The sequence below is a fragment of the Archangium violaceum Cb vi76 genome, assembly GCF_000733295.1.
Classification (GTDB): Bacteria; Myxococcota; Myxococcia; order Myxococcales; family Myxococcaceae; genus Archangium; species Archangium violaceum.
Genome location: NZ_JPMI01000231.1, coordinates 1 through 50,949 on the forward strand (window position 1 = coordinate 1; position 50,949 = coordinate 50,949).

32 protein-coding genes and 1 tRNA gene are annotated in these 50,949 nt (G+C 68.1%); 17 read left to right on the forward strand and 16 right to left on the reverse strand.

All coding sequences use genetic code 11. From position 1 onward, the window contains the following. Window positions 1–34: 34 nt before the first annotated feature. Entirely contained in the window at window positions 35–931 is an 897-nt protein-coding gene (gene nhaR, locus Q664_RS31110; RefSeq protein WP_043403727.1) for a transcriptional activator NhaR, read from the reverse strand. Window positions 932–1,127: 196 nt separating this feature from the next. Here nhaR and Q664_RS31115 point away from each other — a divergent pair. The 12 genes from Q664_RS31115 to Q664_RS31170 all read left to right on the forward strand — a co-directional run bounded on the left by Q664_RS31115 (window position 1,128) and on the right by Q664_RS31170 (window position 21,349). Further along, window positions 1,128–1,200, forward strand: a tRNA-Phe gene (locus tag Q664_RS31115). A gap of 485 nt (window positions 1,201–1,685) precedes the next feature. After that, window positions 1,686–2,857 (forward strand): IS3 family transposase gene (locus Q664_RS31125; RefSeq protein ID WP_152622440.1). Its coding sequence is split into 2 segments (ribosomal slippage): window positions 1,686–1,941 and window positions 1,941–2,857, totalling 1,173 coding nucleotides; the frame shifts between segments, so codons are not numbered across the junction. A 191-nt stretch (window positions 2,858–3,048) separates the two neighbouring features. Then, window positions 3,049–3,264, forward strand: coding sequence for a hypothetical protein (locus Q664_RS31130; protein WP_152622441.1), 216 nt, complete (start codon window positions 3,049–3,051; stop codon window positions 3,262–3,264). 399 nt (window positions 3,265–3,663) lie between these two features. Further along, window positions 3,664–3,900 carry a CBS domain-containing protein gene (locus Q664_RS61365; protein ID WP_043403732.1) on the forward strand — a complete coding sequence of 79 codons (237 nt, stop codon included), beginning with the start codon at window positions 3,664–3,666 and terminating at the stop codon, window positions 3,898–3,900. A 77-nt stretch (window positions 3,901–3,977) separates the two neighbouring features. Then, window positions 3,978–5,012, forward strand: coding sequence for an effector-associated domain EAD1-containing protein (locus Q664_RS31140; RefSeq protein ID WP_043403734.1), 1,035 nt, complete (start codon window positions 3,978–3,980; stop codon window positions 5,010–5,012). Next, entirely contained in the window at window positions 5,003–6,466 is a 1,464-nt protein-coding gene (locus Q664_RS31145) for a VMAP-C domain-containing protein (protein WP_043403736.1), read from the forward strand. The genes Q664_RS31140 and Q664_RS31145 overlap by 10 nt, the downstream gene beginning before the upstream one ends. A gap of 14 nt (window positions 6,467–6,480) precedes the next feature. Continuing rightward, window positions 6,481–7,440, forward strand: coding sequence for an AAA family ATPase (locus tag Q664_RS31150; protein WP_043403738.1), 960 nt, complete (start codon window positions 6,481–6,483; stop codon window positions 7,438–7,440). Beyond that, window positions 7,437–11,639 (forward strand): SAV_2336 N-terminal domain-related protein, encoded by a 4,203-nt coding sequence (locus tag Q664_RS52910; RefSeq protein ID WP_052518892.1) that lies wholly within the window; start codon window positions 7,437–7,439, stop codon window positions 11,637–11,639. The genes Q664_RS31150 and Q664_RS52910 overlap by 4 nt, the downstream gene beginning before the upstream one ends. A 202-nt stretch (window positions 11,640–11,841) precedes the next feature. Further along, on the forward strand, window positions 11,842–11,988 hold the full coding sequence (locus Q664_RS59420; RefSeq protein WP_160174536.1) for a hypothetical protein: 147 nt from the start codon (window positions 11,842–11,844) through the stop codon (window positions 11,986–11,988). Between the two features lie 185 nt (window positions 11,989–12,173). Next, complete coding sequence (locus tag Q664_RS63010; RefSeq protein ID WP_052518893.1) at window positions 12,174–12,644, forward strand: helix-turn-helix domain-containing protein; 471 nt, start codon at window positions 12,174–12,176, stop codon at window positions 12,642–12,644. 12 nt (window positions 12,645–12,656) lie between these two features. Further along, window positions 12,657–14,921 (forward strand): PD-(D/E)XK nuclease family protein, encoded by a 2,265-nt coding sequence (locus Q664_RS31165; protein ID WP_043403740.1) that lies wholly within the window; start codon window positions 12,657–12,659, stop codon window positions 14,919–14,921. After that, window positions 14,921–21,349, forward strand: coding sequence for an AAA domain-containing protein (locus Q664_RS31170; protein WP_043403741.1), 6,429 nt, complete (start codon window positions 14,921–14,923; stop codon window positions 21,347–21,349). The genes Q664_RS31165 and Q664_RS31170 overlap by 1 nt, the downstream gene beginning before the upstream one ends. Here Q664_RS31170 and Q664_RS31175 read toward each other — a convergent pair. Genes Q664_RS31175 through Q664_RS31195 form a run of 5 tightly spaced genes read right to left on the reverse strand, consistent with a single transcriptional unit; the run spans window position 21,336 to window position 32,133 of the window. Continuing rightward, complete coding sequence (locus Q664_RS31175) at window positions 21,336–22,082, reverse strand: hypothetical protein (protein ID WP_043403743.1); 747 nt, start codon at window positions 22,080–22,082, stop codon at window positions 21,336–21,338. The two genes, Q664_RS31170 and Q664_RS31175, sit on opposite strands and share 14 nt — an antisense overlap. Then, window positions 22,075–25,413: a hypothetical protein gene (locus Q664_RS31180; RefSeq protein ID WP_043403747.1), complete on the reverse strand. Its 3,339-nt coding sequence runs from the start codon at window positions 25,411–25,413 to the stop codon at window positions 22,075–22,077. The genes Q664_RS31175 and Q664_RS31180 overlap by 8 nt, the downstream gene beginning before the upstream one ends. After that, entirely contained in the window at window positions 25,410–26,303 is an 894-nt protein-coding gene (locus Q664_RS31185) for a hypothetical protein (protein WP_043403748.1), read from the reverse strand. The genes Q664_RS31180 and Q664_RS31185 overlap by 4 nt, the downstream gene beginning before the upstream one ends. Before the next feature lie 6 nt (window positions 26,304–26,309). Further along, a complete protein-coding gene (locus Q664_RS31190; protein WP_160174537.1) occupies window positions 26,310–28,883 on the reverse strand; it encodes a helicase-related protein in 2,574 nt (857 codons plus the stop codon). Between the two features lie 10 nt (window positions 28,884–28,893). Next, the gene (locus Q664_RS31195) at window positions 28,894–32,133 is read right to left on the reverse strand and encodes an SNF2-related protein (protein WP_043403752.1); all 3,240 of its coding nucleotides are present in this window, start codon (window positions 32,131–32,133) and stop codon (window positions 28,894–28,896) included. 382 nt (window positions 32,134–32,515) lie between these two features. Between Q664_RS31195 and Q664_RS59425 the strand changes: the two genes are divergently transcribed. After that, complete coding sequence (locus tag Q664_RS59425; RefSeq protein WP_160174538.1) at window positions 32,516–32,659, forward strand: hypothetical protein; 144 nt, start codon at window positions 32,516–32,518, stop codon at window positions 32,657–32,659. A 701-nt stretch (window positions 32,660–33,360) separates the two neighbouring features. On the opposite strand, the gene dbpB (Q664_RS31200) is transcribed toward Q664_RS59425, so the two are convergent. From dbpB (Q664_RS31200) to Q664_RS31220, 5 genes are all read right to left on the reverse strand, one after another. Continuing rightward, a complete protein-coding gene (gene dbpB, locus Q664_RS31200) occupies window positions 33,361–34,518 on the reverse strand; it encodes a DGQHR domain-containing protein DpdB (RefSeq protein ID WP_052518894.1) in 1,158 nt (385 codons plus the stop codon). Window positions 34,519–34,535: 17 nt separating this feature from the next. Continuing rightward, the gene (gene dpdA / locus Q664_RS31205; RefSeq protein ID WP_063934783.1) at window positions 34,536–35,843 is read right to left on the reverse strand and encodes a tRNA-guanine transglycosylase DpdA; all 1,308 of its coding nucleotides are present in this window, start codon (window positions 35,841–35,843) and stop codon (window positions 34,536–34,538) included. Beyond that, window positions 35,840–36,982: a DGQHR domain-containing protein DpdB gene (gene dbpB / locus Q664_RS31210; protein ID WP_043403754.1), complete on the reverse strand. Its 1,143-nt coding sequence runs from the start codon at window positions 36,980–36,982 to the stop codon at window positions 35,840–35,842. The genes dpdA and dbpB (Q664_RS31210) overlap by 4 nt, the downstream gene beginning before the upstream one ends. Then, the gene (locus tag Q664_RS31215) at window positions 36,979–37,941 is read right to left on the reverse strand and encodes a hypothetical protein (RefSeq protein WP_043403757.1); all 963 of its coding nucleotides are present in this window, start codon (window positions 37,939–37,941) and stop codon (window positions 36,979–36,981) included. The genes dbpB (Q664_RS31210) and Q664_RS31215 overlap by 4 nt, the downstream gene beginning before the upstream one ends. A 271-nt stretch (window positions 37,942–38,212) precedes the next feature. Further along, window positions 38,213–38,698: a phosphorothioated DNA-binding restriction endonuclease family protein gene (locus tag Q664_RS31220; RefSeq protein WP_152622443.1), complete on the reverse strand. Its 486-nt coding sequence runs from the start codon at window positions 38,696–38,698 to the stop codon at window positions 38,213–38,215. A gap of 240 nt (window positions 38,699–38,938) precedes the next feature. On the opposite strand from Q664_RS31220, the gene mhpA reads away from it, so the two are divergent. From mhpA to Q664_RS31235, 3 genes are all read left to right on the forward strand, one after another. Continuing rightward, the gene (gene mhpA, locus Q664_RS31225) at window positions 38,939–40,585 is read left to right on the forward strand and encodes a bifunctional 3-(3-hydroxy-phenyl)propionate/3-hydroxycinnamic acid hydroxylase MhpA (protein WP_063934784.1); all 1,647 of its coding nucleotides are present in this window, start codon (window positions 38,939–38,941) and stop codon (window positions 40,583–40,585) included. A 79-nt stretch (window positions 40,586–40,664) separates the two neighbouring features. Beyond that, window positions 40,665–42,059, forward strand: coding sequence for a M16 family metallopeptidase (locus tag Q664_RS31230; protein ID WP_052518896.1), 1,395 nt, complete (start codon window positions 40,665–40,667; stop codon window positions 42,057–42,059). Next, window positions 42,056–43,531 (forward strand): M16 family metallopeptidase, encoded by a 1,476-nt coding sequence (locus Q664_RS31235; protein ID WP_043403764.1) that lies wholly within the window; start codon window positions 42,056–42,058, stop codon window positions 43,529–43,531. Before Q664_RS31230 ends, Q664_RS31235 begins: the two co-directional genes overlap by 4 nt. A 111-nt stretch (window positions 43,532–43,642) precedes the next feature. On the opposite strand, the gene Q664_RS31240 is transcribed toward Q664_RS31235, so the two are convergent. Continuing rightward, complete coding sequence (locus tag Q664_RS31240; RefSeq protein WP_043403765.1) at window positions 43,643–44,815, reverse strand: DUF1615 family protein; 1,173 nt, start codon at window positions 44,813–44,815, stop codon at window positions 43,643–43,645. Window positions 44,816–45,060: 245 nt separating this feature from the next. On the opposite strand from Q664_RS31240, the gene Q664_RS31245 reads away from it, so the two are divergent. Further along, entirely contained in the window at window positions 45,061–47,193 is a 2,133-nt protein-coding gene (locus Q664_RS31245) for a M4 family metallopeptidase (RefSeq protein ID WP_326938756.1), read from the forward strand. Between the two features lie 75 nt (window positions 47,194–47,268). Here the strand turns inward: Q664_RS31245 and Q664_RS31250 are convergent, their stop codons facing one another. The 4 genes from Q664_RS31250 to Q664_RS31265 all read right to left on the reverse strand — a co-directional run bounded on the left by Q664_RS31250 (window position 47,269) and on the right by Q664_RS31265 (window position 50,793). Then, the gene (locus Q664_RS31250) at window positions 47,269–47,919 is read right to left on the reverse strand and encodes a hypothetical protein (protein ID WP_152622444.1); all 651 of its coding nucleotides are present in this window, start codon (window positions 47,917–47,919) and stop codon (window positions 47,269–47,271) included. A gap of 89 nt (window positions 47,920–48,008) precedes the next feature. Then, window positions 48,009–48,848, reverse strand: coding sequence for a M48 family metallopeptidase (locus Q664_RS31255; protein WP_043403768.1), 840 nt, complete (start codon window positions 48,846–48,848; stop codon window positions 48,009–48,011). 102 nt (window positions 48,849–48,950) lie between these two features. Then, window positions 48,951–49,976 (reverse strand): metal-dependent hydrolase, encoded by a 1,026-nt coding sequence (locus Q664_RS31260; RefSeq protein WP_043403770.1) that lies wholly within the window; start codon window positions 49,974–49,976, stop codon window positions 48,951–48,953. Between the two features lie 4 nt (window positions 49,977–49,980). Then, complete coding sequence (locus Q664_RS31265; RefSeq protein ID WP_043403772.1) at window positions 49,981–50,793, reverse strand: hypothetical protein; 813 nt, start codon at window positions 50,791–50,793, stop codon at window positions 49,981–49,983. Between the last annotated feature and the right edge of the window lie 156 nt (window positions 50,794–50,949).

A 50,949-nucleotide genomic window follows, 5' to 3' on the forward strand; every position in this document is an offset into this window, starting at 1 on the left:
TCTGGGAGAGGGCTGGGGTGAGGGTCTACGCCCGTTACCCGAACAACCGTGAGCGAGCGGTCTCGGCGATGGCGACGACGGCCGGATGCCGGAGCCGGCGTTCAACGGAGATGGCGTAGAAGCAGGTCTCGATGTCCTCGGTGCGGCCGATGACGGAGACGTTGAACTGGCGGGAGACCTCGGCCTCGATGATGGAGGGGGCGGCGAAGACGCCGTGGCCGCGGTGGCCGAAGGCCTGGAGGAGGGCGCTGTCGTCGAAGTCGCCGACGACGAGGGGGTGGACGCCCTGGGAGTCGAACCAGAGCTCGAGCGAGCGGCGGACGGAGGAGGAGTCCGAGGGCAGGAGCATGGGGGCGGCGTCGAGGGAGCGGGGAAATCCCTTGGAGAGGTGGGCGAATTTGGGGGAGGCGAAGAAGGAGACGCCGCACTTGCCGAGGAGGTGGTTGAAGGCGCGGATGCTGACGGGCTCGGAGGAGGGGGCGTCGGCGATGACGGCGTCGAGCTCGTGGAGGGCGAGGGAGGCGAGGAGTTGGGGGAGGGGGCCTTCGCGGCAGGTGATGTGGATGTCGGGGGAGACATCGAAGGCGGGCTCGAGGAGGCGTTCGGCGACGAGCTTGGGGATGACGTCGGTGACGCCGACGGCGAAGCGGAGGTGCTGGCCGGAGGGGAGGCCGTTGACGACGTTCTTGAGCTCGTTGCCGAGGCGGAAGATGTCCTCGGCGTAGCGGAGGACGGTACGGCCGACATCGGTGAGGACGAGGCGGCGGCCCTGGCGCTCGAAGAGCTTGTGGCCGAGCGACTCCTCGAGGAGTTTGAGCTGGGCGCTGATGGTGGGTTGGGCGAGGCGGAGTTCCTGGCTGGCCTTGGCGATGGAGCCGGCGCGGGCGACGGTCCAGAAATAGAGGAGGTGGTGGTAGTTGAGCCAGCTCACGCGAGGGGCCTCCGGGGGGATGGCGGAGATTTAATGGAGGAAACGCACGGGTGGTGCGTGGAAGGACGGAGGGAGGGAGGCCGGGCGTGCGAGCGGTAGAGGGGAAGGGGGAGAAGTGGAGGGGAGTTGAAGAACCAGCTTGACGGGAGGGCCGAGTCCCCGTAAATCGCCGTTACTTCGAGCGGTTGAGCAGCACGCCCAGGTAGCTCAGTTGGTAGAGCAGGGGACTGAAAATCCCCGTGTCGGTGGTTCGATTCCGCCCCTGGGCACAGAGATTCAAGAGATTTCAGGGCGTCAGGCTTCGGTCTGACGCCCTTTCTTTTTGCGGGCCTTGCCGTGATCCATCTCTGAGCCACTGGCGCACGTGGACTGCGCCATGAGCCACTGGGGATAAGCAGGGTGGCCCTGATCTCCCCTGCGCTCGCCGAGGATGCCCTCGGCGACTGCGAGCAGGGCGCTACTACGATTCGACGACACGACGCCACTTCGCGCCCGGGCACGTAGGCACGTCCGACGGCGAGGTGCCGGCTCGTCTATTAGGGCTCACGACCTGAGCGCAGCCTCTCGCGCGGCAACCCGTGCTTGAGCATGAACGCCGACTGCGTCCCCCTTCCGCCTCCCAGGCTCGCACCACCTCCGCTGCTATCTCCGGTGTCCACCTCGGCCGCCGCGCTGCTGCCAACCACGCTGGCTCTGAGCCTGCCCCGGTTTTGTGGACACACCTCATAAGTCGGCTACACGGGAGGTAGTGTTCATGGAGCGAAGGAAGAGGCGGAGTTTCACCCCGGAGTTCAGGGCCGATGCGGTCCGGCTGGTGCGCGAGGGCAGCAAGAGTCTGCCCCAGGTGGCCAAGGACCTGGACCTGACCGAGTCGGCTCTGCGCAACTGGATGCGCGAGGCCGACGGGGGCAAGAGCAAGGAGCCAGCAGGTGCGCTCTCCGCAGCCGAGCGGGAAGAGTTGGTCCGGCTGCGCAAGGAGGTGCGTCATTTAGAGATGGAGCGTGACTTTCTAAAAAAAGCGGCGGCCTTCTTCGCGAAGGAGACCTCGAGGTGAAGTTCGAGTTCATTGACGCGGAGAAGGCCCACTTCCCTGTGGACTTCATGTGCCAGCAACTGGGCGTGTCGCGCTCGGGCTACTACGCCTGGAAGGAGCGCCCGGAGTCCGAGCGGCACAAGGCGGACCGGGCTCTGGCCGAGGTGGTAACGCGGATACATCAGGACAGCCGCGGAACGTACGGCAGTCCTCGCGTCCACGCGGAACTGCGTGCCCGGGGGCAGCGCGTGAGTCGTAAGCGTGTGGCCCGGCTCATGAACGAGCAGGAACTGGCTGCTCGCAAGAGACGCCGCTTCGTGAGCACGACGGACTCACGCCACAACCAGCCCGTTGCCCCCAACATCCTCGAGCGCAACTTTTCCCCCGGCCAGCCCAATAGCACTTGGGCCACGGACATTACCTACGTGGAGACGAAGCAGGGCTGGCTCTACCTGGCCGTCGTCATGGATCTCTTCTCTCGCAAGGTGGTGGGCTGGTCCATGAGCGAGAACATCGACCGGCACCTGGTGCTCAACGCGCTCGACATGGCACTCAAGGGACGTCAGCCACCGCGAGGGCTGCTGCACCACTCGGACCGGGGCAGCCAGTACGCCAGCATCGACTACCAGCAGGAGCTGGCCGCTCGGGGTATCCAGTGCAGCATGTCGCGCAAGGGCAACTGCTGGGACAACGCCGTGGTGGAGAGCTTCTTCAGCAGCTTGAAGCAGGAACTCGTCTACACCACCGCCTTCGCCACGCACGAGCAGGCCCGGCTGGCCCTCTTCGAGTACATCGAGGTCTTCTACAACCGCCAGCGGCGGCACTCTTCGCTGGGCTACGTCAGTCCAGTGGATTTTGAGCTTGCGGCCTTACCGCAGAAGTCGGTATCTTAACCCTACTGTCCACGTAACCGGGGCAATCCCAGCTCCGTCTTCGTCGTCGCTGTGTCCGTCGTCATCGCGCCGCGCACTCTGCGGCCCCTTGCGCACCAGCACTACCTGGGCTGGAGCGGAGGCTTAAAGACCCTAACAAAACCGGCATTGCGCCCTGGCTTCTGGCTGGCGCAGCGGAAGCCGAGGCGGTTTTGTTAGTCACTCTTACGCTGCGCGACATGGTGGTGGGCCGCAAGAATCACTACGGCTCCAAGTCGCTGCGCGGCACCGAGGTAGCGGCCCTCTTCTACTCGCTGATTGAGACGGCCCGCCTGCGCGGTGAAGATCCGGGGCGCTACCTGCTACGCGCCGCGCTCGCCGCTATCGAGAATCCCGGCACCGTTACGCTCCCGTCCAACTCCGACTGACGTCTCCGCGCATTGCTTCGATGCCCGGCGGGCTCATCTCCGCCCCGTCCAGACGGGGCACGGCGAGCTATTACGAGCCAAGCCCGTGCCGCGCACCGCATGGGCGCGCGGCTAAGCAGGTCGCCAGAAGTTCCTGAACGAATTCGGAGCGGAGCCAGCAGCGAAAGGCCCTTCATTCGTCTTGGAACTTTTGGCTACCTACTTAGGGCCGGATGGCGGACCAGGGCTTCCTTCCCCGCTAGGCCCATGGCGACCTGCGCGACGTCATCACCCACCGCTACGCGGACCGGGCCGTCATCACCCTGGCCCCCACCGACAAACTGCTTATCGCCTACGGGCGGATGAAGCTCTACGAGGTCTCCCAGTTCCCAGTGCTCCAGGGCAACTAAGGTGGTGGGGATGATCGACGAGTCCGGCCTGCTGCTGGCGGCCGTCGACGACGAGACGCGCCTGCGTCAGCCGGTGCGCGACGTAATGTCCACGCGGCGCCACACGATGGGCGTGCGCACCCTGGTGCGCGAGCTGCTCCCCCTGCTCGATAAGGGCTTCGTCTCCATCGTCATGGACGGCGAGGAGTTCATCGGCCTCATCACCCGCATCGACCTGCTCAACCACCTGCGGCGCAAGCTGCGCTGAGCGGCGACCCAGTGCCCGCCAACGACAACAACCGGAAGCGGCTCTGATATGTTAGGCGGGTCAACAAGGAGGGGGATGTGGAACTCAGCGGGTCGGAGAAGGAACGCCTCCAGGAAGTGCTTCTCAGCGCTTTTCCTTCCATCATCAACCTGGAGCAGATGGTGATGCACAAGTGCAGTCGTCCTCTGGACGAGTTCACCTCGGGCGCGTTGAAGCACCGGGCGTTCGAGCTGATCAAGACGTCCGAGGCGGAAGGCTGGACCGCTGAGCTTGTCGCGGGTGCGTACGCCGCCAACCCGGGCAACACCAAGCTGTCCCACTTTCACCAGTGGTACCAGGCTTCGGTTCAGCGGAGCGTTCCTGGCCCGATGCTGGAGCGCATCGTGAGCCGGGCGAAGGGTTTCCTCAACCCGGCCATCTGGCGCAACAAGCTGGAGGAGGTCGAAGCCAGGGTGTGCCGTATCGAGCGAGCGAGCGGTGATGCCATCGGCACGGGCTTCCTCATCTCCCGAGACGTGGTCCTCACCAACTACCACGTCATCGCGCCCGAGCAACTCGGCCAGATCCAGGTCCGCTTTGACCACAAGCTCCTGCCCGGGCAGAAGGATCCGCTCAACCCGGGCAAGACCAGCCGCGTCACCCAGTGCATCGCGCAGAGCCCCTACAGCTCCGTCGACCTGAGCTACCCGAGACAGGGTGTACCCACTTCGACGGAGCTCGACTACGCGCTGCTTCAGGTCGAAGGAGCGCCCGGAGACGAGGTGCTGAACGGCCGGGCGCGCGGCTGGTTCGAGCTGCCGTCCCAGCCCCACTCCTTTGAGGCCGACTCGCTCGTCGTCATCGTCCAGCACCCCCAGGGTCAACCGATGAAGGTGGCCTTCGACACCTTCCTCGGCGGCAATGCGAACCGGACCCGCATCACCTACCGGACGAATACGGAGCCGGGCTCCTCGGGCTCGCCCTGCTTCGACGAGTCATTGAACCTCGTCGCGCTCCACCATAGCGGGGATCCACGCATGCACCTGCCCGCCGATTTCAACGAGGGCATTCCCGCCTCCACCATCCGTGAGAGCCTGAGCCAGGACGTGAGGAAACTCCTCGGATGGACCTGACCGGGCCACAACGCGAAAAGCTGGTGGAGGCGCTCACCAAGGCATTTCCCCGCCCGGCTGAGCTCGAACAGTTCACCCTGCACAAGCTCGACTTCCCCCTGATGGAGAACATCAAGGAGGCCGGCGTTCGCACGATGGTCCACGAGCTGCTCAAGTACGCCAGCTCCCAGAACTGGCTCGTGCAGCTCCTTCGGCAGGCGCGACGAGTGAATCCCGGCAATGCGGAGCTCCTGACGCTTGAGCAGGATCTGATGCCCCTCTTCTCCACCAGCCAGCTCCAGCAGCTCGAGGCGCTCGTCCAGGACTCGCAGCTCAATCGAGCGCGACTGGTGCAGCTCGCCCATCAGAGTGTGCCTCCGGGATGGCGGCCGTTTCCCGAGTTCGCGACCGACCAGGCCGCGGCACCACTCACCCTCTTCTCGCGGCTCATCGACAGCCTCTCCAGCGCCCATCGCCAGACGGATGGCTCCCACCCGCTCCTGAAGTTTATCGCGCAGCTCGCGAGCACCCTGAGCGGAACCGATGCCTCGGGCACAGCCCTCGCCGGGACGCTCCGGGACTGGCTGCTCCAGAATGCTTCGGGAATGACCGTTCCCGTGCCGGGCGCGGCGCCTCGTCGGCTCCGGGGCCTCCACCTCTTCGTGAAGTGTGACTCGGGTCTCCGCCCCTCCGTGGGACCGGAAGACCCGGTCTCCGTCACGGCGTGGCTGTGGTCCATTGGAATGGATCGCAAGCCCGTTTCCGAGATTCCCGAGCTGATCCTTGAGTGCACCGAGTGCCCGTTGAGCAAGGTGCCCGAGCGGCTGACCCAGATACGCAAGAGCGCGAGAGTGCTCGCGCTGCTGGAGGAGGCAGGGCAGCAGATGTCGGTCGAGGTCTGTCTGCGGCAGAACCTCCTCTCCATGGCCGTGGACAGCTGGCGCATCACCGTCGGCCGGACGCCCATCTCGCTTGGTTTCAAGCACCCAGTGGTCGTCCGCTCCTTCGAGCGACTCTACTTGCGCGACTCCGAGGACTTCAGGGACATCCTGGGCGAGTGGCAGAGCAAGTGGGATCAGTTGAAGATGCTCCCGGGAACGCCCGCCGCTTCACCCCTCCAGTGGATTGGTCCGGAGGATACCGGGGAGAGCCTCGTCGAGAAGCTCATGCAGCCTCATGTCCTCTGTGTGGTCATCCCCCGAAGCTGCGAGCAGGAGGTGCTCGAACGGAGCATCGATGCCGGAGCACCGGCCATGCTCTGGCTCCGGCAGGACGGGGTCACTCTGGAGGAAGCGAAGCGCTGCCTTGAGCCGCTCGTCTCGGGGACGCTCACCGAACTGCCCACGCGTGTTCACACGGCACGCCAGAAGACTGGCGAGGAGGGGAAGCTGGCGAAGCACCTCACCCTCCTATGGGATGACTACGATCGCCAGCCCCCCGATGTCCTGCCCTTCATTGCTCCGTCCAGGAGTTGAAAGCGAGAGAACCCATGACCGACTGGCGCATCTTCCGGGGACAAGAAGAGCCGCATGACCGCATCACGACGTCGCTGCCGCCCCCCCCGCGCTGGAGGGACTACAGCCAGAAAGTCCGCCGCGGCGAGCGGTATCGGCCGAGCGACGAGGAGATCCAGATGGTCAACACGGCCATCTACTTGCGACGCCCGCTCCTCATCACCGGCAAGCCCGGGACGGGCAAGTCCTCGCTCGCGTATGCCGTGGCCCGCGAGCTGAAGCTGGAGCCGGTCCTCGTCTGGCCCATCAACACGCGCTCCACGCTCCAGGAGGGCCTCTACCGCTATGACGCCGTGGGACGGCTCCAGGCGGCCTCCCTCGCCCAGATGCAGAAGGGGCAGGACGATGAGCCCCAGTTGCCCCGCATCGATCAGTTCCTGCGGCTCGGTTCCCTGGGGACGGCCATGTTGCCCGGCGAGCAGCCCCGCGTGTTGCTCATCGACGAGATCGACAAGAGCGATGTCGATCTCCCAAATGATCTGCTGCACATCTTCGAGGAGGGCGAGTTCGAGATTCCCGAGCTGGCCCGGCTGGGAGAGCTTGCGAAGCGTGAGCGGATCAGGCCCGCGGACAATGGGGAGCTGGTCTCCATTCCGGACGGTCGTGTGCAGTGCAAGGCCTTCCCCATCGTGTTCCTTACCAGCAACGGTGAGCGTGAGTTCCCCCCCGCTTTCCTCCGCCGCTGCCTCCATTTGAATCTTGCTGTCCCGGATGAGCAGCGGCTGGTGTCCATTGTCGAGGCGCACCTGGGCCCGGAGATCATCCAGGACGCCATGCCCCACATCCAGAAGTTCCTCGAGGCCCGGAAGAGCGGGGAGCTCGCCACGGATCAGCTCCTCAATGCCGTCTACATGGCCACGCGCCTGAAGGAGAAGGGCGCGGACATGTCGCGCGTCGTCGACTCCCTGCTCAAGAGCCTGCGCACCACTCCATGATCGACCGACTCCTGCGAGTCCTCGAGGCAGCCAACCTCGACGTCACGGCTGAGGAGCTCGCCGACGCCCTCTGGCTGGCGACCGTCCTCCCAAAGGGCGTGCGCCCCGCCTTCAGCCTCCCCTCGGAGCCCGCTGCTTCCGAGCAGGAGACCGCGGTGGAGGTGCCGCCGAATGCCCCGACTTCGCAGGAGCCAACGGTGGCGACGAGCGCCACCGCTTCCACCCCACCCTCGGCACTGGTGGTGCTGCCGGACGAGCAGCGACTCTCCATTCCAACCGTCCCGCTTCAGGTCCCCGCTGCCACGGCGCTGCCGCACGCCCTGGAGATCAGCCGTGCGCTGCGTCCCCTCCACCGGCGTGTGCCCTCTCGAACCGTGCGGCTCGTCGACGAGGCGACCTCGGCGGAACAGATCGCGGAGACGCGGGTCTGGACGCCAGTCCTCCGTCCCGCCCTGACGCGATGGCTCGACCTGGCCCTCGTGGTGGATGCCAGCGCCTCCATGGCCATCTGGCGCCAGACGGTGGCCGAGTTCCGTGACCTCCTGATGTTCCAAGGCGGTTTCCGGACAGTGCGGACCTGGCACCTTCCCACCAGCTCGGGGGAGGGAAGACTGCGCCTCCTGGCTGGGGTGGGCGCGGACGGCAGACCCCTCGTGGGGAGCGATCCCCAGGAACTGAACGACCCGAGTGGCCGGCGCTTGGTGATGGTGGTCTCCGACTGTGTCTCCCCAGGGTGGTACACGGGCGAGGTGCCCGAACTCCTCGCGAGCTGGGGACGAGCAGGGCCCGTCGTCGTGGTGCAGATGCTCTCGGAGCGGCACTGGAGTCGTACGGCCTTGCGCGGCGGGTCCGCAGTGCTCCTGCGAGCATCACGGCGCGGCACGCCGAACTCGCAGTTCCTGGTGACCCGGCTCTCCCGGCGTGCCCGGCAACCAGCACCGGCCGCTCCCGTCGTTCCCGTGGTGACCCTAGAGAAGGCCTCCCTGGGGGCATGGGCCAAGCTGGTAGCGGGCGGCGATACCTCCGTCCTGGGCTTCGAGCTTCATCGGGCACGCACCCTCCCCCCCGCGATGTCGCTTGAGGGGCCCTCACCGTCCGCGCTGGAGCGTGTTCAGCGCTTCCACGCGACGGCGTCCGCTCCTGCCCGGAAGCTGGCGGGCTTGTTGGCGGCGGTGCCGGTCAGCCTGCCCGTGATGCGCCTCGTCCGCGAGACCATGGTACCGGAGGCCCGGCAGGAGGACCTGGCCGAGGTGTTCCTGGGGGGACTGCTCCGGGAGCTTCCGGAACAGGATGCTTCAATGGATCCGGAGCAGAAGCAGTACGACTTCTGGCCCGGCGTGCGCGATCTCCTCCTCGACGCGGTTCCGGCGGGCAGCGCCCGCACCGTGCTCCTGCGCGTCTCGGACTTCATCGAGAGCCGGCTTGGTCATCAGACCCGTGACTTTCCCGCCCTGCTCGTCGATCCGACGAAGGACGCGACCGCCTTCGCGCAGCGCCACCGTGGCTTCGCGACGATCGCCGCGCACGTCCTCCTGCGCATGGGGGGGGCGTACGCCCAGTTCGCGCAACGCCTCACCCCCCATGAGTCCTCGTCGAGGCATGGCACGGTACGAATCGACTTCCACCAAGCCTATCGGGAGTTGCAAGTCCGCATCTTCGACAAGGCCTCCCAGGTCGTCGCCACCGGGCGAACCGGTGGGGAGTCGTTGTCCCTCGTGCTTTCCTACGGCCGCTACTCCGTCGAGCTCCCACTGTTGCAGCGACGTTGGGAGCTGGAGGTCAACGAGGACTCGGTGTCGATCAGGCTCGACTGGTCTCTTTCGGGACGACAGGTGCTCGTTGCCGGCACCGCGAGCCACGAACTCTCCAGGTCGGAGGTGTGGACGAGCGAAGCGCTGGGAGATCTCCTGGCCCGAGCGGGTCATGGACTGCTCACAGGAGGCCAGCGGGGCGTCGACCATGTGGTCGCGCGCGCCTACGTGGCGAGACTTCGGGAATCGGGCATCACTTCGATCGATGCGCTCGTCCACGTCATGACGGAGCACTCGCGACCCGACTTCGATCAGGGTCAGGTCATCGAGGTCCCTCTCGGAAGGAGCGATATCGATGAAACCCTTCGGCGCGCGGATGCCGTCGTGCTCATCGGTGGGGGGACGGGTACTTTCGAGGTGTACCGACGTGCGCGGACAGCGGGCATGGTTGTGCTGCCCCTGCGCGCGACAGGAGGAGCGGCCGCGCAAGCCTTCGAGCATCTCTGGGCCGCCAGTCCCCGAGACGTCCGGCCGGGCCTTGAGCCATTTCGCGAGCGCCTGGGGTCGTCCGCGGAGGCACGCGTCCGGGCCGAACGGGTCATTGCCTACCTTCACGCTGCCCTGAACCCGCGAACCACCCACCGGTGGGTGTGGCTCCCAGAGGAGGTCGCGACGCGGCTCCGCCAGCTGGGGAGGGAATACGAGCAATTGCGAGAACAGTACCCGGCGGGGCTGGAGCGCACGCGCTTGATGAACGAGTTCGTCGGGCGTGTCGTCGCGCAAGCCGGCTCGTATCCACTGCCCGCCGCGGACGAGCTCGCCCGAACGATGAAGGGGGCCGGGCCTGGAGACCGGATAGTGCTTCTCGGGCTCATGTTGGTCCATACGGGGCCGAGCTCCTTCGAGGCTCTGATCGACATCCTCGCCCAGAGCTTGAGCCCCTTCGAACAGTACACGGCGCTCCGAGTGGTGGGAGAGATGCTGCGGTATCTCGGTCGCAAGCAACTCAAGCAGCTCAGTGACACCCTGATGGAGCTGCGTGCCACCAATGCGCTCCAGATCAACGAGGATGACACGAGAGCGAGCCCGTTGACCACTTACCTCGCCAGCATCCTACGGATGGAATTGCTCTCTCCCCGCGAGGAAGTCGAGACGAGCGGCGCCTCGGAAGAGTTCGAGCGCGAGGAACTCATCCGCATCGTTCGGGAGCAACTCCCCGACGTCGAACGGGACATCGTGAACGCGCTTCCCGGCCTGCTTGTCGGACAGGCCTTTACGCAGAGCCACTTCCAGGAGGACCCCCCCGAGGGCACTATCTCCGCGATTGGCAGGGTTCACGTCGAGGTGAACTTCTCGAGCATCCAGCGAATGGGGGCAACGGCCGCGACGCTCACCGCCAGATGCCTCCTCGAGAATGCAGCGGTCGAATTGACTTACCCGGATTCCTCGGGGCGGACCTCGGCGTCGAGGAGCCTGAGCGTGCTGGTCGAGGTTGATCTCGAATTGGAACCCCACGACGATGCTCCCGCCTCCATCTCCGGCGTGTTCATCAATGAGGTCAGGGGTATCGAAGTCCGAGATGAACCGGCGGAGGAGCAGTCCAAGGAGTCTTCCGCTGCGGACGACGCGCCACCGCATGAGCAGGAACTCATACTGACAGGTGCCCAAACTCAGGAACTCCAACAGGCCCTTCTCAGTGCGTTCCGGTCGAATAACCAGCTGACCCAGATGGTGCTCTATCGCCTCGGGTTGAACCTCGCCGCCATTGTCTCGCCAGGGCCTCTCGCCTCGGTCGTGTTCCAACTCATCCAGTGGGCCGAGGCCCATGGACGGCTGCGGGAGCTCGTCGCTGGGGCGCTTGTGGACAACCCGGGTAACCGCACGTTGCGTGATTGTGCGGTGTGGCTGGGGCTGTCGAGCCCTCCGGCTCCAGGGACCACCGCGACCCCGGTGACCCCGCTCGCTCCGGCGGCGAGTCCGGAGCGTACGAAGAACAAACCGCCCGAGCTCTTCTACGCGTATTCCCGTAAGGACGAGAAACTGCGCGGCTTCCTGGAGACGCACCTCGCGCGGCTCAAGCGTCAGGGCGTCATCAAGGAGTGGCACGACCAGCGGCTCAGCGCCGGGCAGGAGTGGAAGACGGAGGTTCTTGCCCATATCGAGCACGCGGACGTTATTCTGCTGCTCGTGAGCGCGGACTTCCTCGCATCCGACTTCCTCGACTCCACCGAGATGCAGCGTACGTTGGATCGCGAAGCGGCGGGCGAGGCGCTCGTTATCCCCATCATCCTCCGTCCCTGTGATTGGAAGGACGCACCCTTCAGCAAGCTCCAGGCCCTGCCGAGGGACGCGAAACCGGTGACGAGCTGGGGCAACCGTGAGATGGCTTTCGGCAACATCGAGCACGGCATCCAGACCGCTATTGCGAACTGGAAGCGCCAGCGCTGAACCGTGCTCCAGCCAAAAAGCCGTCCCGTCCCCTGCCCTCGTGCGGCGCCTTGATGGTCCGTACCCTTGCGCCTCCAACAAATCGGTACGCCACTCAAGTGGGCGGGGGTCGCGATGAATCAGGGCGCTGAGGGAGCGGCGGGGGCCGCCGGGACGGACGTGGCCATTCATCGGCGAGGAGATCGTCGTACTCTTCAATGCCTTGCAGTACGCGAAGCGGGGCTTCCAGGTGGTCCTACTCGACAACGTGCGAGGGCAGAAGCGCAGCTTCAAGGTCGGCGAGTCCTTCCTCTTCACCAACCCCTTCCTGCGTACGGTGCGCGGGCTGGATGAGTTCGCCGGGGAGTGATTCCCAAGCACGGGGTGTGGTTCACCTACGGCCTAAGCCATCGGAACTAAGTTCTTTCAGGGGTAGCATCGCCGCTTGGCAGGAGCGAGGCGCGGCGATGTCCCTTGAGCAGCGTAGCATCCGGCTGACCCCCAAACAGAGGCTGGTACTACAAAGGGTCACGAGGCAGAGGGGACAGGGAGAGGGTGGCACTGCGGGCCACCGTCGTCCTGCTGAGTACGCAGGGGCAGAGTGCAGCCATCATTGCCGCGACCTTGGGGCTGACGGCGCGCACGGTGTACGAGTGTTGTCGGCGCTGGCGGCAGCACGGGCTGCTGGGGCTTTCGGACGCCCCGCGCTCGGGCAGGCCCAGGCAAGTAGAGGCCACCTACCTGCGGTTGCTGCTACGCACAGCGGAGTCGGACCCACGCCAATTAAACTTCGCCTTCACTCGCTGGACGCGTGCGCGCCTGGCGGAGTACCTGCGGCAGCGTACGGGCGTTGACGTCAGCCCTGAATGGGTGGGCCACTTGCTGCGCCAGCATGGGTACGTGTGGCGCCGCGCCAAGCCCAGTCTCCGATTCCCCCGGGGGAATCGCGCGGATCTGGGCGCGCGGTTGCCTGCGGAGGCGATCGGCTACCGGCGCGTGAGGGCGGGTTCCGATAAAAGCGCGTAAAGTCCACGCGTCATGAAGCTCGAGATCCGCGCCACCGGCGTGAAGTCGTGGTTCCAGTACCGCTGCGAGCGCAAGCTCGTGTACGACTCGATGCCAACCGACTCGAAGCAGGACATCCCCATCGAAAGGAACCTGATAGCCGCATCGTGGTCTGACTTGGGGAATGAGTTCGAGAAGCGGGTGATCGAAGCGCTGAAACGGCGCCATCCTGGCCAAGTCCTCGGCCCTTCAGGTGGAGAGGATGGCGTCTCGGAGCAGCTGACGCTTGCCTTCCTTGGGCGTACCCGGAAGGAACGCTTCATTCACCAGGCATCGCTCAAGGAGACGCCCCGCCTCCGCGCGTTGTTGAACCTCCCGCCGGAGGTCTCCATCCGGCCTGCCCGGCCGGACCTGGTGGAGTTCTCCGCCCCGGACGGCCGCCCCACGTTCTCCATCATCGACGTGAAGGCCACGCAGGTCTCCACGGTGTTCCACAAGGCGCAAGTGGCGTTCTACTCGCTGATGCTGCGGTGCATGTTGCAGGAACGCGGTTTCGCTGGCGAGATGTCCCTGGAGGGGTGTATCTGGCACATGCCGCTGGCGGGGCAGGCGGAGCCGTGGGTGGAAAAACCCTTCCCTGCTCGTGGCTACGAGGCCTTTGTCATCGATTTTTTCCGGCGGACCGTTCCCGGCCTGCGCGAGCGGCACGTCGAGCGCGGGCGGGACGACACCTTCTTCCACATCTATTTCAAGTGTGAGCAGTGCGAGTACCTGCCGCACTGTGAGCGCTCGATCTCCGACGCGCGACCGTCCGAACAGTGGGACATTTCCGCCGTGCCAGGCCTGTCGCACGAGTCCAAGCGGGCCCTCTTGAACCTCGGTGTGCGGACGGTGGGGCAACTCGCGAGTGTCCGGAACCTCGCCGCCAACCCTGGGGCCTCCACCTGGGCGCTCAAGGCTCGTGGGCAGGTGCTGGTGGCGAGGGCACAGGCGCTGCGGGAGCGCGTCGTGTCTCGCCTCTTGGATCGGCACTCCTGGCTCATGCCGCCGCGCGTAGACGTCGCCATTCACCTTGTCGCGGACCGGGACCCGGTGGAGGGAAACCTCGTCGCGCTCGGCTGCCTCGTCGTACGCGACGGTCGCGCGCAACCCACGGTCGCTGTCATCCGTCACGGCGAGGACGAACTGCACGCCCTGCGGGAGGTGCTGGGCCGGGTCATCCAGGTCCTCACCGAAGTGGACGCCTGGAACGCCCGGCACGACGAGGTCCAGGGCCTCCATGCCCACCTCTTCCTCTATGAGCCCTCTGAAGGGAGCGATCTCCAGGAGGCGCTTGGGCGCCACTTGGCGGACCCTGCCATCCGCACCGGACTCCTCCACCTCATCCGGATGTTCCCTCCGGACGAGGTGCGGGCGGTGGAGCCCGAATACCGCGGCATCCATCACCTGCCCGCCACGGCCCTGAGGAGCGTGCTGGAGCAACTGTACGCGCTGCCGGTGAAGGTAGCTTACGAACTCGCCGGCGTGACGAGGGCGCTCGCGGAGGCTACTCCCCCGCTCACCACGCCCTATTGCCCGGCTCCTGGCTTCCAGCGCCGCTTCTCGTCGCGGCTCTCCGTCGACGTGGTCCGCGCACTGCGCCAGGGTGAAGGGGACGCCGAGGAAGTTCGGAAGGACGTGGAAGCCCGGCTCGCCGCCATGGACTCCCTCATGCGCTGGATCATCCGGGAGAACGCAGTGGCCGGTGAGCCGTTCCTTCGGCTCCGCAAGAAGCCGTTCCGGTTCCAGGCGCAGTTCGATCCGCTCACTGCCACGGACCTGGAGGTCCTCATGGCGCACGAGATGCTTGAGAACCGCGCCGCCCTCCTGGGTGCCCTGACAGAGCTGGCGCGGCCCGCCGACGAGCGCCGCGACCGCTTTCGCTGCTTGGCCAACCTCCAACTGGTTGGGACCTATCCGGACGGCGGCTTCTATCGGATGCGGTTCTTCGTCCCGCCCGAGAGCCGGCAGGCCGAGATCTCCTCGTCCTCGATCGGTCTCATCCTCACCGATGACGATCCGGACCTCCGGCTGGATCCGCAGCGCTGGCGCGAGGTGGCGGTGCGACTCTCCTCGGACCTGGAGAATGGCCAGCACGTGGAGGTGCGGATTGGCCGCAAGCAGCACGATGCCCCCGGCTTCGAGGCCATGCGCCGCCGGGTGGGGAAGGATGGATGGTTCCTGGACACCATCCACGTCGACTACAACACCGAACGGTCGGTGCGTTTCCTCCGTTCGCTGGCGGACGCGAGGCCCTGATGCCCAGAGAGGATGTGCTCCAGTTCTTCCGTGAGCCCCGCCGCTTCGCCGAGGCTGGGGTAGATGAGACGGCTCCCTTGTGGCGGGCGGCCCTTGAGGAGGTTGCCGTTCCCGCCGTCTCCGCGGAGGCGTTCCGGCCAGCGCAGCAGGCCGCGTGGCACGGTATCGCCGAGCACCGGGTGGCGCTCGTACTCGGGCCACCGGGGACGGGGAAGACGTTCGTTCTCGCCTGGATGGCACTGGGCTACCTGGAGCTCCGCCGCCGCCGCGGGCTGCCCTGCCGCATCCTCCTGACGGGCTTCACCCGCAACTCCATCGCCAACCTGCTCGGCGCCATGCACGAGAAGGTGCAGAAGCACGGCTTCGGCGGTACCACCTTCTGCTGGATGGGCTCGGAGCCGCCGCAGGAGATGCCGGAGGACATCCAGGTGCTGGACCCCGCGGACGCTGTGCCGCTGCTGGACCAGCCTCTCCTGGTGATGGGGAGCACCTCGTGGAGCTTGTACAAACTCATCGAAAAGGCGCGTCACCCGGCCGCCGACGGGCGGACAGCCCCCCTCTTCGACCTTGTCTGCATCGACGAGGCGTCGCAGATGGTGGTGAGCCAGGGACTGATGTGCTTGGCGGGCCTGGCCCCCGGCGGACGAGTGTTGGTGGCGGGGGATGATCGGCAACTGCCGCCGGTGCGTCAGGTGCACGAGCACGAGGTGGACGGCCGTCACATCGGCGGGTCCCTGTACGCCTTCCTCCGCGAGGCGCAGGTCGCCGAGTTCCGTCTGGACGAGACGTTCCGGCTCAATGCGCCCCTGGCGAGTTTCCCGTCCGAGCATTTCTACGAGGGCCAGTACCGTTCGGTGAACCCGGAGGCGCGGTTGCGGCTGCGCGAGGGGTGGGAGGAAGGACTCTCCAACTGGGAGCGCGAAGCCCTCGACCCGGCGCGGCCGGTCTGCATCCTGATGCACGAGGGGCCCGCGGCCGGGACGCACAATCCCTTCGAGGTCACCCTGGTGGCGCGGCTGACGCAGCTTCTCCGGGAGCGCCTGTCGCCGGAGGAGGGCGCGGCGGAACTCTCCGCCGGGACGTTCTGGAACGAGCGCCTCGCCGTCGTCTCGCCGCACCGCGCACAGAACGCGGCCATCCGGGACGCGCTGCGGGCGCGCAAGCTGAGCGACGAGTGCGTGGTGGAGACGGTGGACCGGATCCAGGGCCGCGAGCGCGACGCCATCATCGCCAGTTACACCGTGTCGGACCCCGAGTTCGCCCGGGCCGAGGTGGAGTTCATCTTCAGTGCCGAGCGCTTCAACGTCACTATCACCCGGGCGCGGACCAAGCTGATCCTCGTCATTGCCCGACGGCTGTTGGACGTCATCCCGGAGGACGAGGAAATCTTCGACGCCGCGCAGGCGATGCGCGAGTTCGTCTACTCCAGCGAGGAGCGCGGCCGGGTGCGAGTTCGTGGCCCGGACGGCGTGGAGTGGCCGGTCGATGTGCGGGTGCGGAGCTTCGACGACACGGAAGCCCTTCCCCAACTGGAGCCGCGACCGGACGACCGCCCCGCGCTCGAAACCGTCCCGAAACTCACGCCGCAACTGCGGGAGTTGCTCGAGCACATCCAAAACGTCGCTTTGAAGAATCAGTATGGGACCGCGGCTGACTTCGTCGTCGAGAAGAGCTTCGGTCGGAAGCCGGCACTCGAGGAGTTGCGCGCCCTTTGCGGGCAGGGCTTCGTCGCGCTGGAGCTTCGGCCCACGAAGAAGGGGACGACGTTCTGGGTCGCGCGCCCGCTCGTTCCGCCGCGACGCCCCTTTCCAGTGGATCCGGACACGGTCCGCGTGCGCATCGAAGAGGTCATCGAAGCTACGCGCTCCAAGGGGCGGTTCGCGCCCGCCTACGAGAAGGTCCGGGAGCGTTTCGATTGGGTGGGGCCGCAGGGAGAGGACCTGTTCGCTCCCGTCCTGAACGCCCTCCAGCAGGAGGGGGTCGTCCGGTCCGACGTGAACCCCTGGGGTCAGCGGACGATCGACTTGGTGGAGACAGCGACCATGGTGGAGGGGCCTCCTCCTCCCGTCGAGCCGATCGAGGACGGCGACTTCGAACTGCTGAACCGCCTGGAGGCATTGGAGGCGCGGCGGATCAACTTCGGAGTGTTCGAGCAGTGGACCACCCCGCGGGACCTGATCCGGACGCTGGATTGGGAGGAGGCGCGGGTGAGCGCGGCGTTGCGCCGGCTTGCCGAGCATGGCTGGGTGCTGCTGACCGAGGCGGGGCGCGTCCGGAGCCGCGTCGCGGAGCTCGCCCGAGAGGTGCGGTACGTCAAACAGCGCTTCCGCCAAGGAGACGCATCCCGGCGGCCATTCCTCGTGCGGGCGCTCAAGCTGGAACTGAAGGATCGCGACAAGCCAGTGCGCGACCGGCCGCTCTCGACTGTCGAGACCTCGCTCATCGAGCGGTTGAAGGGGCACCCCGAGGCGCAGCGTGCCGTCGCGGGGGTGGCCACCATGCTGCGGGCACGCTTCAACAAAGCGGATCCGGAGCTGGCCGGCTTCCAGGAGCGGGCGCTCGGGAGCATGGTCCCCGCGTGGCTCGGGCTCTCCACGGATGACACCTTCGTCATCACCGCGGAGACGGGCACCGGCAAAACGGAGGCGGGAGTCTTGCCGCTCATGGTGGGCGCGGCCACGGACGCGTTGCGTGGCGTACGAGGGTCGCGCGCGGTGTTGGTGTACCCGCGCATCCGGCTGGCGGCCAACCAGGCACAGCGGATCGCCGGCTATCTCGCGGCGCTCGCCCGCGTCCCAGGCATGCCGCTCCTGACCCTGGGTCTGCAGAACAAGGACGTCCTCGGACACTTCGGGGCTCCGGACGAGGAGAAGGGTTGGCGCCAGGGACCGGGCGGCGCCTTCTCCTTCCCGTTCTTCGCGTGTCCGGAAGGGGAGTGCAAAGGCAACCTGTGGCTCCAGCCGGGCGGTGGCGCGAACGGGGCGGACCTGCTGAGGTGTCCCCGCTGCGGCTGGGAGTTCGGCGGGTGGGTGGGCTCGAAGAAAGGCGTTGTCGAGCGTCCGCCGCATTTCTTCCTGCCGGTGACGGAGTCGCTCCATCAGTGGATGTTCACTCCCGGGCGCGGGCGCCTCTTCGGTGACGAGCCGCCCTACGCCGCGCCCCGGGCTGTCCTCGCGGACGAGATCCACCTGTACTCGCACCTTCACGGGGCCCAGGTGGGCTACGCGCTCCGGCGGCTCATCACCCGAACCGAGTTGAACCGGCGCGAGCACGAGGGCAGTCCCATGCCCACCCTGGCCATCGGGATGAGCGCCACGCTGAGCCGGCCCGACAAGGTCTGGGGGGCCCTGGGCGGGCGCGATCGCGTGGCCATCATCCGCCCAGAAGACGGAGAGCGCAGGCCCAACCCGCGGGGCCGCGAGTACTTCTTCTTCGTGCAGCCCGAGGTGGAGTCCCGCGGGCACGACATCGCCGGGGCGTCCACCTCCATCCAGACGCTCATGTGCCTGGCGCACGGCATGCGCCGGCGCTCGGGGGACGACGGCGGATTCCGAGGGATCGTCTTCCTCGACTCCATCGACAAGCTCAAGCGCCTGCACTCGGACTACGCGGACGCGGAGCAGGGCAACCGACTGGCGCGGCTGCGCACCCGCCTGTTCGACGACGATGCGCACACGGGTCTTCCCCGCCGCGAGTGCTGCGGCTCTCCCGACGCCTGCGACCGCTTCCGCCAGGGCGAGTGCTGGTTCTTCGCCGCCCAGGACAGCCGCCAGCGGACGGTGCGCGGCCTGTACGTGCCCGGTCGCGCTCTCGATGTCTGCGCGAAGCCCATCTTCTCGAAGACGGGGGGACGTGCCGACGAACTGATCCAGAAGAGCGACCTCGTCTTCTCCACGTCGTCCCTCGAGGTCGGCTTCGACGATCCGGAGATGATCCTCGTCTACCAGCACTACGCGCCGCTCAACCTCGCGTCCTTCATCCAGCGGAAGGGGCGCGGTGGGCGAGGGGCCGATGACCGGCCGGTCACCGGGGTGACGCTCTCTGCGTACTCTCCGCGCGACTCCTGGTTCTTCCGGCGTCCCAGGGAGATGTTGGACGCAAGCGGTTTCGAGGTGCCGCTCAACGTGGAGAACTACTTCGTCACTCGAGGGCAGGTGGTCTCTCTGGTCCTGGATCTTGCCGCGCGGAGGCAGTGGCGCCTGGGCTCCGCGTCGGGAGTGGACCCCCGCCTCCTGGCCGAGGTGGATGCGGTGGTCCGGACTACCTTCGGCGATGACGTGTACAAGCGGCTGGAGGTTGGTTCACTGGAGCAGTTGTGGCGAGAGGCCACGAGCGGTGTGACCCTGGTGCCGGGTGGAGGTCCGCGCAAGTGGGCGGAGGTCATTCCGTGGGTCCCCATGCTCCTCTTCCAATCGATCAACCTGCCGCTGCTCGCGGTGGGTTACGAGAGCGACACGGGTGAAGCGAAACAGGACTCCGAGGACATCACGCTCGCTTTCTCAGAGTGCGCGCCGGGCAACGTGACACGGCGGTTCGGCTTCCAGGTGGCGCACTGGATCCCGCCGCGGCCTGGCCGCCAGCCGTTCTGGAGGCCCCTGGGCCACTCTGGGGAATGGCCGGAGTTTAGCCCAGCCGGCAGCGGGACCCTGTTGGATGCACTGCCGTTGGAGGCCCGCCAGCTCGTCGGGGCGAGGCTGCACCCCCGGGTAGTGCGACCCACGTCGCTGGAGATGATGGGCGGAGGCCGGTTCGTCGGGACGGAGTGGCAGGGGGACTGGGTCTACGACGCGGCCCGGCGGGAGGTCCTTCTCTCCAAGGAGCCTTCGACGTTGCCGCGCGTGAATCCCAAGAGTCAGGGCCGGTTGCGTGGCTTCCTGTCCGTCGAGGTGGACGAGGGGGGCGCCGAGCGGCGGCGGGTCCGGCTCCTGGGCTTCCTGACCCCCGAAGTGGAGGTCTTTCGCGGGACGTCCGCCCGCGGGAAACGCACCGGGTTGAAGGTGGCCCGTGTCTTCTGGGGCGCTGACGCGCGGCTCGTGCTGGAGACCGCCGACCGCAAGCGCGAAGAAGCCTACGTCAGCCAGGTGTTCGTCCACCCGGACGACGAGAACCTCCCGAGGGAGGCTGATCGCAGGACGCTCCTCCACGGCTACGAGTTGGAGACGGAGGGCGTCCGTGTTCGGCTAGATGGGGCCGTGTTGGGTGACTTCGTCCGGGCGGAGAGCGCGAGGCTCGAAGTGGAGCCCACCGAGTCGAAGTGGTTCCATGGTCAGTTCCTCCGCTACCTGCTGATGAGCCGGGGGGCCTCTGCGGGGCTCAACCCCTACCAAGTACGCCAGATCGCCGATCTGATGGTGACGGCCGCTGCATTCGAGGGCTTCAGCAAGGAGCTTCAGAAGCTGCTGCGGCGCTGGAATACCGAACTGTTCGCGAAGCTGCTCGAGAACGTCTTCCAGGGACACCTGCGCCAGCACCCGATGCTGACGGCACAGCGTCTCGAACGCCTACGGGAAGTGCTCGCCTCCGCCGCATTCCAGCAACTCATCGAGCGGGCCTGGCGCGACGTGCGTTCGCAAGAGGCCTTCGCCGGCTACCTGCGTTCGGTAATCGTGCATGGGCTGGCCATCCGCCTGGAGCAGGCGTTCGTTCGCCACGGGCGGGGCGACGAGCGGCGCGTTCTTTTCCACGTCAAGCTGCCCGTGCAGTTCGAAAGAGGAGCGGAGGACGTCATCACCGTGGCAGAGGACGGAAGCCACGGGGATGGCACCACGCGCACCTTCGTGGCCCACCTGGACGAGGCGGCGGCGGATCTGGCACCGGAGCTGTTGGCGGACTGCCCGAACGCGCGGGAGGATCGCTTCGTGGCGGCGCTCGTCGGCCGCCCGGCGGCGGACATTGCCCGTTGGCGCTCGTGGGACCCGCGCGACGAGCGGCGTGTCCGGGAACTCGCTCGTGAATTGGGTGTGGACCTCGACGTGGACGCCGGGCCCTTCCAGGGCGTGCTCCGCCTCCTCTACGGCTCTGAGGAGGTGGGCGGTGACCGCTTCGAGCTGTTCACGCTCTACCAGGAAAGCCAGGCAGTCGGCAGCTCGCTGACGCAGGAGATGGGGCGCGATCCCTCCGTCTGGGAGCTGGTGGGGACGATGGTGGCTCGGGCGGAGAGCGGGGACGCGCGTGCGATGGAGTGGCGCCGGCTGTTGGAACGCTACCGGGCGGTGGAGGATGCGGTGCAGGAGGAGTCGCTCAGTGCGGAGGCGCGGCTCGCGGACCAGGCGTACCGGCTCAGTGCCCGGCTGTGCGTGGACGGCTGCCAGGCGTGCCTGCACACCGGCAGCAGCCTCATGGATGGGGACATGGCGGAGGTGGCGGTGAGCCGCCGCCTGCTGGAGCGGCTCGGAATCTTCCTTCGCAGCCGCGCTACTCCAGGCTGAGCTTGAACAGGCCGAGCGCGTTCTGCTCGGCCAGCCACTTCTGAAGGTCCGGTGTGAGATCCGCGAGCGTCGCCCTCCCTTCGGTTACCTGGATGAGGAACCGGACCCTGTCCGCGTCCGTCCCCACGCCCGCAAGCTCCCGCTCCTGGGTCTGGCGTTCGGCGCGGCGGCGGTCGAATTCTTCCCGCGCCGTCTGCGCGGGGAAGCGCTGCTCTAGCGCGAGGCCGGCCTGGGCGGTCTGCACCATCCGCCGGGCGAGTTCCGCCTGACCGGGGAGGCGCTGGAGCGCCTTCGCCAGCTTCGCGGGGGGGTCGAACTCCTCTCGGACGCGGAGGCTCCAGGCGGCCCGGAAGCGGCCTTTCACCTGATCCACGCGCATGCCCACCGTCTGCATCTCCATCCGGATGAGCTGGAGTTCCTCCCGCGTGGGATTCTCGCGGGCGAGTTTTCCGGCGGTGACTTCCAGCGCGTCCAACGCAGTCCTCACCTCCGCCGCCTCCGTCGGCGTCAGCTTCTTCGCGACCAGGGACCCCCAGCCCGCCAGTTGCTCCAGCGTGGCCAGCGACTCGGCTTTCTCCCGCAGGGCACCCACCGCCTGACAGAGTGCGTCACCGAACTGCTCGGCCTGCACCGCACGCTGGAAATCGCCACTATCCAGGGCCTGCTCCAGCGCCCTCAAGGGGTCCAAGGGCGCCTCGCCGCCTACCACCACTCCGATCGTGTGGTCAGCCATGTTCGCCTCCCGTGGGACGCAGCGCTTCACGGATGGCCTGGACCGCCGTCCGCAGCCGCGTCCCCGCCTCGTGCACCGTGCTCAACGTACCGCCGCTGGAGACCCCAGCCTTGTCGAGGAGCGTGCCAACGTGGCGGCGCAGTTGCGTCAGCGCCTCGTTCGCCACCTGCAGGCGGTCCACCATGAAAACCAGGTCCGCTGCGGGCGCTCCGATGGCGAATGCGAGTGCCTCCGGCGGAGCGAAGCCCTCCACCTCTCCTGGGTCTATTTCCGACAGGAACACCTCCAGCCTGCGCATGTCCGGATCGCTGGCCTCCAACAACTTGCGGCCGCGGAGCTTCGCGTATACCTCGCTCCACCGTTGGACGTATTGGAATGGGAGGTGTGCATCGAGTTGGCGCAGCCGCGCGACGACGTTGTCCGCGCTCTTCAGCCAGTCGGGGAGCGAGCGCCGGTGGGTGATCTCGTCCAGCTTCTCCACGTTTCGTAGGATCCGGTTGCGCTCTCCCATCGCGGCGGACTTCAGCCGATCGCTGACGTACGGCGCGTCCTGGGCGAGTTTATCAAGGAGATCCGAAATCTTCGGATCCTCGGCGGGCGACGGATCCAGCTCCAGCGTGCGAGCCAGTCGGATCAGGGCGGGAGCCACCTCTCCCGCGGCGGCGAAGAACTGTGCGCCCCCCTTCCTTCCCTGCGGCAGGCTGGCGAGTTCCCTCAATGCATTGCGTACGTCCGAGCTGGTCCGGCCGACCTTCACCACGATGTCTCCCCAGCCCTGGATGCGGTGGTCGCCGCTCGCCCCGGCATCCGGATCGTACTCATCCAGCAGCGTGTTCCACTGGACGTGGAAAGGATCCTGGGGACGATGCACGCCGCGCAGCCACGCGCGGGCGAGCAGGAACTGCGCGGCCGTGGCCATGGGGGACCACCGTTGGCCGGACTCCGTGAGCGGGACGCGACGGCTCACGTGGGCGCGCGCGAGCTCTGCCAGCTTCCTCAATAGGCGCGCGTACGTCCGCCGGTAGCCTTCGCGGTCCGCCTCGGAGAGATCCTCGTCCCGCGTGCGCAGCGCGAGGAAGGACTCCAGGCCGAGCCAGACCCAGCGCTCGCGCGGGATCTCGAAGTGCTTGAGGGTCGTCTTGCGCGCGCCCGCGAGCACCACTGTCTCCTTGGTGAAGAGCTTGTCCTCGAGGTGGGGATCCAGCCCGAGCGTTCGCCAGGGGAGGTCCTCGAGGATGACGGCCACCTGCTCGCTCCAGAAGCCCTGGTCTTCGAGCTTCTCTCCCTGGGCCCACGCGGCGAGTTGGCCCGAGCGCACCTGGAACTGCTGTGCGTTGACCGTTGCGGCACGCGGAGGCTTCGGGCCACGGGGAGGCTTCGGGGAGACGGTGGCCGGCTTCTTCTCCTTTACATCCGGGCCGGGGGGAGACGCCTCGGGAGCGGGGGAGGCGGTGGACTCCGGCGGGGGCTCGCCCCGTACGGATGGCGGCTCCGCCACTGGGGACGCCTCCGACGAGGTGTTCCCAGCGTCCCGCGTCGCGGCCTCCGGCTTGTCTACCTCGCTGGGGTCGCCAAGCCAGGGCAGTTCGAAGGTCTCGAAGATGCCTCGGGGAATGCCGGCGAAGGTCGTGGCGCCGTCTTCCCTGCGCTGTGTGGAGGCATTGTCGCGCTCGCCCCACCAGGCAATCAGGCGGCGCAGGCGCTCGGCCGTGTCGCGATCCTGAACCTTCGCGGCGACGATCAGACCCAGGCGGCCGATCAGGTTGCGCTCGTTCTTCGGGAGGTTCTCGCTCTCCATCTGGGGCGGGGGGAACTCGCCCCGGGTGACGCTCTGGGGAGCCAGCAGCACCGGCCCGAGCACGCTCTGGATCATCCCGCGCGGCGTGTGCAGTTCCTCGAGGCCCTTCGGATGCTCGAGCCCGGTGTACATGCGGTCGATGGCTGCCTGGTTGAACGGGTACAGCCCCACACCTTGGTGCGCGCCGAACCGTGGGTGGCAGGTGGGTCGGTACGGGCACTGGTCGCAGCGGTTGTAGACGTCCGTCCAATCCCGAGGCGGCCGTTGGTCTATCCGCGCCACCCCCGCCCGTGTCGCGCGCAGGTAGCGCGCCGCGAAACGGACGCGCTCCTCCGACGTCCTCAGCGCCATCCCCTGGAAGCTCTTCTCCCCCTTCTCTCCGAACTGGACGTGGAACGTGATGCGCTGGCGCAGGTTGGCGACGTCGAAGAGCTTCTGGAAGAAGTGCGGCGTCACGCCTGCTACCGTGATCAAGTCGCACAGCGAGCGGTTCGTCTCCGTCTCGCTGCTGGCGATCATCACGTTCATCATCTGGTCTTCGACGCCCTGCACGCTGGTGATGTCCTCGAGCAGCAGCACCAAGCGCTTGCCGCGCAGCGCCAACTCCTGCCGCAGCCGCATGAACGCGTTCTTCAGGGCCTGCCCGCTCACGCCGAGCAGGTCCTGGACGGCGTGGTTCAGGCGGGCGCGGAGGGCGGCGAGGAGGCGGCTGGTGTGCTCGGCCTTCGCGCCCAGTTCCTCCACCACCTGCTCTAGCTCGCGGCCATCCGACCGTGCCCGTTCGATCGCATCTGCTTCCTTGAGGAGCTGGAACTTCGCCCGGACGGCGGTGGGACTCAGCCCCTTGACGGGCCGGACGAGCGAGGCCAGTTCGAGCATGTCGGAGACGGTGAACTCGGCCACCTGTGAATTCCGCTCGCCGCCGAGACCGCTCAGCGTCTCCAGGATGCGCCGAGGCGCCGTCCACTTGCCGCGCGTGGCCGGCGCGTCCATCAATTCGTGGTAGTGCCACTCGTCCGCCCAGTCCGCGTGGATGGGGGCATCCGTCTCGAAGTACTCCTTCCTCAAGCTGTGGGCCAGCTTGCTCTGGAAGTCGAGTGCCCGGCCCGCCAGTGACGTCATCCGCGCTTCTCCCAGCCCAGCGAAGAAGCCCCGGAGGTCCTCCGGCAGCTTTTCGCGCAAGGCGCTCAGGGCCTCCTCCAGGCTGCCCTGGCTCCTGGGGATCAGCACCAGGATGTCTTTGTCCGTTTTGGGCCAATTGAGGGAGAGCCAGCGGATCAGGTGCGACTTGCCCGAGCCCGGCTCACCCTCCACCACGCAGAGCGCGTGTCGGAGCTCGGGGCGGGTGAGCGCCTCCCGCAGACCCTTGTCCGAAGGGCGTTCGACCCACGCCTCCCGGTTCCCGCTGACCGAGAAACCCTCCAGTGGCGCGTGGACGGCCATGAAAAGGGAATGGCTTCCCGCCAGCGCCTCGGTCCTGAGGACCGCGTTCGCGTCCTTCTCATCCCAGCAGGCGTAGCGCTGGAACGTCATGCCTGACCTCCGATGAGCTCCACGGCGCTGAGGGCCTGGATTTCATGCGTGGGATCCGGGGCGAGCCGGGTGGCGCCCACCGTGTCGCCGCGCAGGTGGAGCCGGATCCGGCCGTCGTCGTGCAACTCCCGGAGCACGTCGCTGAGGACGACCGTCAGCCGCTGGGTGGTGCGTCGCCAGCGGACCCGGTTCATGGCCTCCTCGAAGAGCGTCCCGCCGTCCAGGTAGGGCATGCGGCGGGCGAGCGCCCGCAGGAAGTCACCGGGGTCGAGCTCGCGCCCGACACCCAGCTCCTGACCGAGACCCGGGAGTTCCCGCTCCAGCCGGACGGTGGGGTGGGGGAAGAAGGTCGGTAGGACGAGCCCTTCCCACCCCAACCCCAGGTAGATCATCCAGGGCCGCCACGCGGTGCTGTACTTGTCCTTGTTGAACACCTTCTGCTGCTGGGGCTCATCGGCTGGCCGCGGCAGCATGATGTCGATGTGGTCGGCCAGGCTCTCAACGGTCTTCTGCGCGATCCAGGAGGTCCCTTCCTCACGCTCCGTCAGCACGACGAACAGGGCGTAGACCTCCAGCATCACGCGGTCCTTCTCCGAGGGATTGTCCCGCAGCCGCGCGTGGACGAGATCGGCGAAGGCGGGAGGATCGGAAGAGACGGAGGGAGCGTCCAGCAAGAGGAGGTTGCCATCATCGCGGATGAACCCCAGGCTGCGCGCGCTGCCGATCGTCTGTTTGGCCGCGTCCGTGGAGTTCTTCTCTCCACGGAGGATGGAGGGCTGGAGCCAAGCGACCGTTTCGTCATAGCCGAGCCGTCCACCGTGGGCTTCCAGCAGCTTCAGCAGGGTGTGGACGCGCTCGGGGCGACCCATGGTGTCCGTGAGCAGACTCATCTCGCCTCAGTCCTTCCACTCATCCAGTTGCGCCTCCGACAGCGGCGCGCGATTGGAGACCACCTGGCCGACGGCGCGGCCTCCCAGGCGGAGCCCAGGCTCCGCCACGACGAACAGCCCGGGGCCATCCAGGTGTTCCTGGAGGGCGACTCGGAGCGCCTCCTCGTTGCTCCGCGCGTCGGGTCCTCCCGCCCGCATGATCAGCGCGGTTCGGACCCGGGCGGGCCGCCACTGGCCGGCGCGGGTGCTCCCAGTGAGGTAGGGGAGCTCGAGCACGAGGCCTTCGAGGTCCTTGGACGCCGAGAGCACGCGCGCGAACGTGGGTCCGGTTCCGGCGGGTACCACGAATTGGCGCACGTGCGCGCGCAGAAGACGCCGGACCAACGTGTCCACCTGCGTGAAGTCCGGAGAGTCGGCGTGGACGAGGATGCGACCGGTATGCGTGGCCGGCGCGGTGGAGGGCCACAGGGCGTCCAGGCCGCGGAATTCAAAGTGGCTCGGGTGTGGGGCGTCCTCCGCCCGGCAATATGGGCAGCGGCCGCACGGCAAGAGCGGCGGCGGGTCGGCTTCCACCAACTCGAAGACGGAGCACAGCATGCAGCCTTCGTCCCGGTTCTCCAGTGCCTGGCGGAATCCATGGTGCCGCTGCTGCGCCTGTGCCACCTCCTGTTGCCGCTCGGCGAGGAATTTCAGCAGCCGCGTCCGGGCCTCTTCTCCGGTGTCGAGGAGGACACCGTCCTTCACGTCGAGCGTCCACTGGTCGCGGTCGTCCTCGATGGAGAGCACCTCCACCGCGCCCTCTCCGTACCGCTGCAGTTGGTTGATCAGCGACGCGTTCCATTGACGGTTGTAGGAACCCTCGCCGCGTCCGGGCCGGGGGAGGGTGATGTCCACAGTCATGCGCGTGTAGCCGGTGTCCGGAGCCGTGCGGAGGCGGCCATGGCGTCGTGCGTCCGCGACGAGTGCCCACCAACGCTCCTCAGCCTTCTCGGTCCTCATCAACTGGCCCAGGGACATGCTTCTCGCGAGCTTCTCGTCCCCCTGCGTCCACAGCAGCAGCGCGAGCGCCTGATGCCCATCCCGGCCGGCCCGGCCGATCTCCTGGTAGTACCGGGCGGCGTCCTCCGGCAGGCAGGCATGGACGACGGCGCGCACGTCGGTCTTGTCGATGCCCATCCCAAAGGCAGCGGTGGCCACCACCAGGTCCAGCTCCCCCGCGCGCCAGCGGCTCACCACGTCGCCCCGCTCGCTCCCGGTCGTCTCGCCGGTGATGACGGCCAGGCGCGTGTAGCCGCGCTGCCGGAGCTGCCGGGCGATCTCCTCCGCGTCCCTCGGACGGGTGGTGTAGACGAGCGCCGGCCGGGGCAGGACGTCGAGAACCTGGAGCAGGGCGGCATCGCGTCTGGCGGGATCGCTGAAGTCCTGGACGGCGAGGTCGAGTTCCGTCCGGGGGCATCCGGCCGCCACGGGCAGGAACGTGCCGGCGCCGTATTGCTTCTCCAGCAGCGCGTGCGCCTCGGTGCCGAACGTGGCGGAGAGCAGGACGGTGCGCAGCGCCGGGTTCTTATCTCGCAGCGCCTGGACGAGGCCGGGCAGTCGCTGGAAGTCCGGCCGGAAGGTGCGCCCCCAGCTCTCGATGATGTGCGCCTCGTCCACGAAGAGGCCCTGGAGGTGTCCCCGCAGGACGGAGCTGCGTTCGGAGGAGGGGCGGGCCGCCTCGAGCAGCGCCTCCCGGGCGGACGTCAGCGCCATTTCCGCCGACATGAACAGGAGCGGCACCTCGCCCCGGCGGAACCGCAGGAGCAGGTCCTCCCGGGCGCTGTGGGAAAGCTCCCCGACGAGTGCTGCGCTCCCATGCAGTTCCGGATCCTCTTTCAGCACGTCCGCGTGGGCAAGCGCGAGTGCGACGGTGGGCACGATGACGACCGCGCAGGGACTGCTGTCCTTTGATTGCTCTCGCCACCTGAGGGCCCCCAAATGGAACAGGAGGCTCTTGCCGCCTCCAGTGGGCATGCTCGCGAGCAGCGTGGCGCCCGGTGGCATCGTCAGCAGCGCCCGGAGGGCGGCCTTCTGCGTGGGATTCTGGTACTCGGAATACCGCGAGAGCCGGAGGAGGGCGCCGTCCGCGACCGTGGGTTGTCGGAAACGGCGGAGCATTGGATCCAGCTGGAGGATGTCCCGCAGCGCCTCGGCCAGTTCCTCGGGGACGTGCTGGAGCCGGTCCACCGGCACCAGATCGAACGAGAGGGAGGGCCGCGCGCCACGCCCCGGGCGAACCGAGAGGCCGAACCGGTGCAGCCACTCCGGTTGGCGCTCTCTCGGGGAGAACTCCGCCTCGGGGAGCGTCAGGTGGCCATCGCACAGGCGGACGGCTTCTCGGAGCATGACGCCCCGGTCGGCGTCTTCCCTCCGTGACCGGGTGAACGCCTCGAGGGTCCGTGACAACGCGCCGTAGCGCCAGGCGAGGGCCTCCACGCCCGGAGACGCGTTCGCTTCCTCTCGAGCGCGGTGCGCCCTTGCCTGGGTTTCGGCGATCACGGCGCCGATGTCAGCGCAGTCGGGGAAGTCCCAGTCGCTCACGTTTTCCCTCTCACGCGCCCAGGACCATGGCCAGAGCATCCAACTCCACGGTGGCCTGCCGGACGGAGTCCACCAGCGCCCTGCGGACGTCCAGTTCCTCACGCGCGCGCGCCGCCTCGGCCGGGCTCTCGCGTTCGCTCACGCCCTGGTAGTAGCCGAGCTCGTGCTGGAGGAGATCCTCCAGCACGTCGGCCGCCATCTCGTGATCCTCCTTGATCGTCTCGCGGGCGATCTCTAGTGCCCGCGCGACGCCGCCACGGGTGGCCACCCAGAGCGCCGGCGTGGCGAAGGCGGACAGTTGTTCGTGCTCCACCTTCGGATCGAGCTCCTTTCCCCTGTACGGGGCGAGGAGCCGCTCGCGGAGCGCTGGATCCGTCACCACCACGGGCTCCTCCTCGTTGCGAGGATCGATCTTCAGCACCACCTGCTCGATCCGGGGCCACAGCTCGCTGCGGGCGCGGACGAGCAGCCCTGCCGGGACGGTGCCGCGCAGGACGTTGCGGACGAGGGCGACCAGGAAGATCTGGCCGCGGTTCTGCGGGCCGAGCCCGGATCGCCGAAAGATGGTGGCTCGCCCGATGGGCGTGGTGTCCAGGGCGTCCACCAGGGTATCGACGAGGCGGTGGCCTGGGGCGAAGAACTGGACCCGGTTCTCCTCCAGCGCTCGTTTCCGGCTGAAGGTGCCCGCGATGCGCTCCGTGCGTCCGACGCCGAGCAGCGGCGCCTCCAGTTGATCCGCCTCCCACTGCAGCTGGATGAGGTTGTTCCCGATGCCGTCGTCCCGGAACCCCAGCGCGCGCGACCAAGCAATCAGCGCCTTCTGGGCGGGCTCCGGATCCGTCCCCTCGAGGATCTCGGCGAACTCGTTCGCCCTGTCCAGCTCCGGCCGGGAGGAGTCCAGCGAGGTCTCGAACTCCTTGTCCGTCTCGGCGAGCCGCCGGTCGATCTCCTCCCGCAGCCTTTCGGCCACGCCCTCTGTGTCCTTGCCGTACGCGGCGTCCGAGACGGATTGCTGGAGCCGCAGCAGGTCGAATTCCAGGCCGCCGATGGAGCGGTCCTGGACCTGGAACACCTCTGTGTGCAGCTGGACGAGCAACTGCTCCGTCCGGCTGGGGCCATGCAGCAGGACGGTGTGGATGGGGTGAGCCTGCGGACGGCCTATCCGGTCCAGCCGGCCGATCCGCTGCTCCAACCGCGTCACCGACGCGGGGACGTCGAGGTGCAGCACCGCCCAGGCCATCTCGAAATTCCGACCCTCGCCGCCGAGCTCATCCGAGACGAGGACGTGGCACCTCGCGTCGGTCTGGAACTTCCATGCGGCCTCTTCGAGCTCTTGTGGATCGAGAAGATAGTGGAACAGGCGCATGCCCGCCTGGGGAAGCTCTTGGTGGAGGTACCTCCCGAAGTCCTCCACGTTCTCGCGCTCCTGGGAGAAGACGAGGATTTTGCGCGCCCGATCCTCCGCGAGCCGGGCTCGGATCCAGTCCACCGCCCAGCGAAAACGCGCACAGGGCCCTTCTTCCACCCACTCCTCGACGAGTCCCTGCGCCTTCGTCCGCCAGGCCCCCTCGTCCGGGAGCGGTGGCGTGGTGGCGATCAGCCGTTGGATGAGGCTCGTCTCCTCCTCGGCACCTGGATCGCTCCGCAGCGCCCGCGCCAGCCCCGGGGGGGAGAGCTTCATCGGGCCCTTGAGTGCCTCCTTCCGCGCGCGCAGGAAGGCGAGGAAGTGCTCCGCGGTGGTGCAGGCGAAGCGCTGGTACAAGCCACGCAAAGCCCACTGCTCCACGGTCAGTCCAGGCGAGGCGGAGAGCCGGTCAAGATGTTCGGCCAGGAGCTTCTCCACCGCGGTCGCCTCGTACTCGGCGACCTGGCCCATGCGCGGGTTCCGGGGGAGGTCGAGCACGGCCAGGGTAGCACGGCGGGTGCGGATCAGACGGTGATCGATCCGGTGGAATTCCTGGACGTAGCCGATGAGCTGGTCGAGAGCGTCTTCTCCTTCGCCCGAGCGGAATTGCCCGAGCAGTTTCTGGAAGATCGGGTCATCGGAGGCCACCTCGTCCCAGTACCCGGCGATGTCGGCGATGGCGACCTCGTCGAGCGCCTCGCCGGCCTGGCGGGTCGCCTCCAGCAGTTCGGTGCTGTAGGCCAGGGCATCCCAGATGCGCTTCTTCGCATCCAACCGGTGCTGGAGGGTAGCGGTGTCCTCGGGAGAGTAGACGTCCGGTGACACCAGGGCGAGGAGCCCCAGCAGTCCCTCCGTCTCTCGCTTGGACGGAGTGGCCGAGAGGGCGAGGAAGCCGTGGGCGCGCTCCGCGATCTTCCGGAGCCACGGGTAGAGCTGATGCCGGGGCGGCACCTGGTGCGCTTCGTCCACCACGACCATTCCCCATGCACGCTCGGCGAGCAACGCACGGAGGTCCGCGTGTCCCTCCAGCGCGGTGGTGGAGACGATGAGCCACTTCTGCTGCGCCAGCAGGTGGCGCTCCGACGTATCCGCCTTCTCCCAGCGGGGAGCGGACACTTCGGAAAAGACCCGTGCGCCGAAGCGGAGGTACAGCTCGCACAGCCACTGCCGGGCCATGGCGCCCGGGGTGATCACCAGCACTGGGCAAGTCGGATCCGCCGCGGTGAGAGCCTGGATGACGTAGCCCGCCTCGATCGTCTTGCCGAGCCCCACCTCGTCCGCGAGCACGAAGCGGGGGGCGCGGTTCCAGAGGATGCGCCGGACGGCGTACAACTGGTGCGCGAGTGGGCGGACGCGGGCTCCGAAGAGGGTGGGGATGCCTTCCGAGTCCCGGTGGAGTTCGTAGAGGGTGTCTCGGAGGTCGCGCCGGGCGAAGAACCGGCGGGGGCTGCGGTACTCCGCGTTCTCCAGGAGCCCCAGCGGATCCTTGCTCTCGGACGCCAGCGGGATGACGTGGGACTCCTCCACCCACTCCTCCACGCCGTCCAGGCTCACCAAGCCTCGGCGTAGCGCTCCCCCGACATCAACCGAGAGCAGCCGGGCGGTCCGGTGCGCCGCTGCCGGCTCCTGCGGGACGACATGCACGGACAGCCCCTCGTACAGCGGAAAGGGGCGGAGTTCCGTCGCGTCCACCGTGAGCGTTTCGTGCGCCTCTCCTCGGAGTGGGTAGACATTCAGCCTTCCGGCGACACCGCCCTGGACCCGCACCGGGCCGAGTTCCGGATTGCGGAGGAGGTAGGCGAGTGCGCCCGTGCTCAGGCCCGTCGTCGAATTGGCCTTCGTCATTTAGATGGAGTCTCCGATTGCTCCTGGCGCTGCCAGCGTCCGGAAGATACTACTGCGGGAGCGACCTGCGGGCGGTTCATGCCGGGGGCGCTGTGGGACGAGATGGAGAACACCCGCAGTGTACCGCGAGGGGTCGAGGGGCGCCCAGAGCGGTCGGCTACAGTACCTGCCATGACTCGGTCCCCTCCCGCCCCTGTCGCCGCCCGCGCTGGCTGTACCTCCACGGCTTCGCCTCCGGCTCAGAGTGGAGTTGCCCCGTTTCGGAGGGTCAACTCCAGTGGCGCGCTCTGCCGAACTCACAGACACTTCTGCAGCCTCACCGGCACTAGCCCGTGCCCTTCGATGCTCTTCGTCCCGAGGCTGGCTCCAGCGAGTGGCCGGCGTGATGCTGAAACTCGACATCGTCACCGCCCGCAGCGTGCGTTCCGTCTGGGTCCGCGCGGATGGGGGCCTGGAGGCGCGGGTGGTCCCGGTGGCTCCGGAGGTATTAGTGGGCCAACGAGATGCTTCAACCGGGGCGGTGTGATGCTGGGAACGGGGGTTCGGCGGAACGGGAGGGGCGGGCGGCCAGGGTGGTGAGACCGGCAAACTCGACCTCACGGTCATCCATCCCCTCAATGACTTCCCAGGTGCAGCCTCCACGGTGCGAGGCGGCTTGCGGTGTGGTCTCACGGCCGACTGGCGTCAACGGATGGTCGCGCACATCAGTAGTGTCCGGGGCCGCCCGGGTGCGGAGCAGGTGGCCCCGGTCACCCCGGCAAGGACTGCGACTTCCCCATCAGTGGCCGTGGTGGCGGGCACGGTGGCCCACGGGGAAAAGGGTCCTGATGGAACATGCGTGCTCTAACTGCGCGTGCTGTCTACTCCGCGCTCGTAAGCGCCGCCCGCCCGCAGCTCCATTGACGCGTCGGCCGGCTGGCGTCTGCTCGGGACACCTTGCGAGGCCAGTCTCCGTGAGCCATTTCTGAGCCACGCCCCGGCCACGGACGGCCATTCCCGGCCACTTTTCCCTCGAAAATGACGACTAATGCTCTCGAGAAGTGCGACTGAAAATCCCCATGTCGGTGGTTCGATTCCGCCCCTGGGCACTTCCAAAGAGTTCCGCAGCACATCGAGGCCGATACGGATACGCACTCCGTATCGGCCTTTCGTGTTTTCAGCTCCTGGGAACTCCCCTTGAGCCACGACACGGGGCCGTGCTCAGACGGCCCTGGGGGCAGCGCTTGCTCAGCGACGTGCGGCGCGTGCGGTCTTCTCAGCCTTCGGCGCCGGCCGGTTCCACACTAGGCTCTTGTATTGACCGATGAGGTGGTTGGCGAGCAGATCGATGTCCTTGGACGTGTTCTGCAACTCGTTCCACTTGCGCAACTGCCCGCCACCGAAGTCCCAGTGACCGGTGGTCCACCGGCACATGTCCTTGAGAGGCTGGAGGTCCGTCTCGTACTGGATGACCGTGGGGATGTACGAGTCGTGAAGGCGATCGCTGATGGTGTCCATGATGAACCCCATGCTGACGATGCCCGCTCCGTGCATGAGCCGCGACTGCCTGGGTGGGAGCCCCCAGGCCGCCTTGAAGACCCGGGCGACCGCGTTCCAGTAGTTGCGCAGCAGCTCCAGCATGGGCTCGACATCACCCTCCAATGTGCCCGGGTGCTTGAACTTCTGGAGCGCGCCATCGCTCAGACTGTTCTCGAGCATCTTGAGGATGGAGTTGTCCTTGATTCTGCCCGTTGGATTGGTCGCGGTCTGGATCATTCCGCGCAGGGGCGAGCTGATGTCCAGGTTGAGCCGCTCCAGGAGTTGGGCCGGGAGCCGGCGCCGGTTGAGGAGTGTCGGTAGCTGGGCGGTCGTCTTGGGGAGCAGTTCGTAGATGAGACCCTTGGGCAGGGGCTTGGTCGAGTTGACGAGGATGAACTGCTCCGTCTGCTGGCTGACGTCGTTGGTGATGAAGGCCGTCACGCAGATGGGGAAGCGCTCGACGGATGCCTCGCGGATGGCCGCCAGGCGCTGCTGGCCATCCACGATGAAGCCCGGCTTGCGCTCATCGGAGAGGTTCTCCTCCACGGGGATGGTGATGAATCCCGGGCGCGCGTAGTCCGTGGGCGAGCTGCCCTTGGCCGCCTCGAAGCGCACGCGCGAATCGAACGCCAGCACGATGGCGTTGGGTACCATCGGCGAGGGGCTCTCGAGGTAGTTGCGGATCTCCTCGATGTGCGAAAGCACCTCGGGCCGCTGATAGCCATGCAGGCCGCCATCCTCGTGCCGGTTCACGCGCGAGATGGTGGCGAAGCGGTGGACCAGCTTTCCATCCACCGCGAAGGAGTACAGCTTGCGTCCGGGGGACTGCTGCACTTCCACGGCGGGAAGCTTCAGTTCTTTCGACATGTTTCTTCCCTTGCTCATCAGCCGCGGGCCTGTGCTTTCAGCCGGCGCGAGGGCTGCCGGGACTCCGTGACGGGCTCCTGGTGCGAGTCCAGCCCGAGCTGCCGCAGTTGCTGGTACAGGGTCCAGATGTTGTGGAAGCCCCGCCTCCGGTTGCGCTCGGCGCCCCGGAAGAGGATGACGTGGTATTTCAGGCTCTGGCACACCTCGCAAGGGCAGCGGCGCCAGGGCGCATCGGTCAGCGTCTTCTCGTAGGCGGGGGCGTGGTTCTTCTTCGTGTCCGGATCGTAGAACCGCTCGTACTCCATGAGCACCTCCACGACCTGGGCGACCGTACGCCGGCCCTCCTCGAAGAGCTTCATGGCCTCCAGGCAGGCCCGCTCCAGCCGGCGCGCCTGCTCCTGGGAGACCTGCCCGGAGGAGATCTTCCGCTGCAGGCCGGGGTTTCCCTCCACCTGGGGGATGCGGATGGCCGTGTACTTGTACGTATCCGAGTAATAGTTGTCGCGGTCGTCCTTGAAGGCCTGCCGCAGTGGGGACGTGCTGTCGAAGGAGGCGACGCCCAGGCGGAAGAACTCCTCGATGTGCTCGGTGCGTGTCACGCCCAGCAGGTGCAGACGGGTGCCCGGCTTGCGCACCGTCTGGATCTCCTCCAGGCACGCGCGGAGCTCGGGCGTCTTGAGGGGCACCATGCCGCCGAGCGCGATGTAGCCGTAGCCCATCTTCTGCAGCGCCTTCACCGCCGCGGCGTAGGACTTCGGGCTCCAGCCCTGGGCCACGCCGAGCGGCTCGAAGGAATGGTGCCCCGCCTTGTGCTTGAGGAGGAACTCCTCGGCCAGCTCCAGCGTGAGCTTCTGCCTGTCCCGGACGGCCTCGGGGAGCTCCACTCCGGAACCCGGCGTATCCGCCGCGGGCTTGAACTCGAGGATGACGTGGTCGAGCGACACGCCCATGTCGAAGCGGCAGCTCTCGTAGAACTCGAGCACCTCGTCGACCGAGTACGGTGGGACTTCCTCGGCCACGTAGGTGAAGGCACCGCAGTCGCCCATGATCTTGAGCGGGTGGGGAGCCCGGTCCAGGCGGAAGAACGCGGGGGCGCCGCGTCGCAGCAGCCGGTGGCGCTGGGCCGCCGTGTAGCGGCTGCCGAGCACGCCGAAACCATCGACGATGCCCTTGGAGACCAGCAGCCCGTCGAAGGCGGGCGTGGAGAAGATCTCATGGGCGTAGAGGTCGTCGAGCTGGCGCTGGCGGGCCGCCGAGCGGCGCTCGCGCTCGAAATCGAAGGTGGGATCGACGAGATCCTGGCTGTCTGGCAGGAAGAACTTCAAGCGGATGTCCGTCGGTTGTTCAAGTAGGCGCGAATCAATGTGCTGGAGAGCAGGCGGATGTGCTGCGGCGTGTTCTGGACCTCGTTCCAGGCCAGTCCGCCGAGCTCCTCCCGGTTCCCGTCCGTCCAGCGGCAGATGGGCCGGATGCGAGCCAGCTCGGCCCGTACCACCTGGGGTGTCCGGGCGCCGTTCAGATCGATGCTGCCCATGACCTTGTCCATGAGCCGTCCCATGGCACAGAGGCCGGCGCCGTGCATCAGCCTGCTGCGGGTGGGAGGACGGCCCCAGGCCTCGGGGAAGGTGTCGCGGACCGCCTTCCAGTACATGAGGAGCAGCTTGCGCACGGACTCGAAGTCCGTCTCCCCGCTGGCGATGTTGCGGTAGGGGAAGAGGGCCCCGCTGGGGGAGGAGAGACTCTCCTGGAGCATCTTCACCACGGCGGTGTCGGTCACCACGGCGGCGTGGCGGGCGTCGGAGTCCTGCGAGGCGCGCCGGATGAGGCCCCGGAAGGGCGATTGAGGATCCCGGTTGAGCAGATCGCACAGGGCCGCGGGGGCCCTGCGGGCCGCGAGGTTGCTGGGCAGCAGCGTGGAGACCTCGGGGAGCAGCTCGGTGATGAGGCCGCGCGGCAGGGGCCTGGTGTTGTTGACGCGCAGGAACTGGTCGCGCTGCAGATCCACCTCGTCCGCCACGAAGGCATTGACGGGCACGGGGAAGTCCTGCCGCTTGCACTGCGAGAGCGCCAGGGCCCGCTGCTGGCCGTCCACGATCCACGCGGGCTTGCTCTGGCCCGGCCCGGGCAGGGGGATTCGCAGCGTACCGGCCTCGGCGATACCGGAGTCCACCTTGGGGCCCCGGATCTGCTTGAAGAGGGTGCTCGAGGACAGGGCGAGGATGATGGAGTTGGGGAAGAGCACCTGGGGGCCGTCGAGGTACTCGGTGATGCTGCGCACGTGGCGCTTCACCTCGGGGCGCTGGTAGCCGAGCAGGGCCCCACCCTGGTCCCGGGACACACGAGACACATCGGCCACCCGGAGGAGCTCGGAGGCCGTGAGGGTGAAGAGGTACAGGGGATGCCTGGGGTGCTGCTCGATGCGGATGGCACGGCGCAGCAGGGCTTCGGGCTCGCGGCGGCTCATGCGCGCTCCTGGAGCGCGTGGAAGAGCCGACTGAAGCGCTTCTGTTCACAGGCGAGGCCGCTGTCCCTCAGCTGCCGCAGGGTGGCGCTACAGGAGAGTTTCCGCGTGCGCAGCGCCCGCACGATGAACTGGCGTACCTCGTCGTCCGTCATGGGCGTCCGCTCATAGCGCACGGGGGGAGCGCTGCGGTGGATGAGGCCCTCGTAATACTCCCGGGCGTGGGCTGCGTCTACTTCGCTTCCCTCGTCGCGGGCGCGTTCGAGGATGTGCCGGGCGACGCGGGCGTGGAGCGACTGGCGAGCGCCTCCCAGCTGTTCCTGGAGGTGGGCGTTGGAGGGAACCTGGTGGGGCGCCAGAACCCCTTTGAAGAGGGGCGCGGGCGTCGAGACGATGAGGAGGTGCTCGGGTTTGCGCAGGGCCTGTGCCGCATGCACCAGGTCGTCCGTGAACGCGGCGACATAGGCGGGTGAGGCCACGACCAGGATGCGGGCGTGGGGCGTGGACTCCGCGAGCTGACGGATGTGGCGGGGCGAGCCCGGCATGGGGCTGGATTCCCGGGCGAGTGCCTTCCACCAGTGTTGGAGCAGCTCGCCCGTGGGACGGGACTCGCCCTTGGGGATGACGGAGTCCTCATGGCCTCGGGAGAAGGTGGCCGAGTACGGGCGGATGGGGGCGCTCGCGGGGATGAGCCCATATCCCGCCGAGGCCACCCACAGGTGGGAGCGCAGCCCGGCCTGGGTGGCCAGGGTTGGCAGCTCCAGGACGACGCTCCAGTGATCGCCCGCGTAGAGATCCTGCGCGGGGTACGTGGGATGCGGGTGGTCCCGGAGGCAGTTCCACCAGAGCCGGGCGCGGGATTCGGGTGCCGTCGCCTGGATCGTTCGCAGGTGGAGCCCTGGAGGAATGGGCGCACGCTTCCGGTCGCTACACGTGGCGATGATGTGGAGATCGGTCGACATGGCACCCGGAACGGCTGGGCGCCGGTATACCCGCAAGCGGGGGAGTGATCGAATCCCCGACCGATGATGCCGATGATATCGGCGTGCGCTCTTGGGCGTCCGTAGGCGCCCGCGGATGACTCTCGATGTAATCCTGGTGAACATGACCTCCGCGGTTGTATCGCCGGAATCTCCGGGAGAGAAGACGGTTTTCCGGATCTGTAACGTCGCGGAAACTGTAGGCAGCCTGGTGTGGAGTGGCGTGCAGTTACACCCATGGTGCGAACGGTTTTCAGTCGATGATCAAACCCACCTGAGTGAGCAGGGCCTCGTGTTTCTCGCTCGGAAAGTGGTCGTTCAGCAACGTGCGGGCGATACGGTGGAGCAGTTCTGGCCGTGCGCGGAGCAGTTGGTCGTACTTCTCGACGAAGCCGCCCCAGACATCCGCTCTTCGCAGAGCCGTCAGGGTCGGATCGGTATTGCTCTGGCGCAGGACGAACTCCGCCCTGTTCCGGACCTCGACTTCCCAAAGTCCATCGTGCTGGAGGCGCCAGAACGGGTAACCCGCATGCGGTGTGCTCCGTACCTGGCCGTGGCTTTTCAGCAGGGACACGAGCCTGGGCTCGAGCTCGAGGAATGAGGCGAGCCTGGGTTCGTTGCGCTGAATGCGTCCCAACGCGAGGAGCAGAAGGAGCGGTTTGTGTGCCGCCCTCTGTCCCTGGCGCCTCCAGGTCTGGAGGTTCTGGACGGCATTCAGAAGCATCTGCTCTTCGGTCATGGTGTCGGGCGCACCGTACCCCACGCGGCATGAGTCCTGGCACCACCGCGGTGGGTTGGTCCAGCTCCCACCCCCTGTCCCACGAGCCAGGGGGAGTGCACCCCGGGTGTGGGCATGCAACCTCCCGTCCGCGTGCCAGCCGGGTAGCTCCGTGACAACGAACGTGGTGGGACGGCTTGCATCCGGTACATTCCCCCCTTGCCAGGACCCCGCAGTCGGGGTCTCTCGGCAGGGAGTTCCATGACACCACGTGTGGAAGAGACGGATGTCCTCATCGTCGGCTGCGGCCCCGTGGGGGCGCTGACGGCCAATTTCCTCGGACTGTACGGGGTCCGCACGCTCCTCATCGAGCGCCAGCCCACCCCCCACGGCCTGCCACGTGCCATCACGTGTGACGACGAGGCCCTGCGCATCTACCAGGCCGCCGGCCTCGCCGAGCCCATGGATGCCCTCATGTACACCGTCCCCGAGGTCCAGATGACCGGGGCCAACGGTGAGCTCTTCGCCCGCGTCGTCATCCAGGGGCTCGACTTCGGCAACGGCTTCCCCGCCCTCCGCTTCTTCAGCCAGCCCTACGTCGAGGACGTCCTGCGCCAGGGCCTCTCGCGCTTCCCCCATGTCGAGCTGCGGTTCGGCCAGTCCCTCGAGGCCTACTCCCAGGACTCCCACGGCATCTCCGCCACCGTCCGCGACGCCACGGATGGCTCCGAGCGCACCGTGCGTGCCCGCTACCTGCTGGGCAGTGACGGCGGCCGCAGCACCCTGCGCCGCCTCGCCGGCATCGAGATGGTGGGCTCCACCTATGACGAGCAGATGCTCGCCATCTCGCTCCTGCTCCCCGAGCCCCCGCCGCCCATCTGCCGCATGGTGTGCGATCCCCACCGTCACATGTTCGTCGCCCGCTGCTCCGGCAACGAGATGCGTGTCGACGCCACCATCCGCCACGACGAGAAGGTCGAGGACCTGCTCCGGCCCGAGCGCCTCCGCGAGTTCATCGCCCCCTTCGTGGATCCGGATCGCGCCACCATCGTTCGCGCCGCCGCCTACGTCTTCAACCGCCGCATGGCCTCGCGCTGGCGCGACGGGCGGCTGTTCCTGCTCGGCGACGCCGCCCACCTCATGCCGCCCGTGCTCGGCCAGGGGCTGTGCTCCGGCCTGCGCGACGCCCACAACCTCTCCTGGAAGCTCGCGTCCGTGCTCCATGGAAACGCCGACGAGCGGATCCTCGACACCTACGAGCAGGAGCGCCGCCCCCACGTCGAGGCCATGCTCGACACCAGCGTCCAGATGGGCCGCGTCGTGCTCACCGGCAGCCGTCCCATGGCCATGCTGCGCGACAACGTCTTCCGGGCGCTGGATCGCATCCCCCGCGCCCAGCGCTTCATCCGCAACTTCGAGTTCAAGCCCCGGCCCCTCATCTCCCGCGGCTTCATGCTCGGCGGCTCGCGGGCCCACCGTCAGGCCCCCGAGGGCACCTACTTCCCCCAGCCCCGCGTGGGCGCTCCGGGGGGCGAGGTGGTCCGGCTCGACGAGCTGCTGGGCCCCGGTTTCGCCGTGCTGGTGCATCCCGACACCCGCGAGACGGCGCGCCGCGGTGCCCAGGTGCTCGCCGACAGCATGGGCGCCCGTTGTCTGAACATCATCCCCCCTCGTTCCGGCCAGGCCCAGCCCGGTGAGGTGGTGGACACCGAGGGCAAGCTCGACGCCTGGTTCCGCGAGCACAAGGTGGAGATCGCCGTCCTCCGTCCGGATCGCTATCTCTACGGGGCCGTGCGGGGCTCGCACCTCGCCTCGCTCTCCACGGCGCTGCGGGGCTGGGTCCACGGCTCGCCGGTCGCCATGGCGCCGCCCGCCGCCGCGTCCGCCCTCAAGTCGTCGGTGGGCTGACGGCCGGAGCCGGTACCGAGGAATTTCCAGTGGGTCCACCCGTTGGGTGGGCTCTTCGAAGCATGTGGAGGGAGAGCGGATGCTCAGACAGAAGTTGCTCGTCACGGGGTTGGTGCTGCTGGCCGGGACGGCCGCGTGTGCCCAGGGCCGGGCCGCGGCGCCCGGGACGGCGGCCACCACCGCCGCGCGGAAGCCCGGCGCCCAGGTGCGGACGAAGACGCTGAAGAACGGGTTGAAGGTCATCGTCTGGGCGGACCCGGACAACCCCAGTGTCGCGCTCTACAACTGGTTCCGCGTGGGCAGCCGCAACGAGCGCCCCGGCATCACCGGCCTGTCCCACTTCTTCGAGCACATGATGTTCAACGGCGCGAAGAAGTACGGCCCCGGTGAGTTCGATCGCGTCATGGAGGCGCACGGCGGCCGCAACAACGCCTACACCTCCGAGGACGTCACCGTGTACCAGGATTGGTTCCCGCGCTCGGCGCTGGAGAAGATCTTCGACCTGGAGGCGGACCGGCTGCGGGACCTCGCCATCGACCCGAAGGTGGTGGAGAGCGAGCGCGGCGTCGTCTACTCGGAGCGGCGCTCCAGCGTGGACAACGACAACAACGGGTTGCTCATGGAGCAGGTGCAGGCCACCGCCTTCGTGGCCCACCCCTACCAGTTCCCCGTCATCGGCTGGCCCTCGGACATCGAAAGCTGGAAGCAGGCGGACCTGGAGCGCTACTTCCGCACCTACTACGCGCCCAACAACGCCACGCTCATCGTGGTGGGAGCGGTGACGCCCGAGGAGATCTTCTCGCTGGCGGAGAAGTACCTCGAGCCCATCCCCGCGCAGCCCGAGCCCGAGCCGGTGCGCACCCTGGAGCCGCCGCAGCAGGGCGAGCGCCGGGTGGTGGTGCGCAAGCTGGCCCAGGCGCCGCTGTTGCAGATGGCCTTCCACGGCCTCAAGGCCAGTGACGCGGACGCGCCCGCGCTCGACTTGCTGGTGCGCATCCTCACGGAGGGCGACTCCTCGCGGCTGCACCGGCGGCTGGTGGAGGAGGAGCAGGTGGCCATCAACGTGGGCGGGTACCGGGGCGCGGGGTTCGACCCGTCGCTCACGTGGATGCTGGTGGACCTGCCGCCGGGTGGCGATCCGGGCAAGGCCGAGGCGCTGCTCGACGAGGAGCTGGCGAAGGCGGTGTCCGCGGGCGTGAGTGACGCGGAGTTGCGCAAGGCGAAGAACATCGCCGTGGCGGAGTTCTGGCGCAGCCTGGAGACGAACAGCGGCCGGGCGCAGGCGCTCGGCACCTACGAGGTGTTCCACGGCGACTGGCAGAAGCTCTTCAGCGCGCCGGAGCGCTACGAGGCGGTGACGCGCGAGCAGGTGCGGAAGGTGGCCGCGCGGGTGTTCGCGAGGAACAACCGCTCCGTGGGCGTGCTGGTGCCCGAGGCCGCGGCGGACGAGGCGAAGAAGGAGGCGGCGCGATGAAGGTGATGAACGGGAAGGTGGCGCTCGCGGCGCTGCTGGTGGCCTCCTCGGCGGGGGCGCAGGAGACGAAGACCCCGGCCCCGGCGGCGCAGCAGGTGCGCCAGGACGCCGCGAAGGACGCGGTGAAACTGCCCAAGGCCACCGTGCTGGAGCTGAAGAACGGCGCGCGGCTGCTCCTGGTGGAGAAGCACGAGGTGCCGCTGGTGTCCTTCAGCGCGAAGGTGCGCGGTGGGGCGCTCGGAGATCCGGAGGGCAAGGAGGGCGTGGCCGCGCTCGCCGCCGAGCTGCTCCAGAAGGGCGCCGGCAAGCGGGACGCCGCGCAGTTCGCCGAGGCCGTGGACAGCGTGGGCGGCGTGCTCGGGGTGGCTTCCAGCCGCGAGTCACTGGAGATCGGCGGACAGTTCATGTCGCGCGACACCGCCCTCATGGTGGAGCTGCTCTCGGACATGCTGATGCGGCCCCGTTTCGACGCCGCCGAGCTGGACAAGATGCGCGAGCGGATGGTGTCGGAGCTCGCCGCGGCGAAGGATGGAGACCTGCGCGGCCTCATCGGCACCTACTTCCAGGGCTTCCACTTCGGGACGCACCCGTACGGGCGGCCGGTGGGCGGCAGCGAGGCCACGCTGGCCACCCTCACGCGCGAGGACGTGCTGGCCTACGCGAAGGCGCACCTGGGGGGAGATCGGCTCATCCTCTCCGTGGTGGGCGACTTCGACGCGAAGAAGCTCGGGAAGCAGCTCGAGGCGGCGCTCGGCGGGTGGAATCGCGCGGGCACTCCGGTGCCGGTGGCTCCGCCCACCCAGCCCCTGAAGGGCCGGCGTGTGCTCCTGGTGGACAAGCCGGACGCCACGCAGACGTACTTCTGGGCCGGCAATACGGGCATCTCGCGCACCGACCCGGCCCGCGTGGACGTGTCGCTCGCCAATACGGTGCTCGGCGGCCGGTTCACTTCGTTGCTCAATACGGCGCTGCGGGTGAAGTCCGGGCTGACGTACGGCGCCGGCTCGGCGGTGCTGCCCGGCATCCAGCCCGGCCCCTTCGCCGTCTCCTCGTACACCAAGACGGAGTCCACCGGGCAGGCGCTGGACATGGCGCTGGACGTGCTCGCCAACTACCGCCAGCACGGCATGGACGACGCCACGCTCTCCTCCGCCAAGGAGTACCTGCTGGGCCAGTTCCCTCCCACGCTGGAGACGAGCCAGCAGATCGCCTCCCGCTTGTCCGAGCTCGCCTTCTACGGCCTCGACTCGAGCGACGTGGATGAGTTCGCCTCCAGGGTGTCCGCCGCCGACAAGGCCCGCATCCTCGCCGCCATCCAGCGGGTGATGCCCGCTCAGGAGGACCTCACCCTCGTGCTCATCGGCAAGGCGTCGGCCATCCGGGAAGTGGCTCGCAAGTACGGGCCCGTGACGGAGATGAGCATCACGGACCCGTATTTCGCTCCCCGCGGGACCGCGGCGAAGGCTCAGTAGGCGTATACCCTCACCCCAGCCCTCTCCCAGAGGGAGAGGGGGCATACACGGATGGGTCCCTCTCCCTCTGGGAGAGGGTCGGGGTGAGGGTCTTCCTCCGTGCCCGCGCGCCTACTTCGGCAGCGCCGCGTAGCGGTCCATGCACTTCTTGTAGCGCCTGTTCACCGACTGCGCGAACCACGCCGTGGACTTGTCCCCGCTCATCTTCGGGCTCCGGATCGTCACCGTCGGCAGTTGCTCGTAGTTCGGTGTCTCGCCCGTCTGCTCCTGGTACACGCGCTTGATGGCGCTCCAGGTGTCCGTCTCCTCGAAGGCGAGCTCCTTCTCCTTCTCCACGTCCTTGCGCACCCGCCGCTCGCTCACGTCCTCCGGCACGTACCGCTCCCGGAACGCCAGAATCGCCTTCAGCGAGTTGCTGTCCTCGTCCACCGGCTCGCCCTGCTTGTCGTAGGCCAGCAGGTCTCCGTCCGTCACCAGCTTGATGCCCGTGAGCCGGCTCACCTGGGACTGCACCGCCGCGTTGCGCGAGGCGTAGTAGCCCGCGTTGTAGTCCGCGAAGCGGTAGAGCGGCTCGCTGTAGTGGGCCTCGTAGCCCAGCAGCCGCGCCGTGCCGTAGTACACCCCGCCGCTGCGCGTGTAGAGCTCCTCGCGCACCCGCTGCAGCGCGCGCTCGTCTCCTCCCGCCAGCTCCTCCGCGAAGCGCACGCTCACCTGCATGGAGCCCGCCGTGGTGATGGGGTTGAGGTCCTCCAGCCGCGTGGACTTGACGAGGCTGCTCGCCACCTGCGCCGCGAAGTACGTCTTCGGGTACTCCGTCTGGTAGTACTCCAGCAGCTCACGGAAGATGCGATCCAGGTCCCGCTCCGTCTTCACCTGCGCGAGCCGCTGCTCGAAGTTCTGCGAGTAGCCCGGTGCCTTGCCCTCCAGCAGCCCCTTCACCGCCGGCGGCCCCAGCGGGCCCAGCTTGTCCGCGTAGGCGTCCAGCTTCTCGCGGACGATGCGTGACAGGCCCGGCACCGCCGGGTTGGCCTCGAAGCCAGACTCCTGCTCGATGACGGCCAGCACCGAGCACACCGCCTGCGCAGAGGGGTACTGCCGGTGCGCCTCGAGCGCCGCCAGCACGTCCTCCGCCCAGCCCTCCCGTTCCTTCTCTCCCGGTGGCACCAGCTGCGTCGCCTGCTCCACGGTGACGCGCGGGGGCAAGGGCACCTCGGGCCGCGTGTGCCGGGGCGCACAGGCCGCCAGCGCCGCCAGCCCGCACGCGATCAATACATTGCGGCTCATGTGAAAAAATCGCGCACCGTTCCATGTCTCCGAAGAGGAGACAAGGGGGACGGAGGTAACGTTTACAGCCTTCGTAACAGAAAAATTCCTGAAAACCATCACAGCCTCTTGTTCACGGCTTAAATCGGAGTTCAAGTGAACGGTCTCTTCTACCGAGGAGTATTGCTTTGGCTCATCGAATGATGCGGACCCTGTGTGTGGCCTGGCTGGGTGCGAGCCTCGCCGCTTGCGGTTCGACTGTGGACGTGAACGAGGAGGCGGTGAAGGCGGGGGAGAAGGACGTTGACATCCAGGCGGCGCTGGCGCGTTTCAAGGACGTGCGCGTCGTGGGCAGCGAGGCCGGTGTTCCGTACGCGGTGACGGGCCAGTTGGGCCGGCTGTCGCCCTCGGGCAGCGTAGGCGAGCTGCGTGCCAAGGACGAGCTGCGTGAGGCGGTGGTGGAGCTCGCGCCGGTGTTCCGCGTGAGCGGCGAGGACCTGGTGTTCAAGCGCTCCTCGGTGGACGAGCAGGGGCACCGCCACCTGCGCTTCCAGCAGACGCTCAACGGCCTGCGCGTGGTGGGCGGTGAGCTCGTCATGCACGCGGATGGTACGGGCAACATCTACGCGGTCAACGGCTCGCTCCGGTCGGGTGAGCAGCTGTCCGCCGCGGCGCGCGTGGCTCCCGAGGCCGCGCTGCGTGCCGCCGAGGTTGGCTCCTCCGCGCGGGGTGCTTCCGCCCAGGGCGAGGCGAAGCTCGTCTACGTGCGCGCCGAGGGCAGCTCCGAGCTGCGCCTGGCCTACGAGGTGTCCGTGAAGGGCGAGCGTCAGGGCATTCCCGCCCATGATCTCGTCTACGTGGACGCGCAGCGCGGCGGCGTCCTCCTGGAGAACCCGCTCATCCACACGGCGCTCAACCGCCGGGTGTACTCGGCCAACAATGGCTCCACCACGCCGGGCACGCTCAAGCGCAGCGAGGGCCAGGCGGCCATCGGTGACGCCCATGTCGACACCAACTACGACATGCTGGGCACCACCTACAACTGCTACAAGACGCTCTTCAACCGCGACTCGTACAACAACGCGGGCGCCACGCTCACCAGCACCGTCCACTACGGCAGCAACTACGTGAACGCCTACTGGGACGGCACCCAGATGGTGTACGGCGACGGCAACGGTGTGGACTCCATCGAGCTGGGCAAGGATCTGGACGTCACCGTCCACGAGCTGACCCACGCCGTGACGGACTCCGAGTCGGACCTCATCTACTCGGGTGAGTCCGGCGGTCTCAACGAGTCCATGTCCGACATCTTCGCCGGCGTGTGCGAGAGCTGGACGCGCAGTTGGGCCGTGGACGCGGACGTCTTCAAGATTGGCGAGGACATCTGGACGCCCGGCACCGCGGGTGACGCGCTCCGCTACATGGATGACCCGGCCCGGGATGGCGTGTCGCTCGACTTCTACGGCGACTACTCCGCGGGCGTGGACGTGCACTACAGCTCGGGCATCAGCAACCTGGTGTTCTCGCTGCTGAGCAAGGGCGGCGTGCACCCGCGTGGCAAGTCCACCAACGTGGTGCCGGCGATTGGCCCGGAGAAGGCCGGCCGCATCTTCTACAAGGCCAACACGGACCTCTTCACGGCCAGCACCACCTTCGATCAGGCCAAGACGTACACCCTCCAGGCCGCCGATGCGCTCTACGGCGCGGGCTCGGCCGAGTCCCTGGCGGTGAACGAGGCCTGGAAGGCCGTGGGCGTGCCGCCTCCGCCGCCGGTGATCGATCCGCTGACCAACGGCGTGGCGGTGACCGGCATCTCCGGTGGAAAGAAGTACTACTCGCTGCAGGTGCCCGCCGGTCAGGCCAACCTCGTGTTCGACATCAGCGGTGGCACGGGTGACGCGGACATGCACGTGAAGTTCGGCGCGCTGCCGACCACCAGCTCCTACGACTGCCGTCCGTACGCGGGTGGCAACACGGAGAACTGCGCCTTCACCAACCCGGCCGCGGGCACCTGGTACGTGTTCCTGAACCCCTACTCGGCGTTCTCGGGTGTGACCCTCAAGGGCACGTACAGCGGGACTGGCGGTGGCGGTGGCACGCCGGTGACCCTCACCATCAACGACAGCGTGGCCTCGGGCGCGGCGGACAACTTCGGTCCGTACAGCGTGGTGGCGGGCACCAAGTTCAAGGTGGTGATGTCGGGCTCGGGTGACCCGGACCTCTACGTCCGCTTCGGCGCGGCGCCCACGACCAGCACCTACAACTGCCGTCCCTACAGCTCCGGCGCCTCCGAGACGTGCGACCTGACGGTGCCCGCGGGCCAGAGCAGCGCCTACGTCATGGTGCGCGGCTACACCGCGTCCACGTACTCGCTGAACATCAGCTACACCCGGCCGTAGTCCGGGTGGGCAGGATGGATTGACGGGCGGGCGGCTCTCCACGTGGGGGCCGCCCGTCGTCTTTTCGCGGGGCCACTACCGCCGCAGCAGGATGTCCCGCGCGAGGCTCTCGCCTCCGCCCACCAGGTCGAACGAGGCGCGCACGGGAGTGCCCTCGCTGATATCCCTCAGCGGGATGTGGCGGCCCCGGCGCAGGCCACGGCTGCGGCCGTCGATGCGCAGCTCGTAGACGTTGCCCTCGTCGTCGCTCACCTCGATGGTGCCGGGGCGCACGCGCTTCACCCGGCCATCCACGGTGCCGCTGGCGATGGTGACCGCCTCGGCGGGCTCGGTGGCGGAGATGCTCGCGTTGCCGGCACGTGCCGCCTCCGCGGCTTCCAGGAAGCCGATACGGTCCTCGTCCGGCAGAGCAGGTCGGGCGGGCTGGCTCCCCGGCCGCTCCCTGGATTCGGAGTCCGTCTCCAGAATCCGCGAGGGCGGAGTCTCCGCGTCCGCTCCGCTCGCGAGGTGCTCTTCCGCCGGTTCGCTCTGTCCGGCTCCGGTGTCGGAGTCCGCCAGCTCTGGCAGCTCGACGAAGTCGATGGTCTGGACGGGAGTGGGTTCCGCTGGAGCCTCGGTGGCCACGGTGACCTTCGTGCCTTCCGTTGCCGGCTCCGGCTCGCGGCAGCCCGTCAGACAGAGGACACAACAGCCCAGCAACCCCCAGCCCACGCCCCATGCCGCCATCCCGCCCACCCCCCAGTGCCGTCCGGAAGGAAGGTGGGGCGCCGGGGCGGGCGTGGCAAGCCTCCCGTCCGGACACCTGTTCACGGGGCTCAGCGCACGGGGCCGCCGACGCGGGCCTGGATGCGCTGGAGCTCGTTGCCGAGGAGGGTCTGCTGACCGCCCCCGTAGCCGCGCGATTGGATGAGCGAGCGCACCTCGCTGGCGCGTGCCTGGGGCTCGGGGTGGGTGGCGAAGAAGGCGCTGACGAAGTTGGGGCTGGAGCCCTGCATTCGCGCGAGCTTCTCGAAGAAGCGCGCCATCGCGGCCGGGTCATAGCCCGCGCTGTCCAGGAACTGCAGGCCGCGCTTGTCCGCCTCGCGCTCCATGCCGCGGGTGTACGCGGCGAGGTAGCCCTGGGCGGCGATGGCGCTGCCCACCTGGGCGAGCAGGCCCGGGTCGTTGCCGAACAGGAGCTGCTGCAGGGTGCTCAGGCCCACCTGGCTGGCGAGCTGTTGCCGGGCATGGCCCGAGGTGACGTGGGCCACCTCGTGGGCGAGCACCGACGCGAGCTCCGCCTCGCTGTCCGCCGCGCGGAGGAGGCCCGAGTAGACGAAGATGTGGCCTCCGGGCAGGGCGAAGGCGTTGACGGTCTCGGGCGCGTCGATGACGGTGAACTGGAAGGGGTAGGGCCGCTCCTCCCGGGGCGCCTGGGCCACGAGGCGCTGGCCGAGCCTGTCCACGTAGCTCTGCACCAGGGGATCCTCGAGGACCTTCTCCTGCCGCCGCACCTCGGCGGAGAGCTGATCCCCCAATTGGCGCGCCTCCTCGGGGCCGAGGACGAACTCTCCAACGGCCCGGGTGGCGGGGCGGGTGACAGAGGCCACGGTGCCGCAGCCCGTGCCGAGCAGCAGCCCCAGCACCGAGAGAGGGGGAATCAGAGCGCCTTTCATGGGTCTCCAGATGTGCACCGGGCACGACTGGAACAACGCGGTGGCCGGGGAAAGCATCCAGGCCGCCATGCGCTCAATCACCCCTCTCCCCTCGGGAGAGGGTCAGGGTGAGGGTATGTCGCTCCCCGGGTTCCCCCCTCGCCGTCCGCGCCACCGCTCCATCAACTCGCGAGCACTGCCACCGCGCTCGAGCCGTGCGTCCACCACCGACAGGTCTGGCGCCAGCTCCAGGACGAACGCGAGTGTCGGCTCGCCGCGCAGGTGGTAGCGCAGGTCTCCGATCCGCACCACGGTGCGCCCCTGTTCGCCGGAGGCCGAGGAGATGACGGGGAAGCGGGCCCAGGCGAGCGCCTCGTGCACGGTGGGGACGGCGCGCACGGAGGCGGGGAGGGCCGCCACCGAGGGCCGGGGCAGGCGGCGCTCCTCGCGCGGCGGCTCGCCGGGGGACACGGAGCCGGCCACGTACTCGGAGGGGAGCACGGCCACATAGCGCCAGGTGGTGAGGGAGAACCACGCGGGGAAGACCTGTACGCGCTCCGCCGAGGGCCAGGCCTCGCGCACGCGGGACGTCAGCGTGGCCTGGAGGACGACGCGCAGGCCCACGTACGCGGCCGAGCACGCGAGCCCCACGAGCAGGGCGCGCCGCCACCGTGCCCGCTGGCGCCAGGCCCACACCGCACCGGCGAGCAGCGGAAGGGTGACGAGCGGGTCCACCACCAGGGTCCAGTCGAGCGTGAGGCGCCGGTCGGAGAAGGGGAGGAGGAGGCGGGTGCCCCAACCGGTCCACAGGTCGGGCAGCAGGTGGGCCCCGCAGAGCGCGAGCAGGCTGGAGAGGTAGACGGGGAGGAAGCGGGCGCGGCGGAAGACGAGCAGGGCGAGCCCCGTGGCGGCGAGGGCCACGACGGGGGCGAAGGCGAGTGCGTGCGACAGGCCGCGGTGGGCGCGCAGGGCGTGGTCGACGGAGTTGGCGGCGGGCAGGAGGGTGTCGAGATCGGGCAGCTCGGCGGCGAGGACGGAGCCGAGGAGCACGGCCTTGTCGGTGGGGGAGAGGGGCGAGCCTGCGGGGGACTCGGGCCGGCGCAGCGCGCCGAGGGCCAGGCCCAGCAACCCGTGGGTGAGGTTGTCCATGCCGTCATGCTCCCAGGGCGTGGGCCACGGCGCTCACGTGTGTGCGCACGAGCTCCCGGGCGCGAGTGAGTTCCTCCAGGTGCGTGGGGACATAGCCGAGGCACAGCACCACCTCGTCCTCGGGAGCGGCGCGCGCGCCCAGCGCGGCGTAGTCGAGCGTGCGCGAGAGGGGCTCGCCCTCGGTGTCCGGGGTGAAGCGGCCGAACACGGCGGCGTGGGTGTCCCGGCCGGGCGCGGTCTCCTTCAGGGCGAAGAGCTGACGCACGGCCTCGAGCGTCTCCGGTCGGGCGGCGAGCACCTCGGGGTCCACGGGCCCCGCCAGCTCCCACTCGAGCAGACGCAGGCAGCCGCGGACGAACTCCACGTCGGTGATGACGAGCCCATACAGGTACCAGTCCGCGCACGCCGCCTGGACGAGCCGGGCCTGCGCGTCCGAGAGCCAGGTGAAGGAGGGGCAGGTGAAGGTTTCACAGATGTCGGCGCGGTAGACGCCGCAGTCGCGCAGGTCCGCGCCGCCCGTCACCTTCGGGTGGCCGAGGCAGCCCACCCGCGTGCGCTCCGCGTCGAGGAAGCCCAGCAGCGGACAGACGCGCACGGCGGGGAAGAGGGGAGGCGTGGCGTGACGGGCCTCGAGCAGGGCCCGGGCCGCGGCCTGCCAGGCCCCGGGTTCCCTGGGCAATGGGGCGAAGGTGTCCGTCTGCGTGGCGAGACGCTCGGTGAGCGTGGCGCGCGAGTGGTCGCGGAAGTTGTAGAGGCCGCAGCAGGCGCCGCACGAGGCGCCACGGCCGGGCTGGCACAGGTGGAAGGAGACGGACACGGTACCTCGGGAGGCTAATCCCCTTCAGGGAAATGATCGAAGGGGCTCCATGCTCCCTCTCCCCCCCGGGAGAGGGTTGGGGTGAGGGTATCCGAGCCCGTTCTTCCAACCCGTGGCCCTCGGTGTGGACAGGGGATTCAACCCGGGACCCTGGCA

Excerpts from the sequence above, each read along its gene's own strand:
- Q664_RS31250 (WP_152622444.1), bottom strand. The coding sequence starts at position 47,919 with ATGGCGGCATGGGGCGTGGGCTGGGGGTTGCTGGGCTGTTGTGTCCTC.
- Q664_RS31185 (WP_043403748.1), bottom strand. The coding sequence starts at position 26,303 with ATGAGTCTGCTCACGGACACCATGGGTCGCCCCGAGCGCGTCCACACC.
- Q664_RS31220 (WP_152622443.1), bottom strand. The coding sequence starts at position 38,698 with ATGACCGAAGAGCAGATGCTTCTGAATGCCGTCCAGAACCTCCAGACC.
- Q664_RS31180 (WP_043403747.1), bottom strand. The coding sequence starts at position 25,413 with ATGACGTTCCAGCGCTACGCCTGCTGGGATGAGAAGGACGCGAACGCG.
- Q664_RS31230 (WP_052518896.1), top strand. The coding sequence starts at position 40,665 with ATGCTCAGACAGAAGTTGCTCGTCACGGGGTTGGTGCTGCTGGCCGGG.
- dbpB (WP_043403754.1), bottom strand. The coding sequence starts at position 36,982 with ATGAGCCGCCGCGAGCCCGAAGCCCTGCTGCGCCGTGCCATCCGCATC.
- Q664_RS31145 (WP_043403736.1), top strand. The coding sequence starts at position 5,003 with ATGGACCTGACCGGGCCACAACGCGAAAAGCTGGTGGAGGCGCTCACC.
- Q664_RS31165 (WP_043403740.1), top strand. The coding sequence starts at position 12,657 with ATGAAGCTCGAGATCCGCGCCACCGGCGTGAAGTCGTGGTTCCAGTAC.
- Q664_RS31175 (WP_043403743.1), bottom strand. The coding sequence starts at position 22,082 with ATGGCTGACCACACGATCGGAGTGGTGGTAGGCGGCGAGGCGCCCTTG.
- Q664_RS31260 (WP_043403770.1), bottom strand. The coding sequence starts at position 49,976 with ATGGACAACCTCACCCACGGGTTGCTGGGCCTGGCCCTCGGCGCGCTG.
- Q664_RS31235 (WP_043403764.1), top strand. The coding sequence starts at position 42,056 with ATGAAGGTGATGAACGGGAAGGTGGCGCTCGCGGCGCTGCTGGTGGCC.
- Q664_RS52910 (WP_052518892.1), top strand. The coding sequence starts at position 7,437 with ATGATCGACCGACTCCTGCGAGTCCTCGAGGCAGCCAACCTCGACGTC.
- Q664_RS61365 (WP_043403732.1), top strand. The coding sequence starts at position 3,664 with ATGATCGACGAGTCCGGCCTGCTGCTGGCGGCCGTCGACGACGAGACG.
- dbpB (WP_052518894.1), bottom strand. The coding sequence starts at position 34,518 with ATGTCGAAAGAACTGAAGCTTCCCGCCGTGGAAGTGCAGCAGTCCCCC.
- Q664_RS31195 (WP_043403752.1), bottom strand. The coding sequence starts at position 32,133 with ATGACGAAGGCCAATTCGACGACGGGCCTGAGCACGGGCGCACTCGCC.
- mhpA (WP_063934784.1), top strand. The coding sequence starts at position 38,939 with ATGACACCACGTGTGGAAGAGACGGATGTCCTCATCGTCGGCTGCGGC.
- Q664_RS31255 (WP_043403768.1), bottom strand. The coding sequence starts at position 48,848 with ATGAAAGGCGCTCTGATTCCCCCTCTCTCGGTGCTGGGGCTGCTGCTC.
- Q664_RS31150 (WP_043403738.1), top strand. The coding sequence starts at position 6,481 with ATGACCGACTGGCGCATCTTCCGGGGACAAGAAGAGCCGCATGACCGC.
- Q664_RS31240 (WP_043403765.1), bottom strand. The coding sequence starts at position 44,815 with ATGAGCCGCAATGTATTGATCGCGTGCGGGCTGGCGGCGCTGGCGGCC.
- Q664_RS31215 (WP_043403757.1), bottom strand. The coding sequence starts at position 37,941 with ATGTCGACCGATCTCCACATCATCGCCACGTGTAGCGACCGGAAGCGT.
- Q664_RS31170 (WP_043403741.1), top strand. The coding sequence starts at position 14,921 with ATGCCCAGAGAGGATGTGCTCCAGTTCTTCCGTGAGCCCCGCCGCTTC.